Source organism: Bacteroidales bacterium (assembly GCA_023229505.1).
GTDB lineage: Bacteria > Bacteroidota > Bacteroidia > Bacteroidales > JAGOPY01 > JAGOPY01.
In genome coordinates, this window is sequence record JALNZD010000002.1 from 115,343 (window position 1) to 173,013 (window position 57,671).

36 protein-coding genes (2 of these 36 running past the window's edge) are annotated in these 57,671 nt (G+C 44.8%); 18 read left to right on the forward strand and 18 right to left on the reverse strand.

Going from position 1 to position 57,671, the window contains the following annotated elements; genetic code table 11:
- The 5 genes from lnt to M0Q51_01295 form a co-directional block, all read left to right on the forward strand.
- Positions 1–1,546 carry the 3' portion of an apolipoprotein N-acyltransferase gene (lnt, locus tag M0Q51_01275; GenBank protein ID MCK9398610.1) on the forward strand. It extends 134 nt beyond the left edge of the window, so only the last 1,546 of its 1,680 coding nucleotides appear in the window; its start codon lies off the left edge, out of view; the stop codon is at positions 1,544–1,546.
- A 146-nt stretch (positions 1,547–1,692) separates the two neighbouring features.
- On the forward strand, positions 1,693–2,448 hold the full coding sequence (locus M0Q51_01280) for a hypothetical protein (GenBank protein MCK9398611.1): 756 nt from the start codon (positions 1,693–1,695) through the stop codon (positions 2,446–2,448).
- 285 nt (positions 2,449–2,733) lie between these two features.
- Positions 2,734–3,069: a hypothetical protein gene (locus M0Q51_01285; GenBank protein ID MCK9398612.1), complete on the forward strand. Its 336-nt coding sequence runs from the start codon at positions 2,734–2,736 to the stop codon at positions 3,067–3,069.
- Between the two features lie 215 nt (positions 3,070–3,284).
- Entirely contained in the window at positions 3,285–3,782 is a 498-nt protein-coding gene (locus M0Q51_01290) for a hypothetical protein (protein MCK9398613.1), read from the forward strand.
- A 1-nt stretch (position 3,783) separates the two neighbouring features.
- Positions 3,784–3,966 carry a hypothetical protein gene (locus M0Q51_01295; GenBank protein MCK9398614.1) on the forward strand — a complete coding sequence of 61 codons (183 nt, stop codon included), beginning with the start codon at positions 3,784–3,786 and terminating at the stop codon, positions 3,964–3,966.
- 25 nt (positions 3,967–3,991) lie between these two features.
- On the opposite strand, the gene M0Q51_01300 is transcribed toward M0Q51_01295, so the two are convergent.
- The 6 genes from M0Q51_01300 to M0Q51_01325 all read right to left on the reverse strand — a co-directional run bounded on the left by M0Q51_01300 (position 3,992) and on the right by M0Q51_01325 (position 12,242).
- Positions 3,992–4,603 carry a hypothetical protein gene (locus M0Q51_01300; GenBank protein MCK9398615.1) on the reverse strand — a complete coding sequence of 204 codons (612 nt, stop codon included), beginning with the start codon at positions 4,601–4,603 and terminating at the stop codon, positions 3,992–3,994.
- Between the two features lie 159 nt (positions 4,604–4,762).
- On the reverse strand, positions 4,763–7,189 hold the full coding sequence (locus M0Q51_01305; protein ID MCK9398616.1) for an ABC transporter permease: 2,427 nt from the start codon (positions 7,187–7,189) through the stop codon (positions 4,763–4,765).
- A gap of 110 nt (positions 7,190–7,299) precedes the next feature.
- Positions 7,300–7,977, reverse strand: a complete 678-nt coding sequence (locus M0Q51_01310) for an ABC transporter ATP-binding protein (protein MCK9398617.1) — start codon at positions 7,975–7,977, stop codon at positions 7,300–7,302.
- 59 nt (positions 7,978–8,036) lie between these two features.
- On the reverse strand, positions 8,037–10,679 hold the full coding sequence (locus M0Q51_01315) for a carbohydrate binding family 9 domain-containing protein (GenBank protein MCK9398618.1): 2,643 nt from the start codon (positions 10,677–10,679) through the stop codon (positions 8,037–8,039).
- A 24-nt stretch (positions 10,680–10,703) separates the two neighbouring features.
- Positions 10,704–10,973, reverse strand: coding sequence for a hypothetical protein (locus M0Q51_01320; GenBank protein ID MCK9398619.1), 270 nt, complete (start codon positions 10,971–10,973; stop codon positions 10,704–10,706).
- Between the two features lie 18 nt (positions 10,974–10,991).
- Positions 10,992–12,242, reverse strand: coding sequence for an HlyD family efflux transporter periplasmic adaptor subunit (locus tag M0Q51_01325; GenBank protein ID MCK9398620.1), 1,251 nt, complete (start codon positions 12,240–12,242; stop codon positions 10,992–10,994).
- A gap of 180 nt (positions 12,243–12,422) precedes the next feature.
- Here M0Q51_01325 and M0Q51_01330 point away from each other — a divergent pair, with 180 nt between their 5' ends.
- Genes M0Q51_01330 through M0Q51_01340 form a run of 3 tightly spaced genes read left to right on the forward strand, consistent with a single transcriptional unit; the run spans position 12,423 to position 16,212 of the window.
- The gene (locus M0Q51_01330; GenBank protein ID MCK9398621.1) at positions 12,423–13,814 is read left to right on the forward strand and encodes a sigma-54 dependent transcriptional regulator; all 1,392 of its coding nucleotides are present in this window, start codon (positions 12,423–12,425) and stop codon (positions 13,812–13,814) included.
- The gene (locus M0Q51_01335) at positions 13,729–15,159 is read left to right on the forward strand and encodes an ATP-binding protein (protein MCK9398622.1); all 1,431 of its coding nucleotides are present in this window, start codon (positions 13,729–13,731) and stop codon (positions 15,157–15,159) included. Before M0Q51_01330 ends, M0Q51_01335 begins: the two co-directional genes overlap by 86 nt.
- A 12-nt stretch (positions 15,160–15,171) precedes the next feature.
- Positions 15,172–16,212, forward strand: a complete 1,041-nt coding sequence (locus M0Q51_01340) for a hypothetical protein (GenBank protein MCK9398623.1) — start codon at positions 15,172–15,174, stop codon at positions 16,210–16,212.
- Here M0Q51_01340 and M0Q51_01345 read toward each other — a convergent pair whose 3' ends face one another.
- The 7 genes from M0Q51_01345 to M0Q51_01375 all read right to left on the reverse strand — a co-directional run bounded on the left by M0Q51_01345 (position 16,213) and on the right by M0Q51_01375 (position 28,805).
- Positions 16,213–18,480, reverse strand: a complete 2,268-nt coding sequence (locus M0Q51_01345; protein ID MCK9398624.1) for a CotH kinase family protein — start codon at positions 18,478–18,480, stop codon at positions 16,213–16,215. It abuts the gene before it with no gap.
- 12 nt (positions 18,481–18,492) lie between these two features.
- Positions 18,493–19,455 carry a M28 family peptidase gene (locus M0Q51_01350; GenBank protein MCK9398625.1) on the reverse strand — a complete coding sequence of 321 codons (963 nt, stop codon included), beginning with the start codon at positions 19,453–19,455 and terminating at the stop codon, positions 18,493–18,495.
- A 50-nt stretch (positions 19,456–19,505) separates the two neighbouring features.
- Positions 19,506–20,846 carry a PhoH family protein gene (locus M0Q51_01355; GenBank protein ID MCK9398626.1) on the reverse strand — a complete coding sequence of 447 codons (1,341 nt, stop codon included), beginning with the start codon at positions 20,844–20,846 and terminating at the stop codon, positions 19,506–19,508.
- Between the two features lie 179 nt (positions 20,847–21,025).
- Entirely contained in the window at positions 21,026–23,023 is a 1,998-nt protein-coding gene (locus M0Q51_01360) for an Ig-like domain-containing protein (GenBank protein MCK9398627.1), read from the reverse strand.
- Between the two features lie 84 nt (positions 23,024–23,107).
- A complete protein-coding gene (locus M0Q51_01365; GenBank protein ID MCK9398628.1) occupies positions 23,108–24,169 on the reverse strand; it encodes an Ig-like domain-containing protein in 1,062 nt (353 codons plus the stop codon).
- Between the two features lie 31 nt (positions 24,170–24,200).
- Complete coding sequence (locus tag M0Q51_01370) at positions 24,201–25,733, reverse strand: RagB/SusD family nutrient uptake outer membrane protein (GenBank protein MCK9398629.1); 1,533 nt, start codon at positions 25,731–25,733, stop codon at positions 24,201–24,203.
- An 18-nt stretch (positions 25,734–25,751) separates the two neighbouring features.
- The gene (locus tag M0Q51_01375; protein ID MCK9398630.1) at positions 25,752–28,805 is read right to left on the reverse strand and encodes a TonB-dependent receptor; all 3,054 of its coding nucleotides are present in this window, start codon (positions 28,803–28,805) and stop codon (positions 25,752–25,754) included.
- Between the two features lie 563 nt (positions 28,806–29,368).
- Here M0Q51_01375 and M0Q51_01380 point away from each other — a divergent pair.
- The 5 genes from M0Q51_01380 (at position 29,369) to M0Q51_01400 (ending at position 40,960) form a co-directional block, all read left to right on the forward strand.
- Positions 29,369–30,751, forward strand: coding sequence for a hypothetical protein (locus M0Q51_01380; GenBank protein MCK9398631.1), 1,383 nt, complete (start codon positions 29,369–29,371; stop codon positions 30,749–30,751).
- A 109-nt stretch (positions 30,752–30,860) separates the two neighbouring features.
- Complete coding sequence (locus M0Q51_01385) at positions 30,861–32,669, forward strand: MFS transporter (GenBank protein ID MCK9398632.1); 1,809 nt, start codon at positions 30,861–30,863, stop codon at positions 32,667–32,669.
- 86 nt (positions 32,670–32,755) lie between these two features.
- The gene (locus M0Q51_01390) at positions 32,756–35,191 is read left to right on the forward strand and encodes a beta-galactosidase (protein MCK9398633.1); all 2,436 of its coding nucleotides are present in this window, start codon (positions 32,756–32,758) and stop codon (positions 35,189–35,191) included.
- A 152-nt stretch (positions 35,192–35,343) separates the two neighbouring features.
- Positions 35,344–38,703: a hypothetical protein gene (locus M0Q51_01395; protein MCK9398634.1), complete on the forward strand. Its 3,360-nt coding sequence runs from the start codon at positions 35,344–35,346 to the stop codon at positions 38,701–38,703.
- Between the two features lie 115 nt (positions 38,704–38,818).
- Positions 38,819–40,960, forward strand: coding sequence for a hypothetical protein (locus M0Q51_01400; protein MCK9398635.1), 2,142 nt, complete (start codon positions 38,819–38,821; stop codon positions 40,958–40,960).
- Between the two features lie 44 nt (positions 40,961–41,004).
- Here the strand turns inward: M0Q51_01400 and M0Q51_01405 are convergent, their stop codons facing one another.
- Complete coding sequence (locus M0Q51_01405; GenBank protein ID MCK9398636.1) at positions 41,005–42,555, reverse strand: carboxypeptidase-like regulatory domain-containing protein; 1,551 nt, start codon at positions 42,553–42,555, stop codon at positions 41,005–41,007.
- Positions 42,556–42,970: 415 nt separating this feature from the next.
- On the opposite strand from M0Q51_01405, the gene M0Q51_01410 reads away from it, so the two are divergent.
- From M0Q51_01410 to polA, 3 genes are all read left to right on the forward strand, one after another.
- Positions 42,971–44,716 (forward strand): family 43 glycosylhydrolase, encoded by a 1,746-nt coding sequence (locus M0Q51_01410; protein ID MCK9398637.1) that lies wholly within the window; start codon positions 42,971–42,973, stop codon positions 44,714–44,716.
- Between the two features lie 29 nt (positions 44,717–44,745).
- On the forward strand, positions 44,746–47,043 hold the full coding sequence (bglX, locus tag M0Q51_01415; protein MCK9398638.1) for a beta-glucosidase BglX: 2,298 nt from the start codon (positions 44,746–44,748) through the stop codon (positions 47,041–47,043).
- Positions 47,044–47,187: 144 nt separating this feature from the next.
- On the forward strand, positions 47,188–49,983 hold the full coding sequence (gene polA, locus M0Q51_01420; protein ID MCK9398639.1) for a DNA polymerase I: 2,796 nt from the start codon (positions 47,188–47,190) through the stop codon (positions 49,981–49,983).
- Positions 49,984–50,055: 72 nt separating this feature from the next.
- Here the strand turns inward: polA and M0Q51_01425 are convergent, their stop codons facing one another.
- Positions 50,056–50,418 carry a four helix bundle protein gene (locus M0Q51_01425; protein MCK9398640.1) on the reverse strand — a complete coding sequence of 121 codons (363 nt, stop codon included), beginning with the start codon at positions 50,416–50,418 and terminating at the stop codon, positions 50,056–50,058.
- Positions 50,419–50,545: 127 nt separating this feature from the next.
- Between M0Q51_01425 and M0Q51_01430 the strand changes: the two genes are divergently transcribed.
- Positions 50,546–51,658, forward strand: coding sequence for an ROK family protein (locus tag M0Q51_01430; protein MCK9398641.1), 1,113 nt, complete (start codon positions 50,546–50,548; stop codon positions 51,656–51,658).
- The gene (locus M0Q51_01435) at positions 51,655–52,500 is read left to right on the forward strand and encodes an MBL fold metallo-hydrolase (GenBank protein MCK9398642.1); all 846 of its coding nucleotides are present in this window, start codon (positions 51,655–51,657) and stop codon (positions 52,498–52,500) included. Before M0Q51_01430 ends, M0Q51_01435 begins: the two co-directional genes overlap by 4 nt.
- A gap of 63 nt (positions 52,501–52,563) precedes the next feature.
- On the opposite strand, the gene M0Q51_01440 is transcribed toward M0Q51_01435, so the two are convergent.
- The 3 genes from M0Q51_01440 to M0Q51_01450 form a co-directional block, all read right to left on the reverse strand.
- Positions 52,564–54,762: an elongation factor G gene (locus tag M0Q51_01440; protein ID MCK9398643.1), complete on the reverse strand. Its 2,199-nt coding sequence runs from the start codon at positions 54,760–54,762 to the stop codon at positions 52,564–52,566.
- Between the two features lie 116 nt (positions 54,763–54,878).
- Entirely contained in the window at positions 54,879–55,868 is a 990-nt protein-coding gene (locus M0Q51_01445; protein ID MCK9398644.1) for an adenosine kinase, read from the reverse strand.
- 55 nt (positions 55,869–55,923) lie between these two features.
- Positions 55,924–57,671 carry the 3' portion of a TonB-dependent receptor gene (locus tag M0Q51_01450; GenBank protein MCK9398645.1) on the reverse strand. It continues 628 nt past the right edge of the window, so only the last 1,748 of its 2,376 coding nucleotides appear in the window; the start codon falls outside the window, past its right edge; it ends in the stop codon at positions 55,924–55,926.

Consider the following 57,671-nt stretch of genomic DNA (forward strand, 5'->3'; position numbering starts at 1 on the left):
TTATATCCTGAAACACCGCGATAATTACAGAAAAATCAGTGTTTTTTTCCTGGCTTACCCCGGTTTCCTTTTCTGGAATATATTGACCACCTGGTGGATATGGAACTCAACGGATTTCGGGGCGATACTCGCCTGGGTGCTAAATGCCATGCTGATGTCAGCAACGCTGTATTTATTCCACTTTACCCGCCGGGCTATGCCTGCCAGGCAAAATCAGTTCTCTCTGATTTTTTTCTGGATCAGTTTTGAATATTTTCACCACAACTGGGAAGCTACCTGGCCATGGCTGAGCTTAGGCAATGGTTTTGCCAACTGGCACAAATGGATCCAATGGTACGAATATACAGGCATTTTCGGTGGCACCTTCTGGATACTTCTTGTTAATATTCTTCTTTTTCGGGTTTTTATAAGACTTTGGAATAAAGAAAAAATTGCGAAAATTGTTCCACTGATGGTTATCGCATTTTTTCTTATCCTCTTACCAGTCCTACAGTCTTACCGTCTTTACAATAATTACAGGGAAAAGCCCTGGCCAGTCGATGTCATCGTTGTTCAACCAAATATTGATCCTTACAACGAGCAATATACCCTTCCACCATCGGAGATCCTGGCGGTTAACATCGGCCTGGCTCGGCAGAAGATCGATAGTGCCGTCGAATTCGTAGTCAGTCCGGAGTCGGCGATCCAGGAAAACATTTGGGAAGGCCGCCTCGATGAATCACGAAGCCTTGACACCTTGCAATCCTTTCTTTCCGGATTTCCCAAAGCAGGCTATGTTATCGGGGCCTCAACATACCTGAACTTCATGCCCGGGGATAAACTCTCGGCCACGGCCAGAAAGTACAGGAATTCTGAAGGTCATTATGACGTATATAACTCGGCTATTTATTTAGACAGCACCGGTCTCATCAGGATTCATCATAAGTCGAAGCTCACGCCAGGCGTTGAGAAGATGCCTTTTGGGCGCCTCATGAAGCCATTGGAAAACCTGGCCTTCAACCTGGGAGGAACTGTTGGCAGCCTGGGAATGGATGCTGAGCGGACCGTCTTCACCCGGCCCGGTGACAGCGTTAAAATAGCGCCCGTGATCTGTTATGAATCCGTTTTCGGGGCTTATGTAACGCAGTATATCCGCAAAGGGGCCAACCTGATTTTCGTAATTACCAACGACGGCTGGTGGGGCAACACGCCAGGTCACCGGCAACACTTCACTTTTTCAAAGCTCCGGGCTATCGAAACCAGGCGCAGCATTGCCCGGTCGGCCAACACCGGCATCTCGGCTTTTATCGACCAGCGGGGTGATGTATTTCAGAAGACGAAATATTGGGAGTCAGGGGTCATCCGCCAGGCGATCAATGCTAATGATGAAATCACCCTCTATGTAAAATATGGCGATTATATTGCCCGCCTGTCGGCCTTTGTGGCGGTTTTCCTGCTGCTGATAGCAATCAGTTTCAAACTCAGGAAGAAGAAGGCAGTAGGAAGTAGGCGGTTTACAAAGATATACCCCTTGCAACCGACAAGCGTTAACCACCGAAAATATTGAGCTTTTCACTTGCTTTTCTCCTCCGTTTTTCCTATATTGCATCTTTTAATGCCAAGTACCTATGAAAGCAAAGATTCTGGTTTTAAAGGTATTGATAGCGTGTATATGGAAGTTTTATAAAAAGACTAAAATGGGAGAATAATACAATGATTAAACAACAATTAGAAGAATTGAGCTTGAAAGAAATCAAGTTAGTAAAATCCATTGGAGATGAGATTAAGAAAATCAATCCAAACTTTGAAATCGCCTATTTACCAAATCTTAGCCCGAAGGAAAAAGTAAAGTACATTTTTATAGCAATGGAACCATCGCTTCGTCGATGGGCAAAAGACGAAAAAGAAGCAAAGGAAATGGTAGAAAAAGGATTCAGGAATTTCATCCTTTCTTGGGATGACTTCATTTTCCACTTCTGCATAACCAGATATCTATCTCAATCTTATTATGTCACAGACATATCAAAAGCGGCTATGAAAGTAAAGGATGCTAACCGCTGGAGAAAAGATATTTATCCCAAATGGATTGAACTTCTAAAAGAGGAGATAAAAATTGTCGGTCAAAATGATTGCAGGCTGATATTTGTTGGAAAGCGTGTTGAGGATTTCCTCAAACTTAAAATCACAAACAATAATGTCTTGGGAAAAATTTTGCATTATTCAGTAAATGCAGCAATATATAGGAAAAAGTTGCCACAAGAATATCCAGAAGAGTATAAGAAGTTTAAAAACAACCTATCCAATAGTATAATTTTAGATTTTGCGAAAAAATATCTGAAACAATATGGCATACCCAGACAAATGATGGTGTGGATATTGAAAAAGTTGAAAGATGATAAAACCAAACTCTCGGAATCAAGAAAGCAATTAATGTTTACTTATTTTAAAAAATTCCAAGAATTCAGCTAAACCTCTTAAAAAGCATATCTGGCTTAATGCTTTTGGCACTTCGAACAAATTCCTGGCAATCGGCTCGGAACTTCAAATATGTTCAGCAGTTGTGCCCAAAGGTGAAAAATGATAGTAAGTCTTTGACAATTAGATATTTTGTGAAATGGAAAGGCACATTGATACTTTCCTGTTAAAACAGCAACGTAATTAAAACTGAAAATATACAAGTGGAGCCCAGCGACCACTTAATAAACGGGGCGTTTCCGAAAAGCCAAACGAGTAGGATACTTAAATTTTTATAAAATGAAACCTGATTTTTACACAAAAGCAGTATTGACTGTAATCGCCATTTGCCTATTAATTATCGTTTTTAAGCAAATGGAAATTATTCCAACTTCGTTCGCAAACTTTCCATCAACCAATTTGAGTAGTAATATGAATTTTGGTTTGGTTCCATTAAATTCTGACGGGTCAATAGATGTTAATATTAAATCAATGAGCGACATCATCGATGTAAATATTGAAGAAGTGGGCGGATACTCTTGCTACGATAAAGTTCCAATTAGCATCGAAGCTATAGGTGACTATGATTGCTACAATAAAATTCCAGTAGTCATAAAAGAAAACCAAGACAAATAACACCAGCGAATCGAGTAGGTGACTTTGCCAGCGATAGCTAATGGATTGTTTCTTTATCAGCCCGCTCACACATTTACATTTCTTTATATAAGCTTTTGTGGCACCTTATCACCTATTGGCAACAAATGCCTTCAACCTTCACAAAAAAAATAAATTGCCCCTACTTGCTTTTCTGCCCATTATTTTCTATATTGCAAGTTTAAAACCTAAAGAATATGAAACTTCGAAAAGATGAAAGTCAAATTGCCCAATGTGCATTGCAAGGCGCATTTACAGCCACTTTAACAAATTTCAGGTTAATTATTGAATCAAGTATTTCTGAAGAAAGTTATCCGCTGGCTGGGATTACGGGAGTTGCTGTAATTGATGATATTGAAGGCTTCAAAAAGAAAACAAGTGAAATTAAACAAAAAAAAGCACAACCTATTATTGCGGGTGCATTCATTGGCCTTGTTCTATCTTTAATAATGATTTTTGCCATACTACAACCTACAGATAGTGTCTTAATGTTCTTAACAGTTATAATTGGTATTGCGGCAGGAATCTTTGTTGGGTATCAAATTTCTAAGAAGCGATTTCAAAAAGTCGAATTAGAGTCTTTTTTGGAAATAATGCAAAGTGGTGGTGCAAAAAGATTTTCTTTTATAAAAACTGACAATAATGCTCGTGCCATAAAAGACTTAGTTAATAGTATTACAGATACTATGAAGTAAGATGGCTTCCATTTCAAGAATAATTGAAACTGCTCTTGCATTTGTTATTGGTGATGAATTAATCAAGTGGAAAAATAGGTTATTCAAAACTAAAACAAATGTCAAGTTAGATGATGAAGATATTGATATCATCATAAAAACCAAGAAGCACTGGGATTCGCTTGATAAACGAGAAAAACCGTAAAAATTGGAATTATAGATTTTCAGGTTTATCTTTGTAATAGTTCCTGAATTTCTCTGTGCTGATTTTCGTAAATTTGTTTCCACTCAGGTTTAATCTGCTCCAATTTCGCAGCACTTTTATCAGAATCTTTAATTTTCTTATAACGCCAGATGTAGGAATAATGGTGGGTCGAAATAACGGGAATTTGGGTCTGCAGTTTTTCACGGATGAACCTGTCGAATTCGACAGGTTTTCGTTTATTGGGAGCAACCTGAATGTAAAAAGTCTTTCCAACGGCGATAATCACTTTGGGGTTAACAAGCCTAACTTCTTCTTTTAAGTATTTCAAGCAATTATCAATGTTTTCATTGGTTGGTTTACCCTTTGCTTTTCCGCACTTGACAACATCGGTCAGGTAACATTCTCCAAAGCCAAATTTTGACCGTACTTCGAAAAATAAATCGGTGGCAGCGGTGTCATTAAAATTCTCAACTGCCGATTTTATTCCCTTGCCACCAAGCGTGCTTGGACTTTCCGCAATGAACATAACCCTGTGGTCGGCTCCTGTTCCGCCGCAATATCTCACATCCTTTTTATGGTCGAAAGGGCATTTTTTACAGCCCACAATTTCATTTTCAATTTCTTTAAGATTATTCATAACCAGTGAATTAGTGTTTTGACAAATATACAACTTAATTCAATCAATAGCAAATCAATAATTGAATTTTCGCATGCCTTGTTTGATCCTTAAGATGTCACTCCACCGAAGCAGTACCTTTCCAACTGCCTACTGTCAACTGTCAACTGCCGACTCCTCTCACTCCCATTTCACCGCATCCACCGGATTGCCGGTAGCTGCCCGGATGATATAAAAACTTATGGTAAGCATGCCTACAAGGAATGCCATCAGGCCTGCAAGCAGGAAATATATCCAGTTCAGACTGGTATGATAGATGAAACTGTCGTTCAGCCAGATGTCGAGCCGCCACCAGGCCACCGGGACAGCAATGACAAACGCGATCAGTATCAGCAAAATAAATTCTTTGTATAGCAGGCTGAGTATACTTCCCACTGAAGCACCCAGTATTTTACGTATCCCGATCTCCTTGGTTCGTTGTTCAGTCACAAAGGATGATAATCCAAGCAGCCCGAGCAGGGCGATAAATATGGTGATTATCGTGGCCAGATTGAAGATCACTCCGATCTTTTTCTCGCCTTCATATTGCTCCTCCAGGATTTGTGTGATATACCTGTAATCAAACGGGCGGCCTGCGCCAAAGGCGTTCCATTTTTCCTCGATGAAGTCAATGGCCTCTTTCTCCTTACCCTCTTTTAACCTCACAGTAAGTATATACCGGGGAACATCGCTGATAAAAAAGATGATGGGCTCAATTTTATTGTGCAACGACCGGTAATGGAAATCTTTGACCACGCCGATCACTTTCATTATCCTGCCAGGATCGCCTTCAAGGTCAAACCCGTATTGTATTTTTTTCCCGATCGGGTCATCTTCCCAGTCCAGGGTCTTTACCGCAGTCTCATTGATGATAACCGCTTCTGTCTTGTCAGTACCCATATCCCGGTCAAAATCACGTCCTTGCACGATTTCCATTCCCATTGTTTTAATATAGTCATAGTCGGTTTGCGCAAGGATCAATGCCATATCAGCCATTTTATCCTCTCTTTCCACGCGCATCACCTGTATCCACTGGATATTGCCCGGTACGCCTATGCTGTTAGTGGCGCTTATGATATCCGGGTTTTGCAGCAACTCGTTTTTAAATGTTTCTGCCTTACTGCGAAAAGTCGAATCCTGCATCTCCATAACCAGGAGATTTTCTTTATTGAATCCCAGGTCGGTGTTTCGCAGGAAATTAAGCTGGCTTGATACGACGATCGTACCGATGATCATGAGAATAGCGATGAAAAACTGGATAATCACGAGCACCTTCCTCAGGAATCCGCTTTTTTTACCTGCTTTTGAAACAGTGCCCCTTAAAACGGTCATTGGGATGAACGAAGAAAGATAGAAAGACGGATAACTACCCGAGAAAACACCAACCGACAAGGTGATCAAAAGGACCATCCCGATCACGGCAGGCTGTGTGAATAATGAAAATTCAAGCGATTTGCCGGAAAGCTGGTTAAAATCGGGAAGCAGGACGAAAACGATACAAAGGGCTATGACCAGGGCAAATCCAGCCATGATGACCGATTCGGAAAGGAACTGGGTGACCAGTTGACTCCTGTATGCACCGACTACCTTTCGCATGCCGACCTCGCGCGCCCTGTTGGCTGAACGGGCCGTGGCCATATTCATATAGTTAATAGTGGCTATAAGCAGGATAAAGAAAGCAACCGCAGTAAAAATGTAAATATAAGCCATATTGCCCGAAGGCAATTCAGCGCCAAGCCCCTGCGTAAAATGGGTTTTGGCCAGGAGTGTGTAACGAAGATCAAAACTCGCGTTGATCTGGTCACCGATAGGTTTCATGTATTTCGCATAAAAAGCCGGAAATTTATCCACGATGCCTTTCATGTCCGAGTTTTCATTCAACAGAATGAAGGTATAAACCCCGATATTCCAGAAAGCGATCGGCTCCATACTGTTAAAGTTATTGCGGCCGATAATCTCTTCGAGCGATGCAACGGATAAGAGCGCATCATATTTTAAATGCGAATTGGAAGGCTGATCTTCAATAACTGCCGTGACTTTATAAGACCTCCCTGAACCTGTCTGGATCATTTCACCGATCGGGTTCTTATCATCAAAGTATTTCCTGGCTATCTTCTCTGTGAGTACCATAGTAAAAGGCTCAGTAAGCGCTTTTTCCGGTGTGCCCATCAGGAATTTGATCGTAAATACATCAGCAACATTAGAATCAGCAAAATAGAAGTCCTCCTCATAATATTCCTTATCTCCATATCTGAACAGGGCATTACCCACCTGGTTGAGACGCGTAAAAGCCTCCACTCCAGGGAACTCAAGCTTGAATGCAGGGCCCATGGGAACCGGGACAACGGCAAACCTGTCGTGACGATTGGAGATATTAAAATCCGATTCGATGCGATAGATTCTCTCATGCTTCTCATGGTGCTTGTCGTAAGTAATTTCATCCCTGACATACAACAGGATGAAGATAAATGCGGCAAGGCCAATGGAAAGCCCCAGGATATTGAGGAAAGTATAGAACTTATTTCTCAATAAATTGCGGAAGGCGGAAAGGAGGAAGTTTTTTAACATTGTAAAAATTGCTAAATTGTTAAACTGTTAAACTGTTAAATTGCTAAATTGTTAAATTGTTGAATTTCAAATCAAAACTCAACTTTGCCCTTTGAACTTTGATCTTTGAACTAAGCTCTGATGTTCTCCGTAACAATCTGGCCATCGAACAGGCGGACAATCCGATGGGCGTATTCGGCATCACGCTGTGAGTGGGTCACTATAATAAGGGATGTCCCTTGCTGGTTCAGGCGTTCGAGCAAGTTCATCACTTCCTCGCCATTTGCGGAGTCAAGGTTTCCGGTAGGCTCATCGGCCAGGATCAGTTTGGGATTGGCAACGACGGCACGGGCAACGGCTACACGCTGCTGCTGGCCACCGGAAAGCTGTAACGGAAAATGCTTCCTGCGATGCGTGATCTGCATCTGCTCAAGCGCTTCAGCCACCCTTCTCTTCCTCTCTGTTGCTGAAAGGCCCAGATAAATCAGGGGCAATTCGACATTTTCAAATACATTAAGCTCATCGATCAGGTTGAAATTCTGGAAAACAAAGCCGATATTTTCCTTGCGCATGCGGGCCCGCTGCCGTTCGGTAAAACGGGATACTTCGGCCCCGTTAAAGAAGTATTCCCCGCCAGTAGGATTATCGAGCAGGCCGAGGATATTAAGCAAAGTGGATTTGCCGCATCCTGAGGGACCCATGATGGCTACAAATTCTCCCGGCTTGATGCTAAAGCTAACATTGTTCAACGCCGTTGTCTCCACTTCGTCTGTGCGGAATACCTTGGTTAAATTGACAGTTTTAATCATTTCTTTCAGTTTTATGTCTTAGACGGTTATTAATTATTTTCTGTTACAGTAAAATCTTATCATAAACTCAATCTGTAAGTGAACTTCACTAAAAAGATATTGTGCGGTTTGATATTGAACAGGGCATCCATGTCATTCCCGAAATCTGGCTCCCCAATGTTGTCATCCCCCATTCTGCCCTGCGACCAGACAAAGTAAACCGCCGATCCGGGAATATATTCCCACCGGAACACCAGGTTTGACCTGAATTCGAATACCTTGAAATCGGGATTGTCAAAGCTGTAATTTAAACCTTCCTCGCCTGTTTCCGTTACTTGGTAAATTTCATTTACTGCATCATAATCAATCTCATCTGGGCTAAAAAGATGAAAGCGATCATAATAATACGACGCCATTGTTTCTGATGCTCTCTTAAATTCAGTGTATCTGCCGGCAAAGACAAATGGCTGTCCCCAGTATTGAATGGTCAGATCGGGAGTTATACTAAAATTGACCCGAATATCAGCTTCTATGATATGGTTGTCGATGCGGGCCATGATATAACGGTTTCCGGGGACTTCGCTGATCGTTTCCACGTACTGAAGACGGTCGTGGCCAAATTCATAAGCAGGCTCAACTGCCAGTTGCAATGCTTTAAATGGCCTGTAAGTAAGTTCCAGCGATAATCGGGTCATTTCACCATTGTCAAAGTTGCTGAGAAAATAGATCGCTCCCAGTTCCGCGACGATTTTATTACGGGAATCCGATTCCATGAATCCATAACATGTCATGCCACCCGGTGTTTTCAATGTTGGTCCCCCGCGCAGGTTATACCGGTCGACCGATTGCCCTTGAAATTCTCCTCCAACACTGAACTCCCAATAATTTTTAAACTCCAAATTCAGGTTAAGTTCCCCGCCCTGATATATGAAATTGCCTCCAAAATCCCATGCGGTATATTGATCGGCATTAACATTATATGACCTGAAAATGCCGAACGGCTCCCAAATCTCATAGCCGGCCCATAGAACCTGCTGGATGATATCGCCCTGGCGGATGTAACCCATATCATTCAATTCCAGGCCGGGAGAACGCCAGGTAACCCTGCCCTCATAACGCCAGTGCCCGCCGCCCTGTTTCCCAAATTCTGCGGTCCCCCCATACCCGGATAATGAAGTCCGGGTGGAATCAAACTTAACATGGCTGATATCGGGCCGCTGGTAATAATGCACCGGTGACTGCTGTACCTCTGATATTGCCTCAGGTTTACCGGTAAGATGGCTGAAAGAGCCTTTCAGGTTAAAATAATAAGTTTTATCTTTCCAATAGTTGGTAAAATCAAGCCCCGCTGTGTAGGCTGAACCAGGCAGGTAATCAAGGGTTGAATCATTGATAAAGCGGTTTGTGGCTGTGAACATGCCACCCAGGATAGTTTTACCCTGGTTGATATCTTTTTGCAGGCGGGCATTGAAATAATTGGTCCAGGGCTCAACGGTAACCTTTTTTTCAACCCCATCAGAATCGATTAGCGCATGCTCTTCTTTTGTAACACTTTCCATCACCCCGACTGACCATCCGTTGCTTGTCTTTCCGGATAGTTTGAAAGCACCGAGGATTGCACTATTTCCGGGCATCTTCAGGAATTCACCTTCTGCAATTTCCGGCTCATAATGAGGCTGTCTTCCAATCCTTCTGGAATAAAACAGGTTGTCCTGGGATATCGAGCCTTCTCCCCCTGTTAACTGGTAATCGTAAATATTGTTCCCTTCGACAAAAAAAGGTCTTCTTTCACTGTAGAAAGTCTCAAAAGCCGTTAAATTAACAACAGAGGGATCGGCTTCAACCTGCCCGAAATCAGGGTTTATGGTGAAATTCATCGTCAGATCGTTGGTGACAGCCACCTTGCCGTCAAGGCCGGCATTGAAACCGTAATCCCTGCCGTCGGCATAGGGATTTCCTTCTTCTTTCTCATAATTTTCAATCTTTCCCATGATATAAGGAAGAAGTTCCACCTCCCTTTTCGGCTTGACACCGGTGATCCCATTCAGATCGCCAAACTGGCTGACCCAGCCTGACGCATCCATCGGAATGGGTTGCCAAAGCGACAATTCATCCAGTCTGAACAGAATTCGCCCGACATTAAGGCCCCAGCGGTATTGCTCAGCTTTCGCAAACCTCAGCTGGGTATAGGGAATCTTTATTTCGGCGACCCACCCGAGTGAATCAATGGATGTTTTAACATACCACACCGGGTCCCATGTATAATCTTCTTCCCCGTCATTTGAAATAAAATAGTCGCTCTTGACACCTGATGCATTAACTAAAAATGCAAAAGCAGTTCTGCGATCATAGTAACTGTCAATATGAACGCCGACCAGGTCACCTTCCATTTCATCCCGGCGTGTAAGGCGCTTTTCGATCTTGTCCGGTTCCGTATCATAGGCCCGTATGGCAATATAAAGAGCCTCATCATCATATATAATTTTAAATTCAGTCAATTGGGTAGGGGCTTTGCCATCATAAGGCTCACGCTGGATGAAACTACCTTCCCAGCCTGGTGAATCCCAGGTTGCTTCATCCACCTTGCCATCGATCACAAGGGCATCCCCTGAAATTCGTGCAGCTTCGTAAAAACGCTTCTCCTGCGCGATAAGTCCGTTAATGCCGCTTATCATCCCAAAAAGGATCATCAGAAATAATATCGACCGGTATTTCTTATTCATATTTCAAGGTGATGGCTTACTGGCTCAGACCGTGGCTTCACTTTTTCTTCTGAACATCAGGGGCACCTTATCATTTATAGGCGCCCCGATCTCCACCAGTTCCCAATCTTTCTCATGGGATGCAATCTTATGCTTCAGCACAGTCACTTTATCTTTTGGTGGTGCTCCTTCTGCTTCGAAATGCAGCAGTTCGACTTTATAATGAATGACCTTTTTCCGGCCATTGATCGTTACCTCGATCTCTACATTTTGCTCAGGTTCAAAATCCGGGACTACAATAACTATTTCGCGCATAGTGATGGTTATTTGTTATTATTTCAGCACCAGTTTATCCTTATTACCGAAGTTGTCGTAAGAGGAGATGATCACCTCCTCACCTGGTTCCAGTCCTTCCAGTACCTCATAATACCTGGTATTCTGCCTGCCCAGTTTGATATTTCTTTTAACTGCATAATCACCGGAAGGATCCACAACATAAACCCAGTTTCCGCCGGTTTGCTGGAAAAAGCCGCCTCTTTTCAGGATCAGGGCTTCGGCGGGCGTGCTGAATTGCAACCGCATCTGGATGGTCTGCCCCCGTTTGATGTTATCCGGAGCTTCATCCTTGAATAGCATGTCCACCTGGAAAGCCCCGCCCGTGACACCGGTATAGATCTTGTTCACGTATAATTGATAAGTCTTACCGCTGAAATCGAGTTCTGCCTCCTGCCCGGGCATTACCCTTGAAACATAGCGCTCATCGATGCTGGCACGCATCTTATAACCGTCCATGATGTCAATCTGGCCTAACCGTTCACCTTCCGACCGTGTTTCTCCTATTTCGACATTAAAGGAAGAAAGAACCCCGTCAGCAGGGGCCCTTACCAATAGCTTTTCCATATTACTCCTTAAAAGGGTGAGGTTCGCTTTCATCCGGTCGACGGAAGCAGAAATCTGCCGCTTCTGTTCTTCAGTCGAAATCGAATCAAGCCGCTGCAAATCAAGGCTGATCGAAAGCTGTTTGCTGGAAAACTCAAAATCCCTTTTGGCATCCTGGTATTCCTTTAAGGTATAAACTCCTTCATCATAAAGCTTTTGAGCCCGTTCATATTCATTTTTCACTTCGTCTATCTGGTAGAGCAGGTTGGTAATCTCTTTCTGACGGAGGAATTTATTTTGCTCGAGGGCAATACGGGAATTCTGCAAGTTGTTGATGGCATCATACATCCTGGTTTCCTGGTCCATGTAACTCAACTGCATGTTTGCATTGCTAAGTTGCAGAATAACGTCGTCTTTTTTCACTTCAGCGCCATCTTCCACAAACTTCTTCTCAACAGTACCTCCCAAAACTGCATCAATATAGATGGTGGTGCGGGGCTGGACCACGCCATCCACCGGAATAAACTCCTGGAAATTATCCAGCGTGACCGTAGCGATGGTTACCTGGTCTTTTTCAATATTAAGCCGGCTCGACCGGTCAAGGAATAAAAAAAGATAAAGAAGGAAAAAAACAAAAACCGCTAAAGCAGTGTACTGAAGTATCTTTTTAGTAGTCCATTTCTTCTTTTCAATGATCCGGTCCATGAAATCTGGTTTTTGGGTTTTTTAATTTAAACTAAATCCGTGCCATTCACTATATACTACTGATTAATAATATTTTATAATGATAGAATTTAAAAAGGGTGTTCAAAATCGTGCAGTTTTTTGTACACTGGCGAACATTAATTTTTACCTTTAGCTTTTATTTCGGTAGATTATTGACCTATGAATGAAATTCAGGAAAAAATACCCGCCCGGGTACTTATTGTCGATGACGACAAAGATGTTTTACTGGCCGCCCGTCTATTTTTAAAGCAACATGTTGAAGTGGTCCATACGGAAGAGAATCCGGAGAACCTGCCCAACCTGATCAACAGCGAAAATTACGACATGGTCCTGCTTGATATGAATTTCGTCCCTGATGCAACCAGCGGAAAGGAAGGATTCTATTGGCTCAACAAGATCCTGGAGACCGATCCCGCTATCGTGGTGATCCTCATCACCGGTTATGGCGACATCGAGCTGGCGGTGCAAGGCATCAAAGAGGGTGCAACCAACTTTCTCCTTAAACCCTGGGAAAACAGGAAACTGCTGGCCACTATTAAAACCTCGATGCAGCTCAGGCAGTCGAAAGTGGAACTCCAGGATCTCCGGACTAAACAGAAAGTACTGATGGCTGACCAGAACCAGCCTTACGAAACTATTATCGGCAATTCATCAGCCATGCAAAAAGTTCTGACCTCAGCACAAAAAGTGGCTGTTACTGAGGCCAATGTCCTGATCCTGGGTGAAAACGGCACCGGGAAAGAGCTGATTGCCCGTGCTATCCATCGTGCATCCAACAGGAAAGACGAAGTATTCATCAGTGTTGACCTGGGAGCGATCAGCGAATCCCTTTTCGAGAGTGAACTGTTTGGCTTTAAAAAAGGAGCTTTTACCGATGCAAAAGAAGACCGCCCGGGGCGATTCGAAGCTGCCAATAAAGGAACCATCTTCCTTGATGAGATCGGTAACCTGTCGCTATCCCTGCAGTCCAAACTGCTGAGCGTCCTGCAAAACCGGAATGTGGTAAGGCTAGGAACTAATAAGGAGGTCCCTATTGATATCCGCCTGATTTGTGCCACTAATATGCCTTTATACCAAATGGTGAAAGAGGGTAAATTCCGCCAGGATTTGCTCTACCGGATCAACACGGTTGAAGTGCATGTGCCTTCCCTGCGCGAAAGGATTGAGGATCTGCCGCTTTTGCTCGATCACTTCCTCGAAATCTATTGTAAGAAATACAAGATCACGGCCAAAAGAGTCAGCGAAGATACCATCGCAAGGCTTAAAAAACATGACTGGCCGGGTAATATCCGTGAACTGCAACATTCCGTGGAGCGGGCCATCATTATGAGCGATTCGAATATCCTTCAGCCGCATGATTTCTTTCTTTCCTCTCCAGGTGATGACAAAAGTGACAGCCTTGATCTGGATAATATAAATCTGGAAGAAGCTGAAAGGATGCTGGTTCGCAAGGTTGTCGATAAACATGGCGGAAACATCAGTAAAGCTGCCAAAGAGCTGGGCCTTACCCGCGCTTCATTATACCGCAGAATTGAAAAATATGGTCTTTAACCGTTTCCGGATAGCTATTGCCTGGAGGGTCATTCTGCTGGCTCTCACGGTGTTTCTGTTTTTTCTCCTCCTTGAAATGCCACGCTACAGGTTTTCAGCAATTATAATCGGATTGTTATTCATCATGGAAGTCATCCTTCTTTTCAGGTTCGTTGAAAGAACAAATCGAAAGCTCACGCGCTTCTTTGAAAGCATACGTTATGCCGATTTCTCCAGCTCTTTTTCCGATCCCGGGCTGGGGAAAAGTTTCGAAGATCTTTCCCGGGAGTTTAACCAGGTAATTGATGCATTCAGGAAATACCGGACCGAAAAGGAAGAACATTTCAATTACCTACAAACGGTTATACAGCATGTTTCGATTGGGATAATTGTTTTTAAAGGTGACGGTAAAATCGAAGTGGTCAATCAAGCCATGAACAGGATATTAAATATCAGGAATATCCGTTTCATTTCTGATCTTGGGAAAATCAAAGACGATCTCCCCTCCACCCTGATGGGATTAAAGCCGGGCGAAAGCACACTTTTCAAGGTTATCACCGGGGATGAATTGCTGCAGCTTTCCATGACAGCTGCCGGATTCAGGATGCACGGCGAGGATTACACACTGGTTTCCATACAGAATATCAGTGCCGAACTTGATGAAAAAGAAATCGAATCCTGGCAGAAAATGATCCGTGTGCTTACCCATGAGATCATGAATTCGATTACACCTATCACTTCACTGGCTTCAACGGTCTATGAAATGACAATAAGACGGGAGGACGGTAAGATTAAGATGAATGTTTTGAATGAAGAAGATATCGAAAGCGTCGAATCGGCGATCATGACCATTCAGAACCGAAGCAAAGGTTTGCTGAACTTCGTGGAGGTTTACCGCGATCTGACCCGCATCCCCAAACCTAATTTCCGGTATTTTCGGATCTCAGAGCTCTTTGACCGTTGCGGCTTGTTGCTCAAGCCGAAAATGGAAGAACTGGGCATCGCCTGCTCCAGCAAGGTCTTTCCTCCTGATCTTATGGTCACCGCCGATCCCGACCTGATCGACCAGGTTGTCATAAACCTGATGCTCAATGCTATCGATGCCGTAAAAGAGGCCGAAGACCCTAAAATCACCATCCTGGCAACCAACAACAACGCCAATAGGGTGATCATTGATTTTCAGGATAACGGGACCGGCATCATGCCCGACATTATGGATAAAATCTTTATGCCGTTCTTCACTTCAAAAAAACACGGCAATGGAATCGGGCTGAGTCTATCACGCCAGATCATGCACCTTCACAAAGGAAGTATTCTTGTCAGGTCAAAGCCGGAAGAAGGAACGGTTTTCACGCTGGTTTTTTAAAACAACGCACTTATGACAAATCGAATCCTTCTCACAATATGGCTTTTTCTTATTATTGCAGCTATCCTGGGCCAGTCCGGTTCCAGTGTTCATTCGCTGTATCAAACTTACAATGAAGACTCTGCGGCATTCGGCCAAAACAAACTGACCATTTATGTAATTCCTGCAACGGTTAAGTATGACTGGAGATCTCCTCGTACCCTCTGTAAGAGTTTTTTCGGGAATTTTAAACGTAACTTTTTTAAAAAAGAAAAATATTTACTCGGGCATGCTTTTGTAGAGTTACAAACTCCTCTTTCATCCGGGAGGATTTTCACCGGCATGCGGTTAGCTTCAGGAAAAGAGCAGCAAAACCTGGTTTTAAAAGAACATTATGGCCTTGCAATACTCGGCGCCGATACGGAAGGCAAACTTGAAACCTGTGCTGACCTCGATAACAAAGTAAAAAAGTATTCCAGGAAAGGGCAATTGGCTTTCATGACATTTTTTATCAGTGATGAAGCAACTGAAAGGCTGCTTCAGTTTTATCAGTCCTATAAAGCAGGTATCGACAGCAACGGTTCTCGTGGTGCGCGCTATGGCGGGGCATTCTGGCCAAGGTATAAAGGAGAAGGTTCCGGCTGTTCAGCTTTTGTTGTTAGTTTTCTCGATATAGCCGGGCTTCTGAAAGAAGAATTCGATGAATGGATTGTTAAGATCAATATCCCCATGGAGCTTATCGGCGGGCCTTATAATAATTTCAATGATGTAAGGCTCAGTGATATAAAAAAACATAAAAGCTGGGCCGGGAATTATAACTCAGATACTGCGAGCTATGAGCATTTTGAAATTTATGATCCAACCCTGATATATGAATGGATACAGGAAAAATGGGAAGAACAAAATTCCCGGTATGATTTGACTTTGACGCCATTGCAATTGAACCAGGCCAGGGGCATCCGGATCGATAGCCGGAACCAGCCACTGCCGGATGAAGAAAGCATTTTCCTGGAACGGGAAAAACCTTCCATCTTTATCGATTATTATCATCAGAAGTTTGCCCGTGGGAATTGATCAAGGGATCATCATCTTCGCCCGGTTTCCCCGGGAATCGACAATCAGGTAAATCCCTGCAGGGAAATGGATGACATCGGCTTTTACTGCTTCGCGGCCATTCCAGACTGTCCTTCCAACTGTATCTGTTATCCTGCCGGTGAATGGCTCCCGGAAATAGATCATCCCGTCTCGTACAGGATTGGGATAGATTAACAGGTCATGCCTGTGAATGATCTCTTCCGGCAGGTTGTTGGCCGTATTGCTGTAGCCCGGGGTAGATTCATTGAAATTGACCCAAGGTAGCCCGCCGTCAGTCTGGCGGCCAATGGAAATATCAGCTATCTGCGGCCCGAAGCTCAAACTATCGAGCAGAAAATAACCGGTTGATGCGGCATCGAAAAGACCAACTTCTTCCCCAGCGGCATCCAGCTTGTAAATGGTATGTGCCGGTCCTTGCCCGGGCTGGTTATCGGCCCAGACGAGGTAGAATCCGCCGGGTTGAAGCGTCACATCAGGCAATCTCCATTTCGATGGATTGTTCATATTGTCGGAAAGATATTTGTCTCCCAGCCATACCGGCTCGCTATCGCCGTTGAAGAGCTCGATCCAGTCGTCATATTCATCATTTTCATCAGCAATGGTGCTGTCATTTGCCGCCATCAATTCGTTGATGAAGATCTGGGGATCTGTTGAAGGCTGAAGCAATTCTACCACCGGATCGCAGGGAAGCAGGGAAGCGTTTTCAAGGTTGTCTGTTGCACTTACCTGCCAGGAAAGCTCAGTATTCATCTGCAACGGAGCAAGGATACAGCCGTAGGTATCGTCTCCCGCTTCGCCATCCGAATGGTTTCCATCATCAAACATCACGCTGTATTGCATCGTGCCATTGTTGATCTTGTATGCCAGCTTCACGGAAGGGACCGGGTTTTCATCTTCAATAAACGCACTGACACTATATGGCAGACCCGGGACTGCAACTGAATGGTTTATGTATTTGATAACAGGATGGATATTATTCAGGTCAAGCTGTTCAATGACCGATGCCTTGCGCGTCTGGATATATGGTTTCAGGCCGTAGGCGACATGTCCGCCAAGAGGCTGGTTGTAGGAATTTATGAAATCGGCAAAACTATAGCCGTAATCGAGCGGGTAGAAAGGATCATCAATCACGTAAGGACTGATCATATTCCTGATCTGGTCGATATGGGCAAACAGGGAATCCTCATCGGCCAAAAGATCCAGAAGCTGCTGCATTTGCCAGGAATACCGGTCACGGATCTCAGGGATTTCTAACAATCTTGTGTACAATGGCCTGACTTCAGTGTCGTGCATCTCCCAGTCATATATGTTCCGGTTTCCCCAGTCGATGCTCATCCAATCGATACCGTATGTGTTATCAAGGTCGTAAGGCATATACTCAAATTTCCCGGTGGCGGTGTTGTGATACAGGTAAAAATTATTCTTGTTGTAGATATATCCATCCCAGTTGCCGGTAATGATATCGGCCGCCATGATTTTCAGGTAGTCCTCGAGGTTAAATATTTTATCGAGTTCACAGGCGAGCTCAGCTAAAGGTGTATTATTCAGGACATCAATAAAATGGGCAATATCCGTATAATCATCTTCTTCGGCATTAGTGATGAGGGTATATGCCCTCCGGTCGCCGGAGGTGTATTTGTAAAGATCGGGGTCACTGCCGAGGTAATCAAGATCGGCCGGCCAGAGGCATTTGTAAAGGTTGCCGTCATTATTGCCAAACCGCGATTGCACAAGTTGTTCATCAATATGCTCCACGATGATATACAGGCCGTAATAATTGCTGTTGATATAAACTTCCGTATGACTGGCGCGGGGCGCTGCAATCCCATATCCGCGAAGTGTTTCCCAGCAAAGGCGGGAGCGGATGATGGAGGGATCATTATGTTCGCCGTTAAGGTTCATTTTTTCCAGGCCATGGAACTTTCGGCCCTGGATGAAGGTGTTAAACGACACCCTGAAAGATTTCTTGAGTGAATAGCGTGATGTATTGCCCCTTAGCTGGAAGCCGACCTCCTCCACGGTATCGAGGATTGTGCCGTTATTAAAAATGAATGAAGCCCGGAAATCGATTTCACTTTCGGGATTATCATAAATAAAAGCCAGCGTATCGGGGTCAATGATGATATCGACCCGGGCCACCAACGAACTGTCGAAGACTGGCATATTTGGCGGAAAGACCGGCTGGGAGAAGGCCACATTAATAAATACCAGGAAGAAGATAATTAGGCAAATGATCGATTTTTTCATAAAGCTAGTTTTTTATTTCTCCGTAAACACAACCTTCACAAGAACTTCCCCCACAATCCGAAGCGTTTTCTTATCGATTTTATCGAAGGTATCGCCGGTAGTATGCCAGTATTCATAAAAGCTGCCATTGGAGGAAGATGGATCGAGATGAATGATGTCGATAGCGGGAACTTTCCGGATCTCGTTGATAAAATAATGGTCGTCGTTGATATAGCCGCCTTTTTCGTCAAGGAAATAATCCTGGTAGCCAAGACCGGCGGCGATGTCCCATACTTTCCTGACCTTATCGGGGGCATAATACATGGAAAACCCTTCCCGGCGGAATTTTGCATCAGAAGCCCCGACCATATCGAGCAAAATGACAAACCTGGCCCGGTAATCTGGAATGTGAGGGTTTTTTGACCAGTACTGCGAGCCCAGTCCCCAGTTTTCATTAGCTTCTTCTGTCTGGCTGTCCTGCGGAGGGCCATAATCTTCCAGGTCAAAAAAGATAATGTCGATACCCACTTTGGGTTGGCTGTCTTTAAGGATCCTGGCTATTTCCAGAAGGACTCCCACACCGCTGGCACCGTCGTTGGCAGCCATAACAGGCTCGTCCCGCCTGGATGGATCGGGATCGTGATCAGCGAAAGGCCGGGAATCCCAATGGGAGCAAAGCATAATGCGTGCCTTGCCAGCCGGATTGAAAGAGGCGATAATATTCTTCCCGGTGAAAACCTGCCCGCTGTAAACGCGTGATTTGAACTCCTGGACCGTCACATGAGGGGTATAAGTCAGCAGTATGTTTTTCAGCCAGGAAGCGCAGGCAGCATGGGCGTTGCTTCCCGGCACACGCGCCCCAAAATCATTCTGAGCTTTGACAAATGCTAAGGCCGAATCGGCATTGAAGGCAGGAATGACAATGGAAGATGTTTCTGAGACCGGTTTTTCAGAAGTTTTTTCCTTCGGCCCTGGTCCTTTACAGTTTACTGACATTATCGTTAAACCGATAAGTACCAAAAAAATCCGTTGACTTATGTTTTTTCTCACAGTAAATCGTTGGCCAGATTCGCCAGCTCGCTCCGTTCGCCTTTTTCCAGCCTGATATGTGCATAGATCGGATGGTGCTTGATCTTGTCGATCAGGTAAGAAAGCCCGTTGCTCTGCGCGTCCAGGTATGGTGTGTCGATCTGGTAAATGTCGCCGGTGAAGATGATCTTGGTGTTTTCTCCTGCGCGGGTGATGATAGTTTTCACCTCGTGCGGGGTGAGGTTTTGCGCTTCATCAACAATAAAGAAAACGTTGGAAATGCTCCGGCCGCGGATAAATGCAAGCGGGGTGATCACCAGCTTTTCACTTTCCAGCGCATCGGTGATCTTTTTAAACTCTTTATCGCTCTCGCTGTATTGGCTCTGGATGAACTTCAGGTTGTCGTACAACGGCTCCATGTAAGGACTAAGTTTGTCCTTAATGTCACCGGGGAGGTAACCAATATCTTTGTTGCTCAGCGGCACAATCGGCCGCGCCAGGTAAATCTGCTTATAATTCTTTTTCTGATCGAGTGCTCCTGCCAGCGCCAGCAATGTTTTTCCCGTTCCGGCAACTCCCTGGAGCGTGACCAGCTTCACCCGCGGGTTGCGGATGGCATGCAGGGCAAATACCTGCTCGGCATTACGCGGGGTGATCTTGTAGGCCTGAGTTTTTTCCACTCTTTCGATTTTTCCGAGAATCGGATTAAAATAGGCAAGGGCCGATGAGTTTCCGTTCTTAAGAATGAAATAATGGTTCGGGATTGGATTTTCAAGGCCTATGTCAATCGGGTCAATCAGGCCTTCGGAATAAAGTTTGTCAATGACGCCCTTATCCACTCCTTCAAGCGTTGACTTCCCTGGGTAAAGCGATTCAAGATCCTGGATCTTTCCCGTTTCATAATCCTCCGCCTGGATATCGAGCGATTTGGCTTTCAGCCTCAGGTTAATATCTTTGGTTACCAGGATAACCGGCCGCAGCGGGTGCTCTGCCTGCATGACCATCGCCGCGTTGAGGATACGATGGTCCGGTTTGTTGCCATCGAAGATCGCACGGGCATCGATAGGGCTTTCGTTCTCGTTCATGATCACCCTGAAACATCCGGCGCCCTGGCTGTCGATCTCTATCCAGTTGGTCAGGGAATGGCTCGCCGAAAGGCGGTCCATGATCCTGATGAACTCCCGCGCCTCGAAATTCTTGGTATCATTGCCTTTCTTGAAATTATCAAGTTCTTCCAGTACTGTGATGGGAATGGCTATATCATTGTCTTCAAAACTGTAAATAGCATTGTGGTTATAAAGAATAACAGAGGTATCGAGCACGAAAATCTTGGCGACTTTACTTTTTTTTCGCGGCATTTATTATAATTTTGAATTTTGAGTTAGCCCCCTCCCTTACTCCCTCCGGATCCCCGTTTTCGCGGGGACCCGGAGGGAAGGGGTGGGGGCTGTCTTTTGTAAAAGTAGAAAATACCCTCAACTTTTTAGGGTATATTTTATTAACAGGTTGTTAATCGACGCTGATTATCTTGCCATCATTAGTACGAAAATCCAAGTTTATCCAACCCTGCCTGAACCTCCGGAGCGCTCATGAACAGGTTCCAGATTAAACCGGTGCGGTAATTCTCAATCATGACGATTTGAGGACCCTGGTCAATGGCGATAAATGAATCAGCCCACCATCCTGCGTGAACGTCAAAAGCATCATAATAGCCATATTCTCCCCAAAGACGGTCACCAAGAATATAGTAGAAAAACCTGATCGCATTCATGGATTGTTGAGGTGAGTACGGAAGAGATGATACAGCGGCAGTCGGCGTAATGACTCCCCTGTCGTTGGTGGGTTCGCTTACACCATAACCCGAGGGAATATCGCTGGCGGTGAGCCCCCAGCAATGTTCACTGTAATTCGGAAATCCTTTTGGATTATCTGTACAGTAGGCCCAGTTAATCAGTGAATGGTTGACGTTCTGCGTCCAGTAATCGGCGTACACATCTGTCAGGTTACGCGGATCAAGTCCCAGGAAAGAGTAGTGCGCAAAAAACAACGGACCACCATAATCATATCCAACAGGAAGTACATAACCGTAAAATGATTTCCCATTCACAATTGCTCCATTACTTGCATAGCCAAGGCGGTAAACCGGTTCAGAGATGGTATAAGTGGGTGAAGAGGCTGCCATGATATAAGTAATAAGTGTTTCATTGTACCCTCGAATCTGGAAATTCATATCCCATCCATAATTTGGTGACCAATGCCAGTAAAGCACATTCTGGCCTCCCCTGGTGTACCAGCTCCATTCGATGCCGTTATAAAGCGCCGTAATCCTGTCGATAAGTTCATTTTCTACCGGATCCCCCGGATCGAGGTATTGCCTCATGGCCAGTAATCCCTGGGCCATGTATGCAGTTTCAACAAGGTCGCCTCCATTGTCTTTTTCTCCAAAAGGTATAACACTTCCCGTGCTTCCATTGATCCAATGTGACCAGGCACCGTGAAACCTGTCACAGGTTTCCAGAAAATCAATGATCTTCTCAAGATGACTGATCCCTTCGGTACGTGTAATAAAGCCTCGTTCCATGCCCACAATCAGGGCCATAACGCCGAATCCTGAACCACCTGATGTAACGATATCACCTGAATTGAATCGCTCACGGGACATCCCGCTTACAGGATGAGCGTAGTCGTAAAAATAGCTGAAGGTTTGCCGTTGCAAAAGAGTAAGTAATTCATCATCTGATATCAGGGGAAATTTGAGCGTTGAATCCACTTCAGTGAAGAATGTGTTGCTGAAACCCTGGAACGAATTTCCGGAAGCCGATTTGAGACTGGTTGAAATTACGAAAGTATACTTCTTGTACCCTTCCAGCTCCTGGGCGCATTCAAGATTTACTTTTTTAAAATCATCCTGAAAGCTTAAATCAAAAACCGGATCACCAGATAAGGTAAACTTAGACCTGCTTTGAGCCGTATCGACCGCTTCAGAGAATTCCAATTCTAAGTGTAACCCTTGACGGCTGACATTATAGAAATTTCCTGACGATGTAAAATCACGGTTATCAATGGTGATCGTCTCGAGTGTAAAAACACCACTGGCCGTTTTAAATCTGTATTCAGTTCCGGAAAACGTCTGCCCGCTGTTTCCTTTCAAAGTTTGTGATATGGTTAAAATATATCGCTTGAGTTTTGTGAAACTCTGTTGATGTTTCAACACGACTGTTTTGTTATCATCAGCAAAGTAAAATTTGATACCAAAAGATACATTATTTTCATCTTTTACCGTAATGCTTTGTTTGGCAGTTATTGTATCTACAGCATCGGAGAAGGTAATTTTTATATCCTGGTTTAGAGGTATATCCGGTACTTCAGCTGCATATTGAAGCTGGATGTCCCCTACATAACAGGACACAACTTCCAGCTTTTTGTTTACCGTTTCAGGTTCTTTTTTGCAGGCCCCATTAAAAATAATTAACGCCATCGCAAAGATCGTGAAAGCCTGAATGACGGGATAGTCTCTTCTAAGATAGATTTTCATTTTTTTACAAGCCTGATAAGCAAAGAAAGAGGGATGAAATACTCTCTCCCTCTTTCTTAAGATATTTGATTTCAGTACATTAAATTACTTTATTGCGTAGAGGCTCTGTACTTCAGCAGCAGAAATTACTCTGGTGAAGATATGCAGTTCATCTATCAAACTCAAATCAGACAAATGATCCCAATAAATTACATTCGGAGCACCTGACATTAATGAAATTGAAGAGCAATCATTCCAATTTATGGGTCCTTCATAATCGCCTTCGACTGAAATTTCTCCGTTTATATAGATTGTTACATGGCTTTCAGAAACTGTAAATGCAATAAACATCCAATCGTCAGTGACATCAAACGAAGGAGGAACGAACCAACTATCGACTGTTCCATTTCCTATGTTAAACCAAAATTTTTGCTTAATCCCGTCTGCTTCCCGGGCAAATCTCAATCCCTTTGTGCGATCCTGCAGTACAATGGTAGTTGGAGGGCTAATCATAAAAATACCAGCACGGTCAGGAATTGCATTTATCTTATACCAGAAAGCAGCGCTTAAATTATCACCAATAATTCCTGCACTGGGGTAAGTAAGATAAGCGTCCTGGGCTCCGGCATAGGCATCATTCAGTTTGCCTGCCGCGAAACCGGGGGTTCCAACAGGGGTAGCGGCATTACCAGTGATAAGATCAAGATAATAACTATCGAAAGGAAAGTACAAAACCTCTCCATCAAGTGGAATGTAAACCGGGGCGGTTATCTTCCTGAAGTTGACCGTTTGGGTTATGCTTTTATCCGTAAGGTCGGTAGCGGTAACTGTCAGTGTATGATCTCCACTGCCCAGGTCGTAATCAAATTTTACATCAGCCCTCCTGTAATCTTTGAAATCAGTGAGAGAACCGATTTCTGTTCCATCTAATTGAAGAATTACCGATTTAAGCTCGACGTCATCTGTTGCCACCAGTTTAATGGTAATCGTAGCTACTTCTTCGGGTGAAACAAATGGTTTCCCCTCGACAGGATAATTGATCACAAGTGTGGGACCTGATACATCAGGTTTTGGCGAGACCGGGATTATAGGGTCAAGACCCTTTTCGCACGATACAGCCAGCACTGTTATCAGAGAACAAATAAACCAGTATTTTATAAGTTTCATGTTTTTAAATTTTAATTGTTCAAATATGCTGCTATTGATCCAGGACAGGCAGTTGGTCTACCTGGTTTTGCGGATAAGGGAGGAAAGTTTTATCTGTTGCAAAGCTTCTTCCATCATAACTCAACTCATCTGTTTTGCCAAGCCTTACCATGTCATAAAAGCGGTTACCCCATTCCATGGCGAGTTCGGCGAACTTTTCATCCATAACCTGGTCATTGGTCACGCCTGACAAAAGAGTCAGACCGGCCCTTGTCCTGACGAGATTCACAGCATCATCTGCCGTACCCGCGTTACCCGATGCTCCCTGCGTAAGGGCCTCAGCATACAGGAGCAGAATTTCAGCATAACGGATGCAAGTGAAGTTCTTATTCGTTCCGTAATCGGTTCTGCCAGGTGTCAGCTGATCGGATGGAAGATAATGTTTTCCGCTGGCAAACAAGGCGCGGGCATAATCATTGATTATATCCCCCGAACGCGTTGTATTAGATATCCAGGCGGGCAAATTCGCATAGTTGGGATCTGTTCTGATCTCAGCTATTCCTCTGTCAGTAAACAATACACTGGTTTCCAGGCGTACAGTCTCACCTCTGTCGAGCATAAATTTGATATATTTCATACTCGGTTCCCAGAATCCCCATCCATCAGCAGAACCAGCTACTTCAGGTGTCCATCCCTGTGGACCAAAGAAGGCATACAGGTAAGCGTAATTGTCACCGGAACCTTGTCCGAGATCGGAATACTGCATCTCCCAGATATTTTCATCATTCAGCTTGCCTTTGATCTTGAAAAGTTCATAAAAATCAGGTTCAAGCAAGAATTTACCTGAACTGATAATCTCACCGGTTGCATCTGCAACGGCCTGATATTCTTTAAGTTCAAGATTGGCAAGAGCCTTCAAGGCATATGCCGTGTATTTTGTAACACCCCCGGGAATGTCGGTGCGCTCGTTGGGTCTTTTTGCGGGCAGGTTCGGGATTGCTTCATCCATCCAAACAGAGATCATCTGCATAATTTCATCCTTGGATGATAATGGTGTGACAAACAAGGCAGATGGGTCTGAACTTGGTGGAACAGGCAAGCTGCCCCACACGCGACTGAGGTGGAATAACCACCATGACTTCAAGACTTTACTTTCTGAAATATACTGATCAGCAAGTGCCTTATCAGAAGCATACTCCTTGTAAAGTGCAACTTGTTCCATGGCCGAGTTGGCGGAGAACATATTCTGATAGTAATTCTGCCACAGCGAATTGTACATCCAGAAATCCTTGTTGTAATTGTACATGTCGGTCTCGGCAAAATCCTGCTGGTCACCAAGTCCCCCTGCATTTACATCATCGCCGCGAACTGCAATTAACGGAAAATCCTCCCACTCGGTGTTATTGAATTCTGCATACGTGCCTATCAGGGGCAGTATCATATTGCTACTGATAGTGTAATCGGTTTCCTCCGTAAATGTTCTGTTTTCAGCAGGATCATCGAGGTACTTATTGCACCCGGTATTACTAAACAGGACAATTAGTGTAAAAGTTATTAATATATAGAGAAATTTATATGGTTTCATAAGTCAAAAGTTTAAAAATTAGAACTTAACATTCAGGCCAACAGTATATATTGCTGCAACAGGATAGGTCTGTGTATCCCAACCGTTGGCAACTTCAGGAGTAAAACCGTTGTATTTGAACAAGGTCAGAGGACGTTCAGCTGTGAATGAAATCCTGGTTTCGGGGAATTGACCTCCCAGCCACTTGCTGTTTTTGATAGTGTAACCTAACTGGATGTTCTGAATACGGAAGAATGATCCGTCATCGACAAAGTAATCGCTCATTTTCTGATTCCAACCTCTGCGCAAACCTGAGGATGACGGATACATGTCGGAAGTTCCCTCTCCATACCAACGGTTTTCTACCAGGTCTGCATCGAGATTTCCGTCAGATATCCAGATGATTTCACCACGCTTACGGTTGAGGATTTTGTTACCGGCCTGACCATAAACGCTGGCAGACAAGTCGAAATTCATGAAATTAATGCTGATGTTTCCACCATACATAAACTTCGGGAAGTACGAGCCCAGGATGACACGGTCATCATCGTCAATTTTTCCGTCTTTGTTTTGATCTACATACTTGAAATCACCCGGAACCAGGCCGTTTTCAATAGCCACCGGATCGGCTTCAATTTCTGCCTGGTTCTGGTACACCCCGGCAACCTCACGGCCGTAGAATGCCATCAAAGGTTCACCAATGTAAGTGCGTTGACGGAATTCGGCAGTTCCACCATCAATGTATTCCTGGCCATAAAGGTCGATGGCCTCATTTTTTAATGTTGAGAAGTTAGCTCCAATGCTATAGCTGAGTTTGTCATTTATTGCCTGGTCGCTCCAGTTGATCGCAAGTTCAATTCCAGAATTTCGAATAACCCCTACAGGTTTTAAGACACTTCCACCTACTGATGGAATAGAAACAGGAATAGCTGCATTCTTGGTATCACGGTTGTAGTAATCGAAATCGGCTGAAAGCTTATTCTTGAGAAATCTTGCAGTGAAACCAACATCAAACTCTTCAGTCAATTCCCATTTGAGCTCCGAGTAATCACTGGAAACAACCGTTCCGGAATAGACAATTCCATTAAGTGTGGTATTTATCACGGTTGTCGTGTAAGCACCGTCACTGGCCTGAATCCGGTCGTTTCCGAGTTGTCCCCAGCTTGCCCGAAGTTTGAAAAAGGGTACAATATCGTTATCCTGCAGGAAATTCTCTTCTGTCATTACCCAAGCCACACCTACGGTGGGAAAATATCCCCAGGTTTGCTGGTATTTGTTGCTGCCGTCAGCACGTAAAGTGGCGTAGAGCAGATACTTTTCACTAAAATTATAGGCAATTCTGCTAAAATAGGACATTCCATACTGCCTTAATCCGTCATCCGATACAGCATCAGCCGGAATATTCAACGACTGATCGATGTACCAGGATTGTTCCTTATCGGTCGGGAAATTTTTGCCTTGTGCAGAAAGCCTCATGAAACCTTCATCTTTAAAGGAAGTACCTGCCATAACAGTCAGATTGTGGTTATGGAAACTTTTATTGAATGTGAGGATATTATCCCAGATATGGTTGTTATAATTGGACAAATTCCGTGTGATTGTTGCATCCGGGTTTTGGAAACTGTTCCCGATGAACCAGGGCAAATTGATAATTCTTTGATCGATTGCTGTGTAGGCGTAATTATAGGTGGTTTTAAAGGTAAGGGTTTTGGGAATAAGATTGAACTCCATGTAGAAATTGGTGAGCAACTTCTTGATTTTCATCAGGTCGATGTTGTAATCCATGCCTGGGAAGGGGTTCTGACCACTCCTGTAACCCAAATCCTGAGCGTTTGAGTAATTTGTTGGTGTCGCCTCAGTATTCATCGTATCGTAGACAGGCATAATTGGAACGGCAAAATAGGCATCGTTCCAGGCGCCGGCCTGATCATTATACTTTAAAGCATTGCTAAAAATAAGATTACCTCCGATGGTAAGCCATTTGGTAGCTTTAATATCTAACTTGGAGCGGAGGTTCATTCTTTCGTACTGATTTTTCATGTTCAGGATACCATCCTGGAAGAAATAATTCGCTCCAACTGAATACCTGGCTTTTTCTGTTCCTCCTGAAAAATCCAGGCTGTGATTGCTGATAGGTGCAAGGTGAAGAATTTCGCTGTACCAATCAGTATTGGGCTCTGGTATATTGGGATCTACCCTGCTTCTTCCGTAACGCTGCATGGCATTCAGGATGAATGTTTCATCAGCTTCAGATCCTGATTCCATGGCCATAATGGTAAACTGTTGTGAGTTGGCCATTTTTACAACATTTTGAGCAACCTGATAGCCGAAGTATCCGTTGTAGGTTATTTCGGTTTTCTGGTTGTAGGCACCTGATTTGGTCTCAATCAACACAACACCATTTGCGGCCCTGACTCCATAAATGGCTGCCGCAGATGCGTCCTTCATCACTGAGATGGACGCTATTTCCGATGGATTCAGGAAGTCGATGTTATCAAAGAACATACCATCAACGACATACAGGGGTGATTCGTTTTCTCTTCCGGGGAATGAGCCGATACCACGGATTCTGATGGTGGGTGAATCACCAGGACCACCATTGGTCACTACCTGCAGACCTGCAACTTTACCCTGCATAGCCTGTAAAGGCTGTGATGCAGGTGTTTTAATAATGTCATCGGATTTGACAGTTGTAATGGATGATGTCAGATCTTTGACTTTTGTACTGCCATAACCAACGACAACCACTTCCTGTAAAGATGTTTTTGAAGGAATTAACTGGATGTTGAATACACTCTGATTGCCAACGGATATTTCCGTTTTTTCGTACCCAACGAAGCTGATAACCAGCGTATTTTCGCCAGGGGGAACCATTAAGCTGAATTTGCCATCCATGTCGGTTATTGCGCCATTGGATGTGCCTTTAATCAATACTGTTGCTCCCGGTAAAGATTCATTCGTCGATCGGTCAGAAACGGAACCACTGATGCTCCTTTCCTGCCCGAATACTGCAGTCCCGGCAATAGCCAGCAAAAGCAATAGCATGCTCTTAAACCAGCCAATTGCTTGTTTTAGTAATAGATGGTTCTTCATAACATTTTTTTTATTGGTTTTATAGTTATTAAGTATTTGGTTGAGAGTTTTTGTGTTTGTGTCCACGCAATCATACTTACTTTGAAATTTAATGGCTCATCATTTATCCAATCTTCATTAAAATTTTTCTAAAAAAAATAACCGGATAATTTAATTAAAGCAAGTGTTTTTCATCATAAAAATAAACACATTTCTTTTAGCTACTGAGGAAAAAAAAAAAAAACTTAGAAAATTTTTATTTCCTTGATCTCGCCCCCAAAAAAAAAGGAAAATGCCATTACCATTGTAAGTCATCATTTATCGTATCCTCTCGCTCACCGGCATACCTTAATTCTTCCACCATCCTGATATTCGTGGATTCAAGCTGGTCGAGGATCGGGTTGTCCATAATGCTTATCGTATCGAAATGGCCGGCGAATAATTAAGAAAGATATAACAATTATTGAACTAAATCGAAAAAATACCGGTAATATTAAATGTATATTTGTATAACCGTGGAAGTGCAGCAGGAGTTGGATAAACTGGGATTTAGTTATTGAGATTAACTAAAAATGAAAAATCATATGAAGATCAGTAAAGCTGTATTGTTTGTGGTTTTGACTTTTACTGCATGTGAACAGCCGCAACAGCTTGTATTCAAATCTCATGGAAAGGTTAATTATCCTTTGACACGAGATGAAGAGATCATGCTCGATTCAATTCAGCAAATGACTTTTCTTTTCTTTCTAAATGAACATCACCCTGGTTGGGGAATTGTAAAAGACCGCACTGCAAGCTGGGCTCCTTCCAGCATAGCATCAACAGGTTTTGGAATTCCATCGTTCGCAATCGGTGCTGAAAGAAATTGGATAACTCGTGAGCAAGCAGCACAGATTACGCTTAATATTCTTAATTTCTTTATCAATTCCGTTCAAAGTCCTGATACAAATGTAACCGGTTACAAAGGATTTTACTATCATTTTCTGAAAATGGATTCCGGCACACGTGAATGGAATTGTGAACTTTCTTCCATAGATACAGGCTTACTCATGATGGGGATTATCTTTGCACGGAACTATTACAACTTAGACAATGAAATTGAAAACCAAATCCGTTTACTTGCAGGAAAATTAATTGACAGAATTGATTGGGATTTCATGGAAATGCCTGCTTCGGGTGAATTTGCTTATACGATTTCAATGGGCTGGACTCCTGAAAAAGGCTTGCATGATATGGGCTGGAGCGGCTATAACGAAGCCCTGCTCCTTTATGTCCTGGCTGCCGGCTCCGGAATGAAAAATGTTGAACAAAGCTACCAATCCTGGCTAAAAAATTATAAATGGTACACACCTTACGAAGGACTTTCGCACGCAGCTTTTCCCCCTTTGTTTGGTCATCAGTTTTCACAGGCATTCATTGATTGTCGAGGCCTGGTTGATGCATTCATGAAGGAGAAAGGGATCGATTACTTTGAAAACTCCCGCCGTGCAACTTATGTTCAACGACAATACGCAATAGATAATCCTCATGGCTGGGTTGGTTATGATTCGCTTTGCTGGGGTGTTACTGCAAGTGATGGCCCTACGGAGAAGTATAATTTTGATGATAAGGAGTTTTTGGGTTATGCAGGAAGAGGAACGAGCGGTCCCGATTACAATTATTTTGATGATGGAACAATTGCACCTTACGGATCGCTTTCATCATTACCATTTGCCCCTGAAATAGTCCTGCCGACCATTAAATCAATTATTGAAAAGTATGGTGAGAAGCTATGGGGCAGATATGGTTTTTATGATGCTTTCAATCCAACAGCTAATTGGATCAATGATGATTTCATAGGCATAGATCAGGGTCCCATGCTGATTATGATAGAAAATTTCCGGACAGGCCTGGTCTGGAATTATATGATGAAAGATCCGGTAATCCAGAAAGGTTTGAACAAACTCGGGTTTACATATTTGAAGTAGAATATTATAAAGAGCCTCACACCCTGCGGGGCTTTCTAAAAATTTTATTAAATGAGTTTCCTGCAGAAGTAGTGATTTATTATTAAGTATTAAATCAATCATTTTCTTTATGAAAGAACAGGAAACAATCACGGTTCAGGGCACAAAACCAGAAGATCGAATTCGTTTTTCACAATTAGCTGCTTATGGCGCCGGAGGCATTATTCCCATTGCCCTCTTCAACATAGCCGGAATACTAGTGGGTTTGATGGGCAATATAAGCCTGGGGCTCAGCGCCTTCTGGCTGGGAGTTATTTTGATCATCCCTCGTTTGTGGGATGCTCTTTCTGATCCCATTATCGGTCATCTTTCTGATAATACCCGGACCCGCTGGGGGCGCCGGCGTCCCTATCTGCTGATAGGCGGAATATTAGTTGCAGTGTGCTTTGTCCTCATCTGGTGGATCCCAAAAGGTGATATGGTGCGTGTCTGGTTCCCGACTGAAACGGGTTTCCATGCGTTTCAGCTGGCCTATATTCTCTTTTCACTCCTGTTATTTTTCACTGCCTGTACTATTTTTGAGATCCCTCACGGTGCCCTTGGTATGGAAATGACTACCGATTACCACGAACGCACCCGTCTTTTCAGCGCCAAGAGTTTTGTCGGCAATCTATTTGCCATGAGCACCCCCTGGCTTTTTGCCCTCGCAAGCATGGAAATTTTCAAGGGCCCAGGAGGCAATGAGGTCGATGGGATGCGTTATGTCTCCATACTTATCGCGGCTATCCTGATTCCACTCTCCTTCTGGTGGTTTTTCACTTTACGCGAACCGGGATTTAAACAAGCTGCAAAGCAGAAAAAAACACCCTTCTGGAAAGATATGAAACACACTGCCAGCAATAAAAACTTTATCATGCTGACGCTGACGATTTTCACGCTGGCCATGGGCTTCAATTTCGTCAACCTGCTCGGGTCATACATTCCTATTTTTTATGTTTTCGGGGGTGACAAAATCGCAGGTGCCTATCTGCTCGGAATCAACGGCACCGTGTGGGCCATCACCGGAGTACTTGCCGTCTTCCCCCTCAACTGGATCAGCCCAAAATTGGGTAAACGGAATACCCTCACTATTGCTATTTTACTCATGTGCCTGGCACAACTCTCCAAGATTATCTGCTATAACCCGGCATATCCTTATTTGATCATTATTCCCACAGTACTGCTTTCTGCCGGCATGCTGTTTTTCTTTACGCTGGGAGCTTCTATGGTTGGCGACATCTGTGACGAAGATGATTTAAAGACAGGGCGTCGCACGGAGGGAAGTTTTTACTCGATATTCTGGTGGTTCATAAAAATGGGAACCGCATTAGCCAGCTTTGTCGCGGGTGCGCTGATCGTATTTACTATGTTTGATGAAACCCAGGTCATAAAAGTGGATGCCTTGCAGGGTAGTATCAGGGTGTTGCGCAGCGAGTTGCAATCCCGGAAAGACGGCAAACCCCAAACAGGAAACTTTGTGGAGTTGATCGGGAAAGCCAGAATGCGTTCAAATGAGCTCATGTCGCACCTGGAAACCAAATCCCTGGAAACCAAAAACAGCAAGGAGCATTATGTAGAGCTTATGCAAAACATTACAGGGGTGGATAACCGGCTTGCAAACTTGAACACAACATTACCTCCGGAATTCCTGGATAAAGAGCTCGACATTATTGAAAACGAAATCGTACCACTCACAAAACAGACACCCTTTACGCTTTTGATGATGCGTGTGGTGGAGATTGGACTGCCACTGTTATTGGGCATCTTTTCGATTTTCTTTATCCTCCGGTACTCTCTGACTGAAAAACGATCTCATGAAATTAAAGATCTTCTCAAGCAAAGAAATATGAAACGTTCAAAAGAAGAAGGAAAAAATGCAACAGAATCAGCGACTGTATAGTATAACCGACGGGTTAACCCGTCGGTTAATTCCATTGAACCCGTCGGTTAGTTCTATTCAAATATTGAAATAAATAAAACCAGAGAATGACTTTTATAATCAAAAAAGATAGTTTTTATCTCAACGGCAAAAAGGTGTTCCTCAATTCAGGGGAAATTCATTATTTCAGGATTAAGCGCGAGCTGTGGGACAAGCATCTGGAAGCAGCTAAAGAGGCCGGTTTAACTACTATCAGCACTTATGTTCCATGGGCATGGCACGAATCAGAGGAGGGCGTTTTTGATTTTGAGGGCAAATCATGCCCGGAACGCGATCTTAAAGGTTGGCTTCAGCGATGCCAGGCTCATGGATTACATTGCATCGTGAAACCAGGGCCATTTATTCTGGCAGAGATCCGGGGGGCCGGACTGCCAGATTGGTTTTTGGATCAATATCGTGACGAGGTCAAGATGCGCAACAGTAAAGGTGAAATAGTTCAAAGTGACGGAGTCAGTCTGTTTAATCAGAAATACCTGGAAAAGGTTACGCTGTGGTATGATCAGATCATGCCGTTCATCAGTGAACGCGAAATATCAGCCGGCGGTCCGGTCATCATGATGCAGATCTGCAATGAGATCGGCGTATTCTCATGGCTGGCACATCAGGGAGACTATGGTCATGCAGTGAAGGATCGTTTCATTTCATACTTATCAGGTAAATTTACCAGTATTGCAGAAGTGAACAGTCTGTGGGGAACAGCTTATCAGGACTTTGCTCATGTGGAACTCCCTCCGGATGGCAAACTTCCCTATGCATCAAAGGGAGACCGCGGCCGTGATTATGAATGGCATTGTTTCTGGAGAACCTATTACGGCGACTATTTGAGAATGCTCACCGGGATGGCAAGGGACAGAGGTGTTAAGGTTCCGTTATTTCATAATCTTCCCGGCTGGATCTATGGACATGGCTATGAATTTCCGGTCAATATCACCATGTACGAAGATTTATTCGGGGATAAGAGCGAGATCTTTTTCGGAGTCGATCATATTCCGGAATTCTCATCATACCGCAATATGCATGATGACCGGATCATTAATGATATAACCTATGCGATGCAGGGGAACAAGCCGCTGTTAGCTGCTGAGTTCCAGAGCGGCTCCCGTGAATATCATGTGGTAACGAATCCACATGAGATGGAACTCTTCTACAAAGCAAGCATTGCCAATGGCCTGACCGGCTGGAACTACTATATGTTCTCACAGGGCCGCAATCCAAGGCGAAGGGGCTATTCCGGGGAAACTTTTTACTGGTTCACCCCGCTCACGCCGGAAGGTAAGCGCACTGGTGCTTTCCCGCTGGTCAAACGCATGAGTAAAATTGTTAAAACCTCTGAAAGCCTTATCGTTGATGCAAAACGTAAAGCCGAGGTATGCGTCCTTTTCTATCCTCCATATTATGCAACGGAGCTGGAACGGCCTGAGGAAGGTGAGTCTGAACTCCAATTCTTGTTCACTGCCATCCGCAGACCGGCCTATTTCGACGGATTGCTGAAAGTGCTCCAGGTCCTTAATATCGATTATGATATGGTTGATCTATCTCAGGCTTCTGCAGATTCATTGAGAAACTATAAACAGGTGTGGGCATTCAGCACGGATGAGATGAATGCCAGGGATCAGCAGACCATTGTTGATTATGCCAAAGCCGGCGGCAATATTGTCCTTTTCCCATATCTGCCTGACCGTGAGATGTCGCAGAATCCATGTACAATCATTCGCAATGCCTTGTCAGTGGAGCCATCCGGAAAGGAAATCATCGATTCGCCATTGATCGATATTTATGACCTGAAAGATATCAAGTGCGCCAATCCACAGATCACCTATTCGGAAGAATCACTCTCCGGAGCAGAAATTATTGCCCGGACTATTAAAGGCACTGCATGTGGATTTACAAAATCTCTCGGAAGCGGATCCCTGGTTCACCTGGGAACCTGGATAGGATTTGACACGGAAGGACATAAACCGGTTTATGAAGCAATTCTGAAGAGATCAGGCGCAAAGCTCAGGCAGGCATCAACCGGCAATGATAATCTCGCTGTAAGAGAACGCTTCACAGATCAAAATTCCGCCGTCCTTTTCGTAGGGAATTACTACAACGAAGAACATTCTGGCAAAGTTACCTATACTCATCCTGAAAGTGGTGAAGCTGTCACAATTCCTTACACGCAGAATGAGATGCTATGGCCGGCATTATACGGTGTATTAACTCCGGTGTGCATGGAAGTTTCTGACGGATTAAAGATCCTGCACAGCACCTCTGATATTCTCGATGTCGCAGAGATTGATGGTCAACTTGAGATTACCCTGTACGGAGATCGTGATCTGGCCGGGGAAATCGTCCTGGAGGGAAAGAATGCTGTGAAGATAAAATCCGCTACAATTAATGGAGTAGAAGTGAAAATGGTTTGTGACAACGAAAGGGTTGTGTTCAATTACAATCATAAGTATAAGGAAGAAGTTAAATTGATTTTTTACCACTCAGGATAAACCTGAATTGAGTAATTCGCGGTAATCTGTGTAAAAAATCAGCGCACATCTGCGAGAAATTTTATAAGGGTTCTCGCGGATGAACGCGGATCAAGGCTCAGATGAACGCAGATTCTTTTAATGTGCTTTTGCAGATTAATATAAGTAATAAGATGTCTGAGAATATAATGAATATCAAGAATCACTTCGGTCTTTCCATCGATTTCCTGGAAAATGGCTCGGTGAAGAGTATAGAAGCTGATCCGATCAGAATAAGCCTCAAAGCGGCAACACCTTTTTCAAGATCAGGAGCAAACCTCTATTGTAGAAAAAGGACAAAACCCTTTGAATACACAGCCCTTTTTGGTCCGGAAAGCAATAGTCGCTTCAAAGCAGGAGAAGATGCGTTTGTTGCTGAAGGCAGCTGGGCTGGCCTCAAATATACATGTTTACTGCAACTTTCAAAAAAGAGCTTGAGCTGGCAGTGGAGTATTGATATTAAAAATATATCTGACGATGCTGTTGAACTGGATTTAATTCATGTACAGGACGCCGGGCTAAAGCCGGTGACTGCCGGGTTGATCAACGAGTACTATGTAAGCCAATATCTTGAACGACGTATTCTTGAAGATAAAAACTATGGTTCTGTTATATGCTGCCGTCAAAACATGAAAGAATCTGTTGGTCATCCATGGTTAATGATGGCTTGTAAAAACGGAGCGACCGCAGCAAGTGTTGATGGCATGCAGTTTTATGGCAAAACCTTCCGGGAAACCGGAATTCCGGAAGGTTTGCTGACAGACAAGCTGGGGGGCGAATATTCCGGGGAATCGTCTGTTCTTGCCTTGCAGGAAAAACCATTTAAACTGGCCGCCGGGGATGATCATAAAAGTGTATTTGTCGCGACTTATTTGCCGGATCACCCGCAGGCCACTACAGATGGTGATTTGAATCGTTTAACCGGCCTTATGCTTGAATTTGATGATCAAATTCCTTATGCAGGTTCGCACGATTTGATTACCCCGGTCAGGAACTTATTTAATTCATCTGCTTTATTACCGGTTGATGATTTAAGTGATGAAGAGCTTAACAGGTTTTTTGATAAAGAGAGGCGTCATTGCGAAGAAGAAAATGGTCAGTTGTTGTCATTTTTCAGCAAGCAAAACAACCATGTTATGTTACGGGCTAAAGAGATAATGGTTGACCGCCCGCATGGAAATATTATGCAAGCTAAAGCAGGGTATGCGCCTGATGAAAATATTGTATCCACAACCTCATTTGCATATGGTGTTTTCAATTCGCATCTTACCCAGGGTAATACTAATTTTAATATTCTGCTTTCCGTTTGTTCCAGCCAGTTTAACCTGGCACTGGAAACAGGGCAAAGGATCTTTGTTGAGGTTGATGGCCGGCAATATTTGCTTGGAGTTCCCTCTGCTTTTGAGATCGGCTTAAATCATTGCCGATGGATATATAAACATGGCGGTTATTGCTTCCAGGTTCGCACCTGGACATCTAAATCCGCCCCACAGGTCAATTTGGACTTCAAAGTGATCAGTGGTAATCATGTTAAGTTGTTAATTACCCATCATTTCGATGAGACTAATGGCTGGAATATTATCCCGGGCAGTACAACCGGTGAATATGTAGCTAGGCCAAAAGCAGATAGTATGATTGCAGGCAAATTTCCGCATGCACAATTCAGGATAATAGTTCATAGTGTTATTGCTGATTACAAGGTTTGTGGCGATGAGGTGCTATATTCCAATAACAAAAGCCAGGCGGGTTCTTTATTTGTCCTCGACATCCGGGAAACATCTGATTTTTGTATGAGTTTTATGGGTGAAGTATGTTCCGTTGCTGAGGCAACTAAAATTGAAGATGCGGATGATCAGTGGTTTTCAGATTGCCAGGATGCCCGGTCTGCCTGGCAGGACTTGTGTTTAAATCTCTCTCTGAAAGGGGATCAGGAAGACATTGCAGCCATCCGGGAAATCCTGCCATGGTATGGCATGAATGCACTTACTCATTTTTTAACGCCTTACGGGTTGGAGCAATTCGGCGGGGCTGCCTGGGGCACGCGCGATGTATGCCAGGGACCGCTTGACTTGCTGTTATGCATGGAGAAGTATGATGCAGCCAGACAAGTATTGCGCATCATATTCTCGAATCAGAATCCGGATGGCGGCTGGCCGCAATGGTGGATGTTCGACAGCTACTCAAATATCCGGGCTGATAGCGCTCATGGAGATATTTTTTACTGGTGTATTATTGCTCTTAGTAACTATATTAAAGTTACCGGCGATCTGAAACTCCTTGATGAGATTTTACCTTATTACCATGAAAATGGTGTTGCCAACGCTGAAAAAACGCCACTCAGCGAACACGTTGACAGGCTTATCAATATGATAGTTGATTCATTTATCCCGGGTACTGCGTTAGTACCTTTTGGCGGCGGTGATTGGAATGATTCCCTGCAACCGGTCAGCAAGGAATTGGCGCAACGCATGATTTCAAGCTGGACGGTTGAAATGAATTATCAGGCCTTTGCGCAATACCAGGTGGTGTTTGAGCAGAGCGGCAATTCAGGAAAAGCTGACGAATTGAAAGAGATCTGTGAAAAGATCAAAGCAGATTTTAACAAATACCTGGTAAAGGATGGAGTAGTTGCAGGTTATGGCCTGGTTGAAGAAGACCGCAGTATCAGTGTGCTGCTACACCCCAGTGATGCTAAAACCAATATCCGGTACAGTATTTTGCCGATGAATCGTGGTATTATCAGTGAAATATTTACAAAAGAACAGGCTCAGCACCACCAGGAACTTATTGAACAGCACCTGAAAGGCCCCGATGGCGCTCGTTTGATGGACCGTCCCCTCAAATACAAAGGGGGTATTCAAACTATTTTTCAGAGAGCCGAAAGCAGTACATTCTTTGGTCGCGAGATTGGCCTCATGTATGTGCATGAACATATTCGCTATGCAGAATCACTGGCCCTTACAGGCAGGGCAGATGCTTTTCTGAAAGCGCTTCGTCAGGCAATTCCGGTTGCATACAGGGATATTGTGCCCTGTGGGGATATTCGCCAGTCAAATTGTTATTACAGCAGTTCAGATGTCACATTTAAGAGTCGTTATGAAGCTGATGAACGATACGATGAAATAAAAACGGGTAAAATTACTCTTAAAGGCGGATGGCGGGTTTATTCCAGCGGTCCTGGCATTTATATCAGCCTGATCGTATCACGATTGCTTGGTTTACGGACTGAATCCGGAAATATAATTATTGATCCTGTAATTCCACATTCTTTAGATGGTTTTTCTGCCTTTATGGATTTTATGGGTCATCCTGTGAGGTTCATTTATGCAATAAAGGAAAGTAATTTTAGCCCCAAAGCTGTTTCCATTAACGGCAAAGCTATTAAGTTCATTTATGAAGATAACAAATATCGCCAGGGTGGGGCAGTTATTCCAAAAGGACAATTTTTAGCCATGTTGGATCAGCAGGATAATATAGTTGAGATACAATTGTAGTGATTCTTTGCGTTAATAATAAGTGCGTTGATTATCAACCAAATAACTTTAGTGTATTTTAGTGTTTTAGTGATTTAGTGGCAGAAAATGGACTTTTTATAACAATATTTGACCTATGTTAAGGAAAACAGTGCTCCTATTATATTTGTGCACTTCGCTCTCAGCGACATCACAGGAGTACGATTACATCTACACATTTTTTGGCAACAGTGCCATGCCTGGTGATTATTTTTTCAGTCATACGACCTGCAGCGGCGGTTCGACTATTAAAAATACTGTTGGCAGGCTTCCGGTAAGTGAAGAGATATTTCATACGCCGGGAAATTCCCTTGAATTGCAATACCGGAATGTCGCCGGAGGTGATTGGAAAGCAGTTATATACCACCAGGATAAACGTGGAATGGATCACTTTAAGAAACCGGTATTTTTATCATTGTGGATATTCAAACCTTCTGAAAAAACTTCTGAAAATGAATGGCCACAACTGCAATTCATGAGAAAAGACAGCAGCCTTTCCGCCGCTTATACTTTCACTTCAATTAAAGCTGACCAATGGCAATGTGTTCTGGTCCCTTTGGATCAATTTGACAATATTGATGCGGATCATCCTGAAAATACCATCGCCGTTGTTTTCTCCCAAAATAATGATACAGGCAATAGCACGCATACCCTTTTTATTGATGATATTGAGTTTTTGCCTGATGGCCCTTCCGATGCAATCTCTTTGGCCCCGGTAATCATGTCTGCCAAAGGTTACGCCATGCATGTGGATATTTCATGGGAAAAGATTACCGATTCAACTATTCACCTGGTAAAAATATACCGTTCTGAAAATGGGGTGGGCTATCATGCAGTTGGAATTCAGCAGCCTTACATAAACCGTTATATGGATTTTACAGGCGAGACAGGGAAAAACTATTCATACAGGATTTCTTTTCTGAACATCCATTTCGAAGAGGCCAGCCTGTCTTCCCCGGTCTTGGCTGCAACAAAGCCGCTGAGCGACGAGGAATTGCTGACGATGGTGCAGGAAGCTTCCTTCCGGTATTACTGGGAAGGCGCAGAACCCAACAGCGGACTGGCACGGGAAAATATTCCGGGACGGCACAATATGATTGCCACCGGGGCATCCGGTTTTGGGATCATGGCGTTGATCGTGGGTACGGAAAGAAAATTTATTACCAGGGAAGAATCCATACAACGTTTTATCCAAATTCTCAATTTTCTTGAGAGAGCTGAAACTTTCCATGGCGTATATCCCCATTTTATTGATGGCCTGAGTGGCAAAGTCGAACCATTTTTTGGCAGAAGGGATAATGGCGCTGACCTTGTGGAAACCTCTTTTCTGCTTCAGGGATTATTAGCCGCAAGGCAATATTTCTCAGGAGATAATGACCAGGAAAAGCTGATCAGGGATAAAATAACCAATATCTGGGAAAAAGCCGAATGGGATTGGTTCAGGCGTTATCCCGAAAGTAAATTTCTATACTGGCATTGGTCGCCGGATCAGGAGTGGGTGATCAATCACAGGCTGATCGGCTGGAATGAGACCATGGTGGTTTATTTGCTGGCTATCGCCTCACCTACCCATCCGGTCCCTGCGGAAATGTACTACACCGGCTGGGCCAACCAGGACAATACGGGTAAAAATTACCGTTCAAACTGGGGACAGAACAACGATGGATCGAAGTACACCAATGGCAACATTTATTTTGGGATCAAACTGGATGTGGGCGTATCCAACGGCGGCCCGCTATTCTTTACCCATTATTCCTACATGGGCTACGATCCTCATTTTATTACTGACAAATACACAAACTATTTTACTAACAATCAGAGTATTGCAAAAATCAATTTCAGCTATTGTGTATCGAATCCAAACCAGTTTAAAGGCTATGGCGAAAATGCCTGGGGACTCACCGCCAGCGATGGCCCGTATGATTATTCCGCGGACGAGCCTATGCCCGGGCGGGATATCGGTAAACTGGCGCCCACGGGGGCAATCAGCTCCTTTCCTTACACACCTGAGGAATCCATGAAAGCATTAAAGAACTATTATTACAACTATGGCAGGTTTTTATGGGGAGAATACGGTTTCAAAGACGCATTTGACTTGACCGGTAACTGGTGCTCTGAAATTTACATGGGGCTTAACCAGGCGCCCATGACGGTGATGATCGAAAATTACCGCACCGGCCTGGTGTGGAAGATGTTCATGCAGGATTCGGAGGTTCAGGAGGGATTAGAGAAACTTTAATTGTCGTTTGTCAATTCCGCATTGTCGATGGTCGAAGGATTGAATCATTCATTAAAATTAACATCTTGTTTTTTATATTCTTTCATTTGCCTGGTAGGTTCTATAATTGAGAATCCGCTCCATAATTTATCGTCAAATTGATCAACATATATCACATCCATGTATTCCTGCTGTTTAAAATCTTCATATAGACTGTCAGAAATTTCCCTGTCATCAAGAACATAATATTCAATCGAATTTTCAGATCTGACAGAGATATCCATTTCAATATCAAAATCCATAAGTTCCTTATCGAAGAGCACTCTTTTTCTCTTCTTTGATATTTCCAGGTTTCTGTTCACGCTGACTTTTGTACCGGCTTTCTTAGAGAAATACTTCAATATATAATTACTGCCTTTCTTCTCAAAATAGATTGATCCGCTAAACTGAGTTTCTGTATATCCAATACCAAGGAGATGTACATCATGGCCAATTTTGCCCGGGGCATATTCATAATCAGCTCGGATTAAGGCAAAAGTATTCACAGAGATATACATTCTGCCAACATAAAGCCCGTTATCCTCCGGCTTGAAATCTATGATATATACATCTTCTCCATTAAAGCTGGTACCACCGGTAAGCGAATATGTGTATCGGCCTGTTTCGTGCAAGAATTCCCATTGGTTCTTATTATCCAATAAACTATAGCCGAGGTGAGATTCGATACCACGACCAAAATACGATAGCTTCCTTTTATTCTCGTCAAGCGTATCTTTAACAGGTTCAGGATTTTCAGGAGTTTTATCAATTTTTTGGCTGAAAATTCCGCTTTTGAATTTCCAATACTCATTCTCTTCCGTGGTGGTAAAGAGATTCTCAAAAATCGTATCAAATTGTTCAAGCTCATCAATATCTTTCTCTTTAAGTGAAACTGTTCTGATAGGATCAACCTTAAGCTTGACTGAATCTTCCTGGTTTTTTGTAATGTAAATATTTCCCAGGAAATCTGTATACGAAGTAGTATGCTTTGGAATTTTTTCTTCAAACAATTGTAACGCTTCCCTATTCAACTCAGGGATCGTGCTTTTTTTATAATTGAGGCTGAATGAATCAAAATCTGCAATATCTCTTTCCCGGATAAATGTTTGCCTGACACAGGTCGTTTGTTGATAATTCGATTCTTTATTCTTTAGTACTTTTTTAACAATTGATACCGGATCAGGGGGGTTGCCAAAGATTAGAGTTTCACTTAAATTATAGATTTCTTCTTTCAAATAAATAACCGAAGAAGTGTCTAACTGACCAATAAGTACTTTTTTGGATTTATAACCAATGTATTGAAAACATATGGTGTCGGTTTTATCCGGATCTGAAATATCTATTGAGAAATAGCCATTCTCGTTGCTAATTGCACCTTCACTTTTATGCAAAACATATATATTGGCATAAGGAAGAGCTGTTTGCTTATCTATGTCAAGAACTAATCCCTTTAGTTCCTTGTTAGCAAAGCGACTTTTATTGGTTTCAATAATTGTTGAGTCTTGTGTTGTCTGCGCATGACCGTTAGCAACTAATAATAATGTAAAAAGTATTGACAATAAATATGGTCCTTTCATATTATCTTTTGTGTCAAGGTATAAAAACCTATTGAATTCAAAATTACACAATTGGTATACTTAATCCGCGGTCATCTGCAAAAATCCGCGGGAATGCGACGGATTTACGCGGATAATTTAATTTCTAATGTGGTTTGCATCAATCGAAGCTTAAATGATCGTGAGTTAGCTGCACTGCTTATATATTGATATCACCCAACCGATTTTCTTTGTTCCCAATCTCGAACCAATTCACTAAATTTGAAAATCAGAAAAGGACCTATTAACCTCAAACAGGATAATATGAAGCTAATCTCATTTTCATGGTTAAGATGGTGAAATGAATGAGTTGACCGTAAATGATCAGTCTAATCCAAGCAGAACAGAGACCATAAAAAGCTGGAAATAATCAAATCTTATACTAGAATATTCAAAAATGAAGAGACTCAAAAAATACCTTCTGACATGTCTGCTTCTGGTAATTGCATTGCACGCCGGGGCGCAGCAAAAGACCTGTTGTAATCCCGTAAACATCGACTATGGTTACACACCGATCCCTAATTTCAGCGAATGGGGGAAGCACCGGGCAACAGCCGATCCGGTGATAGTCAATTACAAGGGTGACTATTTTTTGTTCTCGACCAATCAATGGGGATATTGGTGGAGCAGCGATATGGTACAGTGGAATTTCGTTCCCAGGAAATTTCTGCGCCCCTGGAATGAAGGTTACGATGAACTTTGTGCCCCGGCCGTGGGAATCATCGGCGATACCATGCTGGTGTTCGGATCAACTTACACCAGCAGTTTTACGATCTGGATGAGTACCCATCCCAAAACAGATGACTGGCATCCCCTGGTGGATTCCTTCGCTATAGGAGGTTGGGACCCGGCTTTCTTCACTGATGACGACGGCCGGTTTTATATGTACAATGGGAGCAGTAACCAGTATCCGCTTTTTGGAGTCGAGCTTGACAGGAAAACCATGCAACCCCTGACAACCCGCAAAGAGATGTATATCCTTGAATCCTGGCGTTATGGCTGGCAACGTTTTGGGGAAAACATGGACGACACCTTCCTCGATCCGTTTATAGAAGGGGCCTGGATGACGAAAAACAATGGGAAATATTATCTCCAGTATGGCGCTCCCGGAACGGAATTCAGTGGTTATGCCGACGGTGTGATTATCGGGGACAGTCCCCTTGGACCATTCGTACCACAATCGATGCCCTTCAGCTGCAAACCCGGTGGATTTGCCCGTGGTGCAGGACATGGGGCCACTTTTCAGGATAACTGGAGCAATTACTGGCATGTTTCAACCATTGCGATTTCCGTTAAAAACAATTTTGAGAGGCGGATCGGCATCTGGCCTGCCGGTTTCGATGCTGATGGTGTGATGTATTGTAATACGGCCTTCGGGGATTATCCGGCTTATCTGCCAACCGGTGAAGCAGACCATCTGAAAAGCCGGTTTACAGGCTGGATGCTCCTGAATTACCAGAAACCGGTCGCCGTTTCTTCAACTTATGGCCAGTATGCTGCCAACTTTGCCGTGGATGAAAGTATCAAAACATACTGGTCCGCTGCCACCAGCAATGAAAATGAGTGGATTCAGTCCGATCTGGGTGCCTTTTCCACCGTAATGGCAATCCAAATCAATTATGCCGATCAGGATGCGGAATTTCTTGGCAAATCCCTGGGAGTGTATCATCAATATAAGATCTTTGAATCAGCCGATGGAAAAAAATGGAACCTGCTGGTCGACAAAAGCGGTAATAAAACCGATGTGCCACACGACTATGTGGAATTGGCCAAACCTGTCAAAACCCGTTACCTCAAACTGGTGAACATCCACATGCCCACCGGCAAATTTGCCATCAGTGGATTTCGTATCTTTGGCCATGGATCGGGAGAAAAACCGGAGACTGTCAAAGAATTTCTTGTTCTCCGAACCGAGAAAGACAAACGCAGTGCCTGGCTGAGATGGAGTCCGGTTGACAATGCCTATGGCTACAACATCTACATGGGAACCGAACCAGGTAAATTGTACAATTCCATCATGGTTTACAGTGCCAACGAATACTGGCTCAAATCAATGGACAGGGAAAAAATGTATTACTTTACAATTGAAGCGATTAACGAAAACGGGGTAAGTGTTACCACCCCAATCATAAAATCAGAATAACCTGAATTAATCAATAAATTTACCATATCATGAAATCTAAATTATTTTTTCTGACAGCCTTCATTGCGTTGAGCCTCCTGGTCGCATGTACCCAAAAAACAGAGGTTCCAGCCGACCAGAAGATGAACGTTTTTATTGATGAATTGATGAAAAAGATGACCCTGCAGGAAAAGATCGGCCAGTTGAACCTGCCCGCTTCAGAGGATATTGTCACGGGCCAGGCTTCCAGTTCCGATATCGGGGAAAAAATCAAAGAGGGTAAAGTCGGTGGGCTATTGAACATCAGATCGGTTGAAAAGATTCGCGAGGTGCAAAAAGTAGCCGTTGAAGAAAGCCGCCTCAAGATCCCCCTCATTTTCGGGATGGACGTCATACACGGCTACAGGACCGTTTTTCCTATACCGCTTGGGTTAGCCAGCAGCTTTGACATGGCATTGATTGAGCAAAGTGCACGCATTGCCGCAGTGGAAGCCAGCGCCGACGGTATTTGCTGGAACTTCTCCCCGATGGTCGATATTGCCCGTGATCCCCGTTGGGGCCGGATTGCCGAAGGCGCAGGGGAGGATGCCTACCTTGGCTCCCGTGTTGCAGAAGCCTTCGTTCGAGGGTACCAGGGCGATGATCTGTCGAAAAACAATACCATCATGGCTTGTGTCAAGCACTTCGCATTATATGGCGCTGCTGAGGCCGGACGTGATTACAATACAACCGACATGAGCCGTATCCGGATGTACAATGAGTATCTTCCGCCTTATCATGCTGCCATTAAAGCCGGCGCAGGCAGCGTGATGACTTCATTCAATGAAATTGACGGGATTCCCGCCTCGGGAAACAAATGGCTTATGACGGACCTGTTGCGCGATCAATGGGGATTCAGCGGTTTTGTGGTAACCGATTACACCGCCATCAATGAAATGACCGTTCATGGCATGGGGGATCTGCAGACCGTTTCAGCCATGGCCTTAAGTGCCGGAATTGACATGGACATGGTTGGGGAAGGCTTCCTGACCACTTTGGAAAAGTCCCTGGAAGAAGGCAAAATTACCCGCGTCCAGATCGATCAGGCCTGTCGTCGGATACTGGAGGCTAAATATAAACTCGGCCTGTTCGAAGATCCTTACCGGTATTGTGATTTGGACCGCGCCAAATCGGAAATTTTTACCGAAGAACACAACCGGGTTGCCCGCGAAATCGCTGCCCAGACTTTCGTATTGTTAAAAAACGAAAACCAGGTCTTGCCTCTGGAGAAAAAAGGGAAAATTGCCCTGGTCGGACCCCTGGCCGACAATAAGTGGAATATGGCCGGGATGTGGAGCGTAGCTGTTGATCATACTCAATCTATTTCAGTGCTGCAGGGATTTAAGGATGCTGTGGGAGACCAGGCTGAGATCATTTATACCATAGGAAGCAATATTGTGGATAATCCGGATCTGGATCGTTGGAGCAGTACTTGGGGAAAGCCACCCATTGATACCAGCCGCTCCCCTGAGGAATTGAGGGAAGAAGCTGTCTCGGTGGCTTCAACGTGCGATGTAGTGGTCGCCGTGATGGGCGAGGCCGCAGAAATGAGCGGTGAAAGCTCCAGCCGATCAGATATTTCTCTGCCAGGAAGCCAGAAAGAACTGCTGGAGGCGCTGCTGAAAACAGGAAAGCCGGTTGTCCTGGTGCTTTTCACCGGAAGGCCGCTGGCCATGAGCTGGGAACACGAAAATATTCCGGCCATTCTGAATGTCTGGTTTGGCGGCACCCAGTCCGGTAACGCCATCGCGGATGTTATTTTCGGAAAGGTCAATCCTTCCGGCAAACTGCCTTCTACATTCCCCCAGAATGTCGGACAGGTTCCCATTTTCTACAACCATAAAAATACCGGGCGGCCTCTTCCCGAAGGAGAGTGGTACCAAAAATACCGCTCCAATTACCTGGATGTAACCAACGAGCCCCTCTATCCCTTCGGATATGGATTGAGCTATACCCGGTTTACCTATGGGGACCTTGACCTGGATAAAACGCAACTAACCGGTAATCAGACATTGACGGCAAGCATCAGCCTCACCAATGCAGGCAAATATAATGGTGCCGAAGTGGTCCAGCTTTACATCCGCGACATGATAGGCAGCATCACCCGGCCGGTCAAAGAGCTTAAGGGTTTTCAAAAGGTGTTCCTGAAAGCCGGCGAAACCAAAACAATTACTTTCACCATAACCCCGGAAGATCTGAAATTCTACAACTATGACCTCAAATATGATTGGGAACCGGGTGACTTCGTCATTATGGTGGGAGGTAATTCAAGGGATGTTAAGTCAGCCAATATCAACTGGGTGAAATGATCCCAATTTATGGGTAACTTTACATTATAGAAGACAGAAGTCAGAAGTCAGAAGACGACTAATGGCAACCTTATGACTATCTAATGAATATTTAATAAGCAAATTCCCGAACTTAAACCTTAAAACTTAAACCTCAACACTTACATGGAATCCCGCCTCTTCCTCCTCGATGCTATGGCCCTGATCTACCGGGCCTACTTCGCCTTAAATAAAAATCCCAGGATCAATTCTAAAGGGTTGAATACCTCGGCAATATTAGGATTTGCCAATACGCTGTATGATATCCTGAAAAATGAAAAACCCAGGTATATCGGTGTGGCTTTCGACACCTTTGCCCCTACCCTGCGCGCCGTGGAATTCACCGCATACAAAGCCCACCGTGAAGCGATGCCGGAAGATATTGTCACCTCGCTGCCCTATATTCGCCGGCTGATCGAGGGATTTAACATTCCTATACTTGAGAAGGAAGGCTATGAAGCCGATGATATCATCGGTACCCTGGCCATAAAAGCACAGCAAAAGGACTTCACAACCTTTATGGTTACTTCCGATAAGGATTTCGGGCAGCTGGTCACCGATAAGATATTCATCTATAAACCCCCACGGTTGGGAAACCAGGCAGAGATACTCGGTGTGGAAGAGGTTTGCCGCCGTTACCAGATCGAACGTCCTGAACAGCTGATCGATATCCTGGGGCTTTGGGGCGATGCATCCGATAATATACCGGGTATACCGGGCATCGGGGAGAAAAGAGCCATCGAATTTATTCAACAGTATGGCAGTGTGGAAAACCTGCTGGCAAATACGGATAAGCTGCAGGGTAAGATGAGGGAGAATGTCGAAGCTTTTGCCGAGCAGGGACTTCTCTCCAAGAAGCTGGCTACCATCATGCTGGATGTACCGGTGGAGTTCGAAGAAGACCGGCTGATCCTCGATAAGCCTCACACAGAATCCCTCAAAGAGCTTTTCGACGAACTTGAGTTTCGCACTTTTGCCAAAAGGGTTTTTACAGACATCTCGGTGCAGGAGCATGATCAGGAAGCCGGGTCACAGACAGCACAACCGGCACGGCATGACCTGTTCAGCGCCCTCTCAACCGGGGAGAACGGGACTCCATCCCACGACAGAAACACCGTGAGGGATTTAAAAGCTGATTATCACCTGGTAAATACCGCCGAACAGCGGATAGCATTGGTCGAACGCCTGAAGCAGGAAAAATCTTTCTGTTTTGATACGGAAACCACCGGCCTGGATCCAAACAATGCCGAACTCGTCGGGATTTCTTTCGCATTCAAACCAAAGGAAGCCTTTTTTGTCATCATGCCTGAAAATTACCAGTCAAGCCTTGAGATCGTCAGGCAGTTCAAACCTTTTTTCGAGGATAAAAGTATTTCTAAAACAGGCCAAAACCTGAAATATGATATCGCTATCCTGAAATGGTATGAGGTTGAAGTGAAAGGCAAGCTCTTCGATACTATGCTGGCACATTACCTGATCGAGCCCGATATGCGCCATAACATGGATTACCTCGCAGAAACTTATTTGAATTACAAAACCATCCACATCGATGAACTGATTGGCAAGAAGGGTAAAAATCAGCTTACCATGCGGTCGGTCATGCCCGATTTGATTGCTGAATATGCTTGCGAAGATGCCGATATTACCCTTCAGCTCAGGCATAAGTTTGATCCTTTGCTCGACCAGGGCGGATTGCGGAAGCTCTTTGATGAGATCGAGATCCCGCTGGTCCCGGTCCTTGCTTCTATGGAAGCCGAAGGGGTGATGCTCGATACCGAAGCGCTGAAGGAATACTCCATCCAGTTGGGAAAAGAAGTCGTTGAAGTGGAGAAACAGATTTTCGATCTGGCCGGGCAGACGTTTAACATTTCCTCGCCCAAGCAGCTCGGTGAGATTTTGTTTGAGAAACTGCGGATAACCGATAAGCCTTCCCGCACTGCAACCAAGCAATATTCAACCGGTGAGGAAATACTGGTGAAATTGCTTTACCGCCACCCGATCGTCCAGCTTATCCTTGATTACCGCTCCCTTACCAAGCTGAAATCGACCTATGTCGACACCCTCCCGGAACTGATCAGCCCGCGTGACCGAAGGATACACACTTCTTACAACCAGGCCGTGGCCGCTACAGGAAGGCTGAGTTCCAACAACCCGAACATGCAGAACATTCCGATCCGGACCGAAAGGGGCCGTGAGATCCGTAAAGCCTTTGTCCCTCGTAATAAGGACTATATAATGCTTTCAGCCGACTACTCGCAGATCGAATTGCGGATCATCGCCGAACTTAGTGAGGACACGAATATGCTGGAGGCATTCCGGAACGGTATTGATATTCACACTGCTACGGCCGCCAAGGTCTATGGCCTGCCATTAAAAGAAGTTACTTCTGAAATGAGGAGGAACGCTAAAATGGTCAACTTCGGCATAATTTACGGCATTTCTGCCTTCGGGTTGTCTGAACGGCTTAACATACCCCGGCGGGAAGCTGCCGATATCATCGAGGCTTACTTCCGGCAATACCCGGGCATCAAACAATACATGGAAAAAACCATAGTCTTTGCCCGTGAACACGGTTACGTAGAAACCGTCAAGGGCCGGCGCCGCCACCTTCGTGATATCAATTCGGGAAACGCCGTCGTGCGCGGTTTTGCCGAACGCAACGCCATCAACGCCCCGATTCAGGGTTCTTCCGCCGACATGATCAAGATCGCCATGATCAGGATCTATGATGAATTCAATCACCTTAAGCTGAAAAGCAGGATGATCCTCCAGGTCCATGACGAATTGGTGTTCGATGTACACCGTTCAGAACTGGAAATAGTCAAGCCAATCATCCAGGACAACATGCAGCAGGCTATCCCGATGAGTGTGCCGATTTTGGTGGAGATGAATACAGGGGAGAATTGGCTGGAGGCCCATTGAGGGCATGGAGGCATGGGGGCATGGGGGCATGGAGGCATGGAGGCATGGAAGCATGGAAGCATGGAACTTCAATTAATTTGTTATAAGACGTTTTCTGAAGTAGTAAATTTTTGCACTCAGGTTTTTAAATAAAATTAGCATTTTGTCCATATAATCCTGGCTAATAATTCCATACTCATGAAGAAGTATGATAATATTTGCACATTCAAAGGTTGATCGTCTGGCTATATTCAGATAATTGGCAAAGTCTTTTTTAGTTGCTGATCCTGATCCTTCAGCAATATTGTTAGAGATGCTGAGAGAAGCCCTTAACAATTGATCTGATAGAGAATAATAATTATCCCTTCGCAGTTTTTCTGCTAGAACAAAACACTCCCTGGAAACAGGTACAGATTCTTTCCAGATTTCTAAATCCTGAAATCTAAAACTCACCATTTTTTCTATATTTATCCTGAAAAAATTAAAATATACCCGGTATTATTAAAATTATATTTTCCCCTAATTTTCCACGCTTCCATGCTCCCATGCCCCCATGCTTTTATTTTTTTCATATTTTTACTTCATGAACCTACAAAAAGACCATCGAATTGTGATGACGCTGGACGCCGGCGGGACGAATTTCGTTTTCAACGCCGTCCGTGGGGGGGAAGAATTGTTTGAGCCTCACCGGATCAAAGCTAAAGGAAACACCCTCGAAGAGGTGCTGAATAAGATCATCAGCGGGTTTAGCAGCGTTAAAGGGGCGCTGGATGAAAAACCGGTAGCCATCAGTTTCTGCTTCCCCGGTCCGGCCGACTATCCGCGCGGCATCATCGGTGACCTTGAAAACCTGCCGACCTTCCGTGGCGGTGTTGCATTGAAAGATATGCTGGAAGAAAAATTCGGCATTCCGGTATTCATCAATAATGATGGTGACCTTTTTGCCTATGGCGAAGCAATCGGCGGGATACTCCCGGAAATTAACGCCAGGCTTGAAACCGCCGGAAACCCAAAGAGATACCACAACCTTTTCGGGGTCACGTTCGGTACCGGTTTCGGGGGAGGCATCGTCAGCAACGGGCAGTTGTTCATTGGCGATAACTCGGCCGGCGGCGAGGTGAACCGCATGCGCAACAAGCTTTACCCGGCGACCAGCGCGGAAGACAGTACTGCCATCCGTGGCGTCCGACGTGTTTACGCGCGTGAAGCCGGGATTCCTTTCGATGAAGCCCCAAATCCAAAGGAAATCCAGGATATGGTCCTGGGAACCCTTGATGGGAATCGTAAAGCTGCCTTGAAAGCATGGGAAGAAATGGCCATCGTTGCCGGCGACACCCTTGCCAATGCTATCACTCTCATCGACGGTATTATAGTCATTGGTGGCGGGCTGGCCGGGGCTTACCAGGTATTCCTGCAACAATTGGTGGATGAAATGAATGCGAATTTTCACTCGATCGATGGGCATAACCTTCCGCGCCTTGAAATTACAGTACTGAACCTGGAAAATCCGCTGGAAATGGCTAAATTCCTTGAAAACCAGTCGCGGGAAATAAAAGTTCCTTTAAGCAAGCGGGTTGTCAATTATAATCCAAGCCGTTACATCGGCGTCGGCGTAACTAAGTTGGGCACTTCCCGGGCTGTCTCCATCGGATCGTACGCTTATGCCCTGACGAAACTGGAAAAATCATATCAATGAAACTCTTTCCCATCGAAACCGGCAACCTCAAACTCGACGGCGGTGCCATGTTCGGCGTGGTGCCCAAAACCTTATGGTCGAAAGTCTATCCTGCCGACGAAAACAACCTTTGCAACTGGGCCATGAGATGCCTGCTGGTAGTTGACGGTGACCGGAAAATATTGATCGACAATGGAATCGGCGACAAGCAGGACTGGAACTTCCTCCGGCATTATTACCTCAATGGTAAAGACACCCTTGAAAGTTCACTGGCAAAAGCCGGTTGCACAAAAGAAGACATTACCGACGTGATCCTCACCCATCTCCACTTCGATCATTGCGGCGGGAGTATTGCTTGGAACCACGAGCGAACCGGCTATACACTGGCATTCCCGAATGCAACTTATTGGGTCAGTCGCCAGCAATACGGATGGGCCGTGGAGTCCAATCATCGCGAAACCGCTTCTTACCTGAAGGAAAACATCCTGCCGATTGAGGAAAGCGGACATCTTAAACTGATTGAGGAAGAAGGAGATATCCTCCCGAATATCTCCATAAAACTTTACAACGGCCATACGGAGGGACAAGCTATACCGCATATCAGGTATAACGGAAAAACAATCGTCTTCATGGCCGACCTGCTCCCTTCCACGGCCCATGTCCCTATGCCCTGGATCATGGCTTACGATACCCGCCCGCTCGACACACTAAAGGATAAGGAAAGGTTTTATAAAGAAGCTGTGGAAAACGATTATATCCTCTTTTTAGAGCACGACCTGTATAATGAGTGCTGTACTCTTCAAAAGACAGATAAAGGAATTAAGGTCAGGGATACTTTTTCACTTGAAGACATTAATGGCTGAAATTGAGGTGTAACCACAAAGAAGTCCCCAACTTAAAATTTAAAATTTAAAACTGTAAATCTGCTAGTCTTCCTCTTTCTCTTTCTCTTCGTAATCCTTCAACAGCTTATCCTGGATTTCGCCTGGCACCGGTCCGTATTCGGCGAATTTCATAGTGTAGCTGGCGCGGCCGCTGGTGAGTGAGCTAAGCGCGGTGGAGTAGCGGTTCAATTCTGCCAGGGGCACCCTGGCACGGATAATCGAGCCTTCCATGCCCATGATGATGGCACGGCGGCCCTGTAAATCGGTCATGACGCCACCCATTTTATCTGCCGGAACGAAAACTTCCACATCGTAAATCGGTTCGAGGATCTTTGGACTGGCTTCCTTGAAGGCCATGCTGAATGCGGTACGTCCGGCGAGTCTGAAGGAAATTTCATTGGAGTCGACCGGGTGCATCTTGCCATCATATACGTAAACCCTGATGTCGCGGGCATAGGAACCCGTGAGTGGGCCCTGCTCCATGCGTTCCATGATCCCTTTCTGGATGGCAGGCAGGAAGCGGGAGTCGATGGAACCTCCGACGATACAGTTGTAAAATATCAGCTTTCCACCCCATTCCATCTGGATTTCATCTTTTCCCCTGACGGAAACGGAAAATTCCGATTCACCCTTTGAGATGGTGAGCGGTGTAACCGATGACTGCCGCATGGTTTGTTTGAGCTTGAACCCTGTGGCATCAGGTTTTCCTTCTTCATGCGGTTCTATGACCAGGTGGACTTCACCGAACTGGCCGGCGCCACCCGACTGCTTTTTATGCTGGTAGGTAGCCTGGGCAACCCGGGTGATGGTTTCACGATAAGGGATGCGCGGTGGCAGATAGCTCACCTGGATCTTGATGTTGTTTTCAAGATGCCATTTGGCTATGTTCAGGTGCAATTCGCCCTGTCCTTCAAGGATAAGCTGACGCAACTCTTTTTTATATCCGGAAATGATGGTCTGATCCATCTTGTGCAACTCATTCAGCGCCATACCCAGCTTCTCGTCGTCAGCCTGGTTGACAGCTTTGACCGCTACCCTGAACTTGGAGTCGGGATACTCGATAGGCGGGATCCTTTCATCCGAGAATTTCGGCACGTTAAGCGTATGGTTTGTCAGCGTGTTTTTCAGCTTGATGGTAGCACCGATATCACCGGCAACCATCTTGTCGACCTTCTCACGGTTCTTACCGGCGAAGGCATAAACCTGGGAAATCCTTTCCTTGGTTGAGTTGGTGCCGTTGATCATGTCCTCGGCTTCCTTGATCTCGCCGCCATAGATCTTGAAGAAGCTCACTTCGCCAAGGTGCGGTTCAATGGAGGTTTTAAAGACGAAAGCGATGGCCGGATCGGTCGGCTTGCAGGACATTTCCCTTCCTGAGAGGGTTTTAATGGCCGGCATTTCGTTCGGGGCGGAAACGTTGTTGATGATGAATTCCATTAGTCGTCCCACGCCCATATTCTGCTTGGCGTTTATACAAAGCACCGGGAAGATGCCGCGGTTACGCAAGCCAAGGCGCAACCCTTTAAACATTTCCTCTTCAGTCAGCGTACCGTTCTCGAAAAAAGCTTCCATCAGTGTTTCATCGTTAGCGGCCAGGTCTTCGATCAGTTTGGCCTGCAGTTCTTCGGCCTTGCCCTTTTCATTGGCAGGAATATCGAGGATTTCTGCTTTTCCGGTTCCTTCAGGGTACTTGTACATTTTCATCTTCAGCAGGTCGATGATGGAATTAAAGCCATGTCCTGTATTCAGAGGATATTGGCACACAGCTATTCCACCGCTGAACGATTGCTTAAGCTGGTTTACGGTATCGTCGAAATTGGAGTTGTCATGCTCGAGATGATTGATGGCAAAGATCACCGATTTGTGCAATTTCGCACACAGGCGCCAGGTCGTTTCTGTCCCGGGTTCCACCCCGTTCTGGGCATTGACCACAGATATGGCCGCATCAACAACTTTCAATGCTGAGATTACTTCACCGACGAAATCATCGAAACCCGGGGTATCGATAATGTTGATCTTGTAGTTGTTGTAAAGTGAGTATAGGACAGAAGAATAAACTGAGTTCTGACGCTCAATTTCGATATCGCGATAGTCAGATACCGTGTTTTTGTCTTCGATGGATCCCCTGCGGTTGATCACGCCACCTTCGAAGAGCATATCTTCGGCCAGGGTGGTTTTCCCGGTTTTAGCACCGCCGATCAAAGCGATGTTCCTGATCTCGTTGGTTTGAAATACCTTCATTTTCTAATATATTCTGAATGATTACAAGTTAGTTTCCGAATGAGGGTCGCAAAAGTATAAAAAAGCGGGGAATATTCAAAGGGAGGGATGAAAAAAGTAAATTGGCAACTGTCCAACTAAAAATCGCTCAAAGCTACTTTATTCACCATTTGCTTCACAGCCAGCCATTGTGTGTCATTCAGCTTCGGTCCGATCACTTCTATAACCTTCCCGGCGAGGATGGCGCCGATGCGGCCGCATTTGTCGAGGGGAAAACCTTGTGCCATGCCGTAAAGAAACCCGGACGCGTACAGGTCGCCTGCGCCGGTGGTGTCGATGCTGTTGACATCGATAATGCCGATGCTGACCTGGTCTTTACCGCTCCGGATCAATGAGCCTTCTTTCCCGATTTTGATAACGGCGATCTCGCACAACTCCGCCAGTTTCTCCACTGCCGCAAGCGGTTCCTGGCCCGTGAGGCTGCGGGCTTCGTCTTCGTTGGCAAAGACGATGTCGACATATTTCCTAAGCATTTTTTCGAGGAAATCCCGATTCTGGTCAACTACATTATAGCTGGCCATGTCCAGCGATATCTTCATGCCATTTTCACGGGCAAGTTTCAGGGCAGCTTCAAGGAGGGCATGGTTTTGGACGATATAACCTTCAATGTGGAAGAAATCATATTGGGTAAAGAACTCCTGAGACAGATCATGATGATTCAGTTCGACGGCAGCGCCGAGGTAGGTGGCGAAGGTCCGCTCCGTATCCGGGCTGATCAGGGCTATGGCACGTCCGGTTTCCATATGGCTCTGGCTTAAGTGCGCATTGATGCCGGCGCTCACCATATCATCATGGAATACTTTTCCCATCTCGTCTGTCCCTATCTTCCCGATGAAGCCGGTTTCCATACGCATATTAGCCAGTCCGTGTATGGTATTCGCGGCTGAGCCGCCGGAGCGGACCGTTTTTTGAAGGTGAATCGTTTCATCGTAAATTTTACGGGATCTGACGGCATCCACCAGAATCATGCTCCCTTTGGGAAGCCCGAATTGGAGGAGATAATCGTCATGGTCCAGCCGGGTCATGATATCTACCAGCGCGTTTCCCATTCCTAATAATTTCGCCATCAGCTTTCCTTATGAATAGATCAGGGGGCAAAGTTACAATTTCCGGGCAAATGGATCAGAATTGTATTCTCCAGGTGGCCATCGGATAGAATCCCATTGAAAAAACCTGCACAATTTCCCCAGTAACCACATCAATACGGTATTGGTCGATGTTGGTATAGTTGCTCCGGTATTGCAGGTCGAACAGGAGCATGATGTTGGCATGTTTGACATTCCTGCGGTAGCCAATCCTCAGGCTGCCCCGGATGAAGTCGTCGAAGCGGACACTGTAAGCATTCTCCCAGTCGTAAACCACCTGTCCTTCAGCAACTGTCTTTTCCGGATCAAAGGGAAGATAGGGTCTTCCCCCGGTCCAGGTAGCCCGGAGTCCAAGAATGAAGAATTGGTTCTTCAGTCTTCCAAAGGGCAGTTCGTAACCTCCAACCGCGTTGAAAACATACCGGTTATCAAACGCTGTGGTGCGCTCCACATCGTCATAGCCCCGGTAGTAGGACCTGTACAGTGATGCTGTAAAGAGAAAATAATAGTTCCTGTGCAGGAAACGCTCCAGGGTCAGGTCGAGGCCATAGTTAGAACCACTGCCCCGGCTGACCAGGCTGTCGTATCGCAGGATATAGTATTCAATACCCTCATTCAGCACGGAATACTGTGGAATGCTTTCTTTGACCGGGATCTGGTAAAGATACTGGTAATAGGCCTCTGCCTTAAAACGCATGTATTCCATGATCAAATAGTCATATCCTAATACCGCATGCATACTTCGCATGAAGTCCAGGTCCAGGTTGGTCATGACATACTGCCCTTCGGATACAGGCGACTGGGTGAAGTACATCATGGCCGGGACCATCTGGCTGTGCAGGCCGAAGCCGCCACTGAGCGAACTCACCGGTGTGAGATCCCATTTCAGGCTTAGCCTGGGCTCCAGTGCGAACGAGTTGTTCAGGGTAAAGTATTGGAAATGTCCGCCAAGCGAGGAGGTCACTTTCGGACCGAAACGGTGCTGGAATCCGGCATAGGCCCTGAAAAGTCCCGTGTTCTGATCAGCGTCTGTGTCATAGATATAGTTGCGATGCACATACTGGCTGTCGATAAAACTGACCATATACAAATCATAACTGATCCCGGCATCCAGGCTGCTCCTCGAACTGAATTTCTTCCTCATGTGGAAAGAGGCGGATGCTTTGTTCTCCCGTGACCTTTCCCCCGCCCAGTGGAACGGTTTTACGGAAGTAAGATCAAATGTATCGATGGTAGTTTCGATACCGGAGGTCATGAAAGATAAAAAACTCTGGAAACGGGTGTTTTCGTTGACGAAATAAATATGAGAAAGTCCGAGGGAGGCAAGACGGGAACTGGACAGGAGATCTTCGCCGTGGCCGGTGAAAAGCCATTTTTTCGGGTCTTTATTGGAATCTTTCAGGCTTATGCTGCTGAACCCTCCCAATCCGGTCACAGTGAAAATCCCGGCCTTTTTTGTCGGAAAGTGAAGCTTGAACGACAGGTCCTGGTAGTTGGCGCTTTCTTTCAATTTCACGCCGATGGCTTCTAATAATCCGGTGAAGGAGTATCTGTAGGAGGCAAGATAGGAGGAATTGTTTCCTTTTCTGAACGGCCCTTCCAGTCCGAATTCCAGGCCGTTGAAGCTCAACTCCCCCCAGTACTCCCGGCTGATTGAATTCCCGTTGCGCAGGTGAATGTCGAAGATGCCGCTGAGGGCGTTACCGTATTCAGCAGGAAAAGCTCCGGTAAGAAAGTCGGAATTGGCAAGCAGGTTTGTATTCAGGATGGTGACCGGGCCCCCCG

Coding starts and splice junctions, on each gene's coding strand:
- M0Q51_01280 (MCK9398611.1), top strand. CDS start 1,693: ATGATTAAACAACAATTAGAAGAATTGAGCTTGAAAGAAATCAAGTTA.
- M0Q51_01285 (MCK9398612.1), top strand. CDS start 2,734: ATGAAACCTGATTTTTACACAAAAGCAGTATTGACTGTAATCGCCATT.
- M0Q51_01290 (MCK9398613.1), top strand. CDS start 3,285: ATGAAACTTCGAAAAGATGAAAGTCAAATTGCCCAATGTGCATTGCAA.
- M0Q51_01295 (MCK9398614.1), top strand. CDS start 3,784: ATGGCTTCCATTTCAAGAATAATTGAAACTGCTCTTGCATTTGTTATT.
- M0Q51_01300 (MCK9398615.1), bottom strand. CDS start 4,603: ATGAATAATCTTAAAGAAATTGAAAATGAAATTGTGGGCTGTAAAAAA.
- M0Q51_01305 (MCK9398616.1), bottom strand. CDS start 7,189: ATGTTAAAAAACTTCCTCCTTTCCGCCTTCCGCAATTTATTGAGAAAT.
- M0Q51_01310 (MCK9398617.1), bottom strand. CDS start 7,977: ATGATTAAAACTGTCAATTTAACCAAGGTATTCCGCACAGACGAAGTG.
- M0Q51_01315 (MCK9398618.1), bottom strand. CDS start 10,679: ATGAATAAGAAATACCGGTCGATATTATTTCTGATGATCCTTTTTGGG.
- M0Q51_01320 (MCK9398619.1), bottom strand. CDS start 10,973: ATGCGCGAAATAGTTATTGTAGTCCCGGATTTTGAACCTGAGCAAAAT.
- M0Q51_01325 (MCK9398620.1), bottom strand. CDS start 12,242: ATGGACCGGATCATTGAAAAGAAGAAATGGACTACTAAAAAGATACTT.
- M0Q51_01330 (MCK9398621.1), top strand. CDS start 12,423: ATGAATGAAATTCAGGAAAAAATACCCGCCCGGGTACTTATTGTCGAT.
- M0Q51_01335 (MCK9398622.1), top strand. CDS start 13,729: ATGGCGGAAACATCAGTAAAGCTGCCAAAGAGCTGGGCCTTACCCGCG.
- M0Q51_01340 (MCK9398623.1), top strand. CDS start 15,172: ATGACAAATCGAATCCTTCTCACAATATGGCTTTTTCTTATTATTGCA.
- M0Q51_01345 (MCK9398624.1), bottom strand. CDS start 18,480: ATGAAAAAATCGATCATTTGCCTAATTATCTTCTTCCTGGTATTTATT.
- M0Q51_01350 (MCK9398625.1), bottom strand. CDS start 19,455: ATGTCAGTAAACTGTAAAGGACCAGGGCCGAAGGAAAAAACTTCTGAA.
- M0Q51_01355 (MCK9398626.1), bottom strand. CDS start 20,846: ATGCCGCGAAAAAAAAGTAAAGTCGCCAAGATTTTCGTGCTCGATACC.
- M0Q51_01360 (MCK9398627.1), bottom strand. CDS start 23,023: ATGAAAATCTATCTTAGAAGAGACTATCCCGTCATTCAGGCTTTCACG.
- M0Q51_01365 (MCK9398628.1), bottom strand. CDS start 24,169: ATGAAACTTATAAAATACTGGTTTATTTGTTCTCTGATAACAGTGCTG.
- M0Q51_01370 (MCK9398629.1), bottom strand. CDS start 25,733: ATGAAACCATATAAATTTCTCTATATATTAATAACTTTTACACTAATT.
- M0Q51_01375 (MCK9398630.1), bottom strand. CDS start 28,805: ATGAAGAACCATCTATTACTAAAACAAGCAATTGGCTGGTTTAAGAGC.
- M0Q51_01380 (MCK9398631.1), top strand. CDS start 29,369: ATGAAGATCAGTAAAGCTGTATTGTTTGTGGTTTTGACTTTTACTGCA.
- M0Q51_01385 (MCK9398632.1), top strand. CDS start 30,861: ATGAAAGAACAGGAAACAATCACGGTTCAGGGCACAAAACCAGAAGAT.
- M0Q51_01390 (MCK9398633.1), top strand. CDS start 32,756: ATGACTTTTATAATCAAAAAAGATAGTTTTTATCTCAACGGCAAAAAG.
- M0Q51_01395 (MCK9398634.1), top strand. CDS start 35,344: ATGTCTGAGAATATAATGAATATCAAGAATCACTTCGGTCTTTCCATC.
- M0Q51_01400 (MCK9398635.1), top strand. CDS start 38,819: ATGTTAAGGAAAACAGTGCTCCTATTATATTTGTGCACTTCGCTCTCA.
- M0Q51_01405 (MCK9398636.1), bottom strand. CDS start 42,555: ATGAAAGGACCATATTTATTGTCAATACTTTTTACATTATTATTAGTT.
- M0Q51_01410 (MCK9398637.1), top strand. CDS start 42,971: ATGAAGAGACTCAAAAAATACCTTCTGACATGTCTGCTTCTGGTAATT.
- bglX (MCK9398638.1), top strand. CDS start 44,746: ATGAAATCTAAATTATTTTTTCTGACAGCCTTCATTGCGTTGAGCCTC.
- polA (MCK9398639.1), top strand. CDS start 47,188: ATGGAATCCCGCCTCTTCCTCCTCGATGCTATGGCCCTGATCTACCGG.
- M0Q51_01425 (MCK9398640.1), bottom strand. CDS start 50,418: ATGGTGAGTTTTAGATTTCAGGATTTAGAAATCTGGAAAGAATCTGTA.
- M0Q51_01430 (MCK9398641.1), top strand. CDS start 50,546: ATGAACCTACAAAAAGACCATCGAATTGTGATGACGCTGGACGCCGGC.
- M0Q51_01435 (MCK9398642.1), top strand. CDS start 51,655: ATGAAACTCTTTCCCATCGAAACCGGCAACCTCAAACTCGACGGCGGT.
- M0Q51_01440 (MCK9398643.1), bottom strand. CDS start 54,762: ATGAAGGTATTTCAAACCAACGAGATCAGGAACATCGCTTTGATCGGC.
- M0Q51_01445 (MCK9398644.1), bottom strand. CDS start 55,868: ATGGCGAAATTATTAGGAATGGGAAACGCGCTGGTAGATATCATGACC.